The sequence below is a fragment of the Spirosoma flavum genome (assembly GCF_042686045.1).
GTDB classification, from domain to species: Bacteria; Bacteroidota; Bacteroidia; order Cytophagales; family Spirosomataceae; genus Spirosoma; species Spirosoma flavum.
On the sequence record NZ_JBHUOM010000023.1, the window covers coordinates 979,857 to 1,037,527 of the forward strand.

The 57,671-nt window shown below is 43.8% G+C and carries 48 protein-coding genes and 1 tRNA gene (1 of these 49 only partly in view); 21 read left to right on the forward strand and 28 right to left on the reverse strand.

The window, feature by feature from the left end:
- Positions 1-76: 76 nt before the first annotated feature.
- The 6 genes from porG to ACFS25_RS24875 form a co-directional block, all read right to left on the reverse strand.
- Complete coding sequence (porG, locus tag ACFS25_RS24850) at positions 77-748, reverse strand: type IX secretion system protein PorG (protein ID WP_381506429.1); 672 nt, start codon at positions 746-748, stop codon at positions 77-79.
- Between the two features lie 72 nt (positions 749-820).
- The gene (locus ACFS25_RS24855) at positions 821-1,837 is read right to left on the reverse strand and encodes a DUF6089 family protein (RefSeq protein ID WP_381506431.1); all 1,017 of its coding nucleotides are present in this window, start codon (positions 1,835-1,837) and stop codon (positions 821-823) included.
- Between the two features lie 170 nt (positions 1,838-2,007).
- A complete protein-coding gene (locus tag ACFS25_RS24860) occupies positions 2,008-2,883 on the reverse strand; it encodes an NAD kinase (RefSeq protein WP_381506433.1) in 876 nt (291 codons plus the stop codon).
- Between the two features lie 86 nt (positions 2,884-2,969).
- Positions 2,970-3,638, reverse strand: coding sequence for a CBS domain-containing protein (locus tag ACFS25_RS24865; protein WP_381506435.1), 669 nt, complete (start codon positions 3,636-3,638; stop codon positions 2,970-2,972).
- A 120-nt stretch (positions 3,639-3,758) separates the two neighbouring features.
- On the reverse strand, positions 3,759-4,535 hold the full coding sequence (locus ACFS25_RS24870) for an alpha/beta fold hydrolase (protein ID WP_381506437.1): 777 nt from the start codon (positions 4,533-4,535) through the stop codon (positions 3,759-3,761).
- The gene (locus ACFS25_RS24875) at positions 4,532-5,149 is read right to left on the reverse strand and encodes an anthranilate synthase component II (RefSeq protein ID WP_381506439.1); all 618 of its coding nucleotides are present in this window, start codon (positions 5,147-5,149) and stop codon (positions 4,532-4,534) included. The genes ACFS25_RS24870 and ACFS25_RS24875 overlap by 4 nt, the downstream gene beginning before the upstream one ends.
- 219 nt (positions 5,150-5,368) lie before the next feature.
- On the opposite strand from ACFS25_RS24875, the gene ACFS25_RS24880 reads away from it, so the two are divergent.
- Positions 5,369-6,679 carry a protoporphyrinogen/coproporphyrinogen oxidase gene (locus ACFS25_RS24880; protein ID WP_381506441.1) on the forward strand — a complete coding sequence of 437 codons (1,311 nt, stop codon included), beginning with the start codon at positions 5,369-5,371 and terminating at the stop codon, positions 6,677-6,679.
- A gap of 67 nt (positions 6,680-6,746) precedes the next feature.
- Here the strand turns inward: ACFS25_RS24880 and ACFS25_RS24885 are convergent, their stop codons facing one another.
- Complete coding sequence (locus tag ACFS25_RS24885; protein WP_381506443.1) at positions 6,747-8,384, reverse strand: carboxylesterase/lipase family protein; 1,638 nt, start codon at positions 8,382-8,384, stop codon at positions 6,747-6,749.
- Positions 8,385-8,546: 162 nt separating this feature from the next.
- Here ACFS25_RS24885 and ACFS25_RS24890 point away from each other — a divergent pair, with 162 nt between their 5' ends.
- Together ACFS25_RS24890 and ACFS25_RS24895 are read left to right on the forward strand one after the other, a co-directional pair.
- Positions 8,547-9,299: an NUDIX hydrolase gene (locus ACFS25_RS24890; protein WP_381506446.1), complete on the forward strand. Its 753-nt coding sequence runs from the start codon at positions 8,547-8,549 to the stop codon at positions 9,297-9,299.
- Positions 9,300-9,348: 49 nt separating this feature from the next.
- On the forward strand, positions 9,349-10,170 hold the full coding sequence (locus ACFS25_RS24895) for a hypothetical protein (RefSeq protein ID WP_381506449.1): 822 nt from the start codon (positions 9,349-9,351) through the stop codon (positions 10,168-10,170).
- A gap of 101 nt (positions 10,171-10,271) precedes the next feature.
- Here the strand turns inward: ACFS25_RS24895 and ACFS25_RS24900 are convergent, their stop codons facing one another.
- Positions 10,272-11,213, reverse strand: coding sequence for a hydrogen peroxide-inducible genes activator (locus tag ACFS25_RS24900; RefSeq protein WP_381506451.1), 942 nt, complete (start codon positions 11,211-11,213; stop codon positions 10,272-10,274).
- A gap of 198 nt (positions 11,214-11,411) precedes the next feature.
- Here ACFS25_RS24900 and hemH point away from each other — a divergent pair, with 198 nt between their 5' ends.
- Positions 11,412-12,473 (forward strand): ferrochelatase, encoded by a 1,062-nt coding sequence (gene hemH / locus ACFS25_RS24905; RefSeq protein WP_381506453.1) that lies wholly within the window; start codon positions 11,412-11,414, stop codon positions 12,471-12,473.
- A gap of 217 nt (positions 12,474-12,690) precedes the next feature.
- Here the strand turns inward: hemH and ACFS25_RS24910 are convergent, their stop codons facing one another.
- The 3 genes from ACFS25_RS24910 to ACFS25_RS24920 all read right to left on the reverse strand — a co-directional run bounded on the left by ACFS25_RS24910 (position 12,691) and on the right by ACFS25_RS24920 (position 15,140).
- Positions 12,691-13,290 carry an FMN-dependent NADH-azoreductase gene (locus ACFS25_RS24910; RefSeq protein ID WP_381506456.1) on the reverse strand — a complete coding sequence of 200 codons (600 nt, stop codon included), beginning with the start codon at positions 13,288-13,290 and terminating at the stop codon, positions 12,691-12,693.
- Between the two features lie 520 nt (positions 13,291-13,810).
- Positions 13,811-13,960 (reverse strand): hypothetical protein, encoded by a 150-nt coding sequence (locus ACFS25_RS24915; protein WP_381506458.1) that lies wholly within the window; start codon positions 13,958-13,960, stop codon positions 13,811-13,813.
- 97 nt (positions 13,961-14,057) lie between these two features.
- On the reverse strand, positions 14,058-15,140 hold the full coding sequence (locus ACFS25_RS24920) for a hypothetical protein (protein WP_381506460.1): 1,083 nt from the start codon (positions 15,138-15,140) through the stop codon (positions 14,058-14,060).
- A gap of 205 nt (positions 15,141-15,345) precedes the next feature.
- On the opposite strand from ACFS25_RS24920, the gene ACFS25_RS24925 reads away from it, so the two are divergent.
- Complete coding sequence (locus tag ACFS25_RS24925; RefSeq protein WP_381506462.1) at positions 15,346-16,263, forward strand: OmpA family protein; 918 nt, start codon at positions 15,346-15,348, stop codon at positions 16,261-16,263.
- A 77-nt stretch (positions 16,264-16,340) separates the two neighbouring features.
- Here ACFS25_RS24925 and ACFS25_RS24930 read toward each other — a convergent pair whose 3' ends face one another.
- From ACFS25_RS24930 to ACFS25_RS24980, 11 genes are all read right to left on the reverse strand, one after another.
- On the reverse strand, positions 16,341-17,213 hold the full coding sequence (locus ACFS25_RS24930) for a DMT family transporter (RefSeq protein ID WP_381506464.1): 873 nt from the start codon (positions 17,211-17,213) through the stop codon (positions 16,341-16,343).
- A gap of 95 nt (positions 17,214-17,308) precedes the next feature.
- A complete protein-coding gene (locus tag ACFS25_RS24935; RefSeq protein ID WP_381506465.1) occupies positions 17,309-17,569 on the reverse strand; it encodes a DUF5615 family PIN-like protein in 261 nt (86 codons plus the stop codon).
- Positions 17,566-17,805, reverse strand: coding sequence for a DUF433 domain-containing protein (locus ACFS25_RS24940; RefSeq protein ID WP_381506467.1), 240 nt, complete (start codon positions 17,803-17,805; stop codon positions 17,566-17,568). Before ACFS25_RS24940 ends, ACFS25_RS24935 begins: the two co-directional genes overlap by 4 nt.
- A 28-nt stretch (positions 17,806-17,833) precedes the next feature.
- A complete protein-coding gene (gene nadE / locus ACFS25_RS24945) occupies positions 17,834-19,933 on the reverse strand; it encodes an NAD(+) synthase (protein WP_381506469.1) in 2,100 nt (699 codons plus the stop codon).
- A gap of 362 nt (positions 19,934-20,295) precedes the next feature.
- Positions 20,296-22,785: a S9 family peptidase gene (locus tag ACFS25_RS24950; protein WP_381506471.1), complete on the reverse strand. Its 2,490-nt coding sequence runs from the start codon at positions 22,783-22,785 to the stop codon at positions 20,296-20,298.
- 149 nt (positions 22,786-22,934) lie between these two features.
- Positions 22,935-23,414, reverse strand: coding sequence for a DUF4843 domain-containing protein (locus ACFS25_RS24955; protein ID WP_381506473.1), 480 nt, complete (start codon positions 23,412-23,414; stop codon positions 22,935-22,937).
- Between the two features lie 40 nt (positions 23,415-23,454).
- Positions 23,455-24,903: a RagB/SusD family nutrient uptake outer membrane protein gene (locus ACFS25_RS24960; RefSeq protein WP_381506475.1), complete on the reverse strand. Its 1,449-nt coding sequence runs from the start codon at positions 24,901-24,903 to the stop codon at positions 23,455-23,457.
- A 27-nt stretch (positions 24,904-24,930) separates the two neighbouring features.
- Entirely contained in the window at positions 24,931-28,011 is a 3,081-nt protein-coding gene (locus ACFS25_RS24965; RefSeq protein ID WP_381506477.1) for a SusC/RagA family TonB-linked outer membrane protein, read from the reverse strand.
- Between the two features lie 522 nt (positions 28,012-28,533).
- On the reverse strand, positions 28,534-29,475 hold the full coding sequence (locus tag ACFS25_RS24970) for a phosphatase domain-containing protein (protein ID WP_381506479.1): 942 nt from the start codon (positions 29,473-29,475) through the stop codon (positions 28,534-28,536).
- Positions 29,476-29,689: 214 nt separating this feature from the next.
- Complete coding sequence (locus ACFS25_RS24975) at positions 29,690-30,868, reverse strand: hypothetical protein (protein ID WP_381506481.1); 1,179 nt, start codon at positions 30,866-30,868, stop codon at positions 29,690-29,692.
- Between the two features lie 229 nt (positions 30,869-31,097).
- On the reverse strand, positions 31,098-32,684 hold the full coding sequence (locus tag ACFS25_RS24980; RefSeq protein ID WP_381506483.1) for a nicotinate phosphoribosyltransferase: 1,587 nt from the start codon (positions 32,682-32,684) through the stop codon (positions 31,098-31,100).
- Positions 32,685-32,840: 156 nt separating this feature from the next.
- Between ACFS25_RS24980 and rpoN the strand changes: the two genes are divergently transcribed.
- From rpoN to ACFS25_RS25050, 14 genes are all read left to right on the forward strand, one after another.
- Positions 32,841-34,289 carry an RNA polymerase factor sigma-54 gene (gene rpoN / locus ACFS25_RS24985; protein WP_381506486.1) on the forward strand — a complete coding sequence of 483 codons (1,449 nt, stop codon included), beginning with the start codon at positions 32,841-32,843 and terminating at the stop codon, positions 34,287-34,289.
- Between the two features lie 135 nt (positions 34,290-34,424).
- A complete protein-coding gene (locus tag ACFS25_RS24990; protein WP_381506488.1) occupies positions 34,425-35,063 on the forward strand; it encodes a hypothetical protein in 639 nt (212 codons plus the stop codon).
- Between the two features lie 28 nt (positions 35,064-35,091).
- On the forward strand, positions 35,092-35,886 hold the full coding sequence (locus ACFS25_RS24995; protein WP_381506490.1) for an enoyl-CoA hydratase/isomerase family protein: 795 nt from the start codon (positions 35,092-35,094) through the stop codon (positions 35,884-35,886).
- A gap of 53 nt (positions 35,887-35,939) precedes the next feature.
- Positions 35,940-36,013: transfer RNA gene (locus tag ACFS25_RS25000), tRNA-Arg, on the forward strand.
- 200 nt (positions 36,014-36,213) lie between these two features.
- Positions 36,214-37,446, forward strand: a complete 1,233-nt coding sequence (locus ACFS25_RS25005; protein ID WP_381506492.1) for a site-specific integrase — start codon at positions 36,214-36,216, stop codon at positions 37,444-37,446.
- Positions 37,418-38,146 (forward strand): hypothetical protein, encoded by a 729-nt coding sequence (locus ACFS25_RS25010; RefSeq protein WP_381506495.1) that lies wholly within the window; start codon positions 37,418-37,420, stop codon positions 38,144-38,146. The genes ACFS25_RS25005 and ACFS25_RS25010 overlap by 29 nt, the downstream gene beginning before the upstream one ends.
- 97 nt (positions 38,147-38,243) lie before the next feature.
- Complete coding sequence (locus ACFS25_RS25015; RefSeq protein WP_381506497.1) at positions 38,244-38,444, forward strand: hypothetical protein; 201 nt, start codon at positions 38,244-38,246, stop codon at positions 38,442-38,444.
- 357 nt (positions 38,445-38,801) lie between these two features.
- Positions 38,802-39,254: a hypothetical protein gene (locus ACFS25_RS25020; RefSeq protein ID WP_381506499.1), complete on the forward strand. Its 453-nt coding sequence runs from the start codon at positions 38,802-38,804 to the stop codon at positions 39,252-39,254.
- Positions 39,251-40,615 carry a DUF3987 domain-containing protein gene (locus ACFS25_RS25025; RefSeq protein ID WP_381506501.1) on the forward strand — a complete coding sequence of 455 codons (1,365 nt, stop codon included), beginning with the start codon at positions 39,251-39,253 and terminating at the stop codon, positions 40,613-40,615. Before ACFS25_RS25020 ends, ACFS25_RS25025 begins: the two co-directional genes overlap by 4 nt.
- Positions 40,616-41,652: 1,037 nt before the next feature.
- Positions 41,653-42,252 (forward strand): hypothetical protein, encoded by a 600-nt coding sequence (locus ACFS25_RS25030; protein ID WP_381506503.1) that lies wholly within the window; start codon positions 41,653-41,655, stop codon positions 42,250-42,252.
- 481 nt (positions 42,253-42,733) lie between these two features.
- Complete coding sequence (locus ACFS25_RS25035; protein ID WP_381506505.1) at positions 42,734-43,105, forward strand: hypothetical protein; 372 nt, start codon at positions 42,734-42,736, stop codon at positions 43,103-43,105.
- Positions 43,106-43,496: 391 nt separating this feature from the next.
- A complete protein-coding gene (locus ACFS25_RS25040) occupies positions 43,497-43,928 on the forward strand; it encodes a hypothetical protein (protein WP_381506507.1) in 432 nt (143 codons plus the stop codon).
- Between the two features lie 1,193 nt (positions 43,929-45,121).
- Positions 45,122-45,619, forward strand: a complete 498-nt coding sequence (locus tag ACFS25_RS25045) for a hypothetical protein (RefSeq protein WP_381506508.1) — start codon at positions 45,122-45,124, stop codon at positions 45,617-45,619.
- Complete coding sequence (locus ACFS25_RS25050; protein ID WP_381506510.1) at positions 45,616-46,155, forward strand: hypothetical protein; 540 nt, start codon at positions 45,616-45,618, stop codon at positions 46,153-46,155. Before ACFS25_RS25045 ends, ACFS25_RS25050 begins: the two co-directional genes overlap by 4 nt.
- Before the next feature lie 177 nt (positions 46,156-46,332).
- On the opposite strand, the gene ACFS25_RS25055 is transcribed toward ACFS25_RS25050, so the two are convergent.
- Positions 46,333-47,256, reverse strand: coding sequence for a hypothetical protein (locus ACFS25_RS25055; protein ID WP_381506513.1), 924 nt, complete (start codon positions 47,254-47,256; stop codon positions 46,333-46,335).
- A gap of 609 nt (positions 47,257-47,865) precedes the next feature.
- Between ACFS25_RS25055 and ACFS25_RS25060 the strand changes: the two genes are divergently transcribed.
- Complete coding sequence (locus ACFS25_RS25060) at positions 47,866-48,891, forward strand: alpha/beta hydrolase (protein WP_381506515.1); 1,026 nt, start codon at positions 47,866-47,868, stop codon at positions 48,889-48,891.
- A gap of 185 nt (positions 48,892-49,076) precedes the next feature.
- Here ACFS25_RS25060 and ACFS25_RS25065 read toward each other — a convergent pair whose 3' ends face one another.
- Complete coding sequence (locus ACFS25_RS25065) at positions 49,077-49,586, reverse strand: SgcJ/EcaC family oxidoreductase (protein WP_381506517.1); 510 nt, start codon at positions 49,584-49,586, stop codon at positions 49,077-49,079.
- 1,357 nt (positions 49,587-50,943) lie between these two features.
- Here ACFS25_RS25065 and ACFS25_RS25070 point away from each other — a divergent pair.
- Positions 50,944-52,530, forward strand: a complete 1,587-nt coding sequence (locus ACFS25_RS25070; protein WP_381506519.1) for a hypothetical protein — start codon at positions 50,944-50,946, stop codon at positions 52,528-52,530.
- An 875-nt stretch (positions 52,531-53,405) separates the two neighbouring features.
- Here the strand turns inward: ACFS25_RS25070 and ACFS25_RS25075 are convergent.
- The 4 genes from ACFS25_RS25075 to ACFS25_RS25090 form a co-directional block, all read right to left on the reverse strand.
- Positions 53,406-55,115 carry an AIPR family protein gene (locus ACFS25_RS25075; RefSeq protein ID WP_381506521.1) on the reverse strand — a complete coding sequence of 570 codons (1,710 nt, stop codon included), beginning with the start codon at positions 55,113-55,115 and terminating at the stop codon, positions 53,406-53,408.
- Between the two features lie 379 nt (positions 55,116-55,494).
- Positions 55,495-56,082: a recombinase family protein gene (locus tag ACFS25_RS25080; protein WP_381506523.1), complete on the reverse strand. Its 588-nt coding sequence runs from the start codon at positions 56,080-56,082 to the stop codon at positions 55,495-55,497.
- 19 nt (positions 56,083-56,101) lie between these two features.
- The gene (locus tag ACFS25_RS25085) at positions 56,102-56,920 is read right to left on the reverse strand and encodes a hypothetical protein (RefSeq protein WP_381506525.1); all 819 of its coding nucleotides are present in this window, start codon (positions 56,918-56,920) and stop codon (positions 56,102-56,104) included.
- Positions 56,921-56,926: 6 nt separating this feature from the next.
- Positions 56,927-57,671, reverse strand: partial view of a DUF488 domain-containing protein gene (locus tag ACFS25_RS25090; RefSeq protein WP_381506527.1) — the 3' portion only. It continues 140 nt past the right edge of the window; 745 of the gene's 885 nt are visible here — the last part of the coding sequence; the start codon falls outside the window, past its right edge; its stop codon occupies positions 56,927-56,929.

The following is a 57,671-nucleotide window of genomic DNA, read 5'->3' on the forward strand; positions in this document are numbered from 1 at the left end:
AGATATAGTCCGGTAGTTGCTGATGTTCTCAAGCAGTTTCTAAAGATTCGGTATTTCCCTTTTTATTTATATTCTTTTACGGGCAAAATATTTTGTAGAATGTATAACTCAACGTCAGGGCAGTGTATGTATAGCTATCTTTAAGAACGGGGTTACCCTGCGTCACTTTGGTAAGCGCATTACCAAAGGTTGCCTCACCTAAGCCATCCAAATAATCATTCCTTGTAAAGCGGGTGCCAAACTCGACACCAATACTCCACGGACGCTTAATTTCATATTTAATACCCACGCCTAGCGGATAAGTAACGACGCCACCTACCCGAACAACAGAGTTGTTAAATCTACATAACCCTATACCACCAAATATATAAGGTGTCCAGTTTTTTGCTTTAGGCAATGCTTTGTAATTCAAGAAATTATACTCAAAATCGACCTCTGCTTCAGCGATACTGGTGCGAAATGAATAGTCACGAGCTTGTTGAAACGGATCACTGCTGGCCTGATCGTCAGCACGGATACCCCCAATAGCCCCACTTGCCCGTATCGAAAATGAACGGGTGGCATTGTAACGAAAAAACAGGCTTCCTGCGGGCCTATAAAATTGAGGATTGAGTGCCGGAGACACATCGCCCTTGTAGAGCATTCCACCTAATCCGCCCCCAATTTCAATTTTCTGAGCCTGAACACTTAGGCTGATAAAAAGCCCGGCTACAATAAGCCGGGCCTTCTTAATTCTGTATTGATGCATAAATCGGGTAACAGTGATCAACAAGCCATAGACAATCATTGACAGTTACTACTATCATGACTGGAATCGCTTTTACTTAATAGGCGGGCATTTTATTTTACTCGGAATGATGTAGTGAATCGAAAAATTAGTTAACAAATAACCATCATTTAACAGACCCCTTCCCCCGCGGTTGGGCGTGTTTAATGCATCTGTAACAGCAGCCTTTTCGTCTGGAGTACCCGTTTGGAATAGATTGACCAGTACGGTATAGCGATCAGGCGGATTCTTTAGGTACCGGGCCGCAAATTGCTCTTTCTGCCGTCGATCCGACATGACTGATGCTACACCCTGTAAAGTAGCTGGATCGGGATATGTCCCACTACCTACATCGTCAAGATAGTCAGTAAATGTATAACGGAAACCAATCTCCGCACCAACATTAAAGCTTTCATTTATCATGTAGCGCACGCCAAAGCCAACTGGAATCGCCAGCGTCACGAGTGAATAGGGTTTGTCGCGCCCGGGCTGGCCTTGCCCTTCGGTATGCAGGGGCTGGAGTTTAACCCATTGCTGACCGGCATATACATCACTACCAGTACCATCGGCTACAGGTGTGCGGGCTTCAGGACTATGCGCCAGCAACGCCAAGCCACCAAAAATATACGGAGTAAATTTTGCCCGAACGTCTGAATTTCGCCCATCAGCAACAAAGTTATAAATTCCCGTTATGGCAAACTCTTTCAGGTCATTCCGAAAGTGTAAATTCCGGGCATACTGTACAAGCCCATTATTTATATCATTTTTGTTGAATTTGTAATCATCTCCCGTAATCCGTGCCCAGGTAAACGTAGCCCGAGCGGCAAAATGCGGTGTAAACTGACGTGTATATCCCAGTCCAACATTCCAGCGGGGCAACGTAAATAAGGCTCTGATAGGCTTACCATAACCAGCTAAATCACCGAAATAGGTAGATGTACCCCCACCAAACGTAATTGACGAATACGGAACGAAATGCGTGTTCGGTCGTTGTGCCGAACTCTCCGTAACTAACCCTGACAGCAAACAGATTGCCGCAACGCCTACTACCACCTGTTTATACTTATACATATTTATGAAATACGTGAATCAACCGTAACTAAGCCGGAGGCCAGCCAATGTCGAAACGGCAGGGCCATTGCTTTTATTGGCAATAGGCCATAAAAATTATGCCAGAAATGAGAAGTATGAGAATGCCAGAAAGACTATTCTAAGAAAAATACAACATTTTCGCCTGCTCGTCAATTGCGAATGTCCCAACCCCAGTTGAGTTTGCTGCGGAGCGTATTCAAAAAATTATCATCCTTGAGCTTAACTAAACGCGCCTTGAATGCCTCTTTCTGAACACTGATTCTGACGGACGTATCAACTGTAAACGAACGGGAATCCAGAGCAGCCAGAAAATTACCGCTCCGGCTTTCGACCTCAAACGCCAACTGGCAGGTGTCCATAACAACCATTGGCCGGACGTTGAGATTATGCGGACTGATAGGCGTAATTATAAAACTTTCTGTTTGAGGCAACAGGACCGGCCCTCCACAACTGAGTGAATAGCCTGTGGAGCCGGAAGGCGTTGAAATAATTAATCCGTCGGCCCAGTAGGAATTTAAAAATTCGCCGTCGAGGTAAGAATGCACCGTGATCATCGACGAGGTTTGGGTGCGCGTAATCGTGAAATCGTTTAAGCCGAAAGGCAGGTTACCAAAAATATCCTGACTCGACCGTACGCTCACTAAAGTTCGCTCATCAATCGTGTACTGGCCATTGAAAATTGCATCAATCATGAGCCGTACCGACGCTGGGGCTACTGTGGCCAGAAAACCTAATCGCCCAATGTTGATCCCGATAATCGGAATTTGTCGGGATCCAACGTGCGTAACAGCGTCGAGCAGCGTACCATCACCCCCTAAACTAAAAATAAAGTCAGCATCGGCCACACCTTCTTCAATGGTATAGGTAGCCTCACTGTAATGAACCACACCCGCATTATCTAAATACTCGCGATACCCTTGTGTGATAATTATGTCGGTCTGCCGTCTGGACAGTTCCTCAAACATCGACTGAATGTAGGGTCGTGCCGATTCGGGAAAGTTGCGCCCGTGAATGGCGATTTTCATACTAATAAAGGTTAGTGATTAGTGTTGGGCCGTTGGGCCGGTTAGTGGTTAGTAGATTCGTTTGACCAGCCACCAGTAGCTAATCACTATGTATTAAGATAACGAAGAAGCAAGTCGAGCCGCTCCTGATCGATACTTTCGACGGGGGCGTTAGCAAAGGCTGCTTCAATATGATAGCCAAAGCGTTCGAGTGTCGAGAGAACGGGCGTAATGTCGCGCCGATTGAGTTTGAGTGTCAACCGCGAACGGTCGGGCTGACCATAAGCAGCACTGGAAAAATAACTGCTGATAATTTTGACGTTATTGGATTCAATCAGGCGACTGATCTCTGCCATCGAATAATCGCGCTCGTTCATATTCAGTATCAGAATAGCACCTGCCTCCTGAACACCCAAATCCTGCGCAAATTTTTTGAGCAATTCGCCTACAGAAATAGTGCCGATAAACTCACGTCCCTCGTTGAGAACGGCTACAACCTCCATTTGGTGTTGAGTTGCCACGCCTAGTACTTCGAACAAATGCTGTTCTTCGTATACATAAGTTTGCTCAAACAGGCACATAACATCGCTTAAAGAGCGCTCTTCATCAGCAACGTCCATAAGTAGTTCTTCACTTACAATACCCCGGTAATCGCCCTGATCTGCCAGTACGAGTTGCCCGACGCGGTGCTCCGCCATCCACGCTAAAGCTTGCCCGACCAGGTCGGTTGGCTTCAGGGCTGGAAGCATGGGATCTATTAGTTCGGCAGCTAGCATAGATAATAGAGTGTCGTATAATAAACAAAAACTGTTAGCCGAAAACTACGGAAATTCTCGCATAGTTTTCAAATTTAGTGTAGAGAATAAAGACTTCTGTATCGACTACACTCAACAAACTTACGCCACCAACTCACTCACCGGATTTTTGGCAAGCCAATTATCTAACAATTCGTTAAATCGGTTGGGACATTCCATCATCGGCGCGTGGCAGCACTTATCAATAAAATACAAATCTGAATCAGCAATTAGCCGATTAAACTCATGGCCAACCTCGGCTGGCGTAATGGTATCATTCAGCCCCCAAACGAGCAACGTGGGCACCTGAATCTTATACAGATCTTTGGCTACGTTGTTCCGTTGCGCCGACTTGGCAATAGCTACAATGCTCATGCACTTGGGAATGCTGCTAGTGATTTCAAACACTTCGTCGATCAGTCCTTTCGACGCTACTTTCGGGTCATAGAACGTGTAGGCTACGCGCTCAGCAATGTAGTCGTAACTACCGCGCTTGGGAAACGACCCACCCATACCATTCTCGAACAGCCCCGAACTACCCGTCAGCACTAACCGCCGAACCTGTTCGGGATTTTTGAACGTATAGAGGATAGCCAAGTGACCACCCAGCGAGTTTCCCAGCAGGGTTACATCGGTCAAGGATTTTTGCGCAACAAATTTTTCAATATACGCCATTAAACCCTCCAGACTCGCCTGCCGAATGGGCATTTCATAAATGGGGAGCAACGGAATAATGACCCGATAACGATCAGAAAACGTATTGATAACACTGTCCCAGTTACTGAGGGCACCAAACAGGCCATGCAGCAGAAGCAATACTTCGCCCTGGCCCTCATCTACATAGCGGAAACCCGCTTCTTCCCGAATTTGGTAATTCATACGTATTGAGCGGTTAAGGATTTGGTGGGTTCGGTTTTTTTATAGGTAAACAACACATAGTTAATCCAGTTCTCGATGAGTCTCAACCCATGCTGCGTCAGGGCTGCTTCGGGGTGAAACTGAACGCCCCACAGAGGTAATGTTCGGTGGCGCATCGCCATTAATTCATCTCTACCTGTAACAGCTGTAGCCATCAATTGAGAGGGCAGGTCTGTCAGGACGAGAGAATGATAACGGGTCACGGCAAACTCGGCTGGTAATCCCTGCCACAACACATCGTTCGTCAGTGTCCGAATTGTAGATACCTTACCGTGCATTGGTCGATCAGCTAACGTGAGTTTCGCACCGAAAAACTCGCCCAGTGCCTGATGTCCCAGACAGACGCCCAGTATTGGCACACGCCGATAATAATGCGCGATGATATCCATCAAACGGCCCGCCTGCTTCGGCACGCCCGGACCCGGTGACAGTACCACCGCATCGACCGGAGCATCGATTAAACGACTCCACGACTCATTGTTCCTGACAACGCGACACGTTGCACCAGCCTGCTGTAGGTAATCCACCAGCATGTAGGTAAATGAATCGAAATTATCAACCACTAACAGGTTCATGCCGCTATAACGCAATTCGTTTGGGCAAAATTAATATTTCTAAAAAAAAGCAACAACTTTTATTTTATGGCAACTGATTATCAATATGTTAAAAACATAATAACTTTAAAATATTCTATTTTTATTAAAAAAGTACTACCAAATTTCACCCTGATTTATGGATTGGAGAACATAGCATCATACTTTTAGTCTTTATTCACGAACCTACGCATTCTTGGTATGTCTATAGATTCGCCCAGTCCTGGTGGTGGACCGGCAGATGCGCCTGTCATCATTGTTGGTGCTGGCATGGCTGGCCTGACTTGCGCCGTTTACCTTAAACAAGCTGGTATCAACGCGCTTTTGCTTGAAGCCGCCGACGGCATTGGCGGACGGGTTCGTACTGACCTGGTAGATGGCTTCCGGCTTGATCGGGGATTTCAGATTTTATTGACGGCTTATCCTGAAGCCCAGCGGTTGCTAAACTATAGCGAGCTCGACCTGCGTTTCTTTCGTTCAGGGGCGCTTATTCATCAGCGAGTCTCTGAACCGCAGTGGATTAGTCTACTAAATCCATTTCAGGAGCCGCTCTCAATATTCCAAACACTAGTGTCGCCGATTGGAACACTGAGCGATAAGTTGCGTATTGTTGACCTCCTTCGCCGAACCCAAAGCTTACCCATCAGTGAGTTATTCCGACAAACGCCAACCACTACGCTGGCCTTTCTGTACGAGATGGGGTTCTCAGAGCAAATAATAGAGCGATTTTTTCGGCCATTTTTCGGGGGTATATTTCTGGAGGATGCCCTCACGACATCAAGCAATTTCTTTGAGTTTTGCTTTCGGATGTTTTTCGTGGGCGGGGCTGCTGTACCAGCAACTGGCATTGAAGCCATACCAAATCAGTTAGCAAGTCGGTTGTCGCCTGGACAGATTCGGTTGCAAACACCAGTCAAACAGGTTGATGGTAATACGGTTTACCTCAATTCTGGCGAAACCTTAACTGGCCGCGCGGTTGTGCTGGCCGTCGATGCTGCTCAAGCTGCCCGTTTGACCAATCGTCCATTACCGCCTGAACAGGCTTTCAACCATACTACTTGTACCTATTTCGCGGTAAAGCCGGGCGAGTTCACCAACAGTCCTGACAAGAAGAAACTCCTTCTGCTCAACACTCACCGCAGTTCAGCCGTACATAATGTTGCCATTTTGAGCGACGTTGCTCCTGCTTATGCACCGGCTGGACAAACCTTGGTTTCGGTCAGTACACAGGGGTTGACCTTGTTGAATGAAGCCGAATTAACGAAGCGAATCCGGGTCGAACTCAGCAGTTGGTTTGGCGAGGAGGTGTACCAATGGCGGTATCTGCGAACGTATCACATACCCCACGCATTACCCGCTTACAATCCTGAGCAAGCCGGAAACGACCCTATCCGACAACCGCTTCAATTGACGGATAATTTGTATCAGTGTGGCGACCAAACGAGCTATCCATCCCTTAACGCGGCCATGCAAACAGGGCGGGAAGTGGCCGAAATGATCATTGGCGGTTAAAAACGAAGTGAGGGCAGTTTCTTAAAACTGCCCTCACAACTAAAGTCAATTACCCAACTCAACCCGATTACTGCTTAGTGTAGAATGGGTCCAGGAACAGATAGCGACCCCGATTTTTTTCTGTTTCAAGGTGCGTGTTCACGTCGATTTGCATAAACTGAACGCTACTGCCAGCATTAGCCGCGGGCCATTTTGGTAAACCCGGACCATTTGGGTTTGCCGTTTTTATAAAATTGGCAAAGTAATTCTGCATCACCTCCGAAACTTTATAATCATCTGGTGTCCAGGCATACGTCTTATTCGTCGCCAGATTACCCATCGCATATTCAATTTCAGCCGAGTGAACAGCACCCGTAGCAGGCGCTACTTTAACCGCCGTTGCATCCGTTGATTTCACTACGCCACCCGCCAGACCGGGTGTTGCATTACCCATTTCGGGGGTCATGCCCGGACGTGGGCGAGAATAGTAATACCGATACACCGGTTTCCCACCCGTTTTGCTTTGCATATCAGCCCACTTCCAGGTACTGTAGGCCAGAAAACGGTCGCTGGCTAAAGCCGTTGCTGATTGCAAAACTTCCTCTTCTGTCGAACCAGGGTACAACTTCAAGACCTCATCGGCTCGGTCGTTGTATAATTTTTTTACGGCACTAGTGTAATTTTCGGGCGTTGGGGTTTCCTTTCCCAAAACAGCACGCGAGTTCATCTCTTCCGAATTCCAGCCGACTAGTAACGGCACATGGGCCTGTTCGCCAGCTGCAAAAATTTCCATAGGAGTCTTTGGAAAGAAGTAGCCGTCAATAGTTGCGGTGAACCAGGGGACACCGGGTTTAGAAGCAGCTTCGAGTAATTGTTCAGCCGACATCGCTCGTAATTCAGTCAGCGAATTTGCCCCAGCTCCTGTAGCAAACTTACTACCAGCTTCTTCACCTTTCGCAAGCGGAGCCGGTGGCAACCCACCAAGCAACGAGCCACTCTCACCGATAGCCCCGGCAATTAATCCTTTCGATAATGGGGATACCATGAGGGCACTTACCGCAATAGACCCAGCCGACTCGCCAGCAATGGTTACCCGTTTGGGGTCTCCACCAAAGGCCGCGATGTTCTGCTGCACCCAACGGAGAGCCGCCACCTGGTCGAAGTAGGCATAATTGCCTGACGAGTGATGCGATGATTCCTTGGTTAACTCAGGGTGGGCGAAAAAGCCAAACACACCAAGCCGGTAGTTCACGGTTAAAGCCACAATGCCTTTGCGAGCCATACTTTCTCCATCGTAACGACCTTCTGAGCCATCACCCGCGACAAAGCCACCCCCGTAGAAATAGACCAGCACTGGCAGTTTTTCATTGGCCGACTTAGCAGGTGTCCATACGTTTAAGTAGAGACAATCTTCACTCATACCATCGGAGCGAAAGCCCATATCGCCAAAAATAGGCCGTTGCATAGCGCGGGGACCGAACTTTTCGGTCTTACGTACGCCTTCCCAATTCTTAACAGGCTGGGGTTCCTTCCATCGTAATTCACCTACAGGCGGCTGACCAAACGGAATGCCTTTGAACGCGCGTATTCCGCTTGGCTCGTTGACTCCCTCAACAATACCGTTGGCGGTTTTAGCTTGTGGAGCTGTAGTTGTCTTATTCGACTGAGCAACGGCTAAGTTGGCTGCTTGAACAGTCAATAAAGACAGGATAAATAGGGTTTTCATGCAGTTTTTGTTAGGGTAAAAAATGAGCAGCTGAGAAATAATTGGCCAAAGTCGACGGTTAGTTAGTACGAGAATCGATTATTGTCTCATTTTGTGACAATAATAAAAAACTAAAGTGAGACCACCCAATTTTTTGTTACTTGCGCTTTAAATTTTGCTAGTATGTCGCATCAATTAACTCCAGAAGAGCAAAGTCCTAACGGGGTCAATTTTTTACCGGGTCTGGCGCTGGATTTCGTTGTGTTTGGCTTTCATCAGAATCAGTTAAAAATTCTCCTGTTGGAATACCGAAATACTGGCTTGTTTGCCTTGCCAGGTGGTTTTATTCGGCAGGACGAAAATCTGAACGATGCCGCTCGGCGAGTATTGGCCGAACGGACGGGCCTAATCGATATTTATCTGGAGCAATTTTATATTTTTGGTGATCTTGCCCGACACGATGCAGTCCCCCTACGGGCCATTATGGAAGCCAAAGGTGTGATTCCCACGGATGACCATTGGCTCTTGCGCCGGTTTGTTTCGGTAGGTTATTATGCCCTGGTTGATTTCACGAAGGCTGTGCCCATTCCTGATTTATTGTCAGATACCTGTGATTGGTACGAGTTATCCAGCTTGCCTCAGCTTATGCTGGACCATCAGGCTATCGTTCAAAAAGCACTGGAAACACTACAGGCTGACCTCGACCGGAAATTAATCGGTTTTAACCGCTGGGCAGCTCCGCTCCTGTCCGAAACATTTACAATGGCCGATCTGCAAAGCCTTTACGAAACGATTTTGGGCCAAAAACTACGCCGGTCAAGTTTCCAGCGTAAAATACTTAGCCTGAACATTTTAGAACGGCTTGATAAAAAATACAGTGGTGGTGCTCACAGGGCCCCCTACTTATACCGGTTCACGTCAGAAACTAATCTGTAACCGTCTGTCTATCAATCGTAAACGATTATGTTATCTCATTAATTTTTTCATGCGTGGATATGTGCTAGTTCGATACTGTTTACTATTGCTGATTGCTCTACCGATTGGTTTTCTATGGCTGTATCCACAAGTGCTATGGTGTATGCGCGTCAGCACATCGGCAGATTTCAAACTACTTGCGGGCACGGGTAAAGTGTATGTAAGCCGTACGGCTACGGCAAAACAACAGACACAACTCCGCCATCATACGCAAACGGCCCTCGACCGTATCCGGCGATTCTGGGGTGATCGACGCGGACAGGCCACCCTCATTTACTGTCCTGCGCAAGCCGACTACGAACGGTATTGCGCGGGGGGCGAGGGTGCCGGATGCAGTGTAGGAACACCCTGGGGCACGTCATATCTGGTGCTGGGTCCGGACGGTAACAATACAGATGTAATTGCTCATGAGCTATGCCACGACGAACTATTTACACGGTTGGGCTGGTGGCGCGTTAAACGCCAGATTCCGCAGTGGTTCAATGAAGGGCTGGCCTTGATGGTGGATTATCGATTCAGTAACCCGTCTGTATGGGAACAACCCGACAGTTTAGAGCAGACAAGCCCATCCTCCAGTGAGAATGCCAGTCTGTCTTTTCCTCAACGGCCGATGTTAAAGCTGGCCGATCTTGAAACTACCCGAGAGTTTTTTGGGGGTAACTATACCCATACACTGCTGGCTTACCAAACAGCAGCTGACGAAGTGGCGCGCTGGTTGGCCGTGGTTGGGCGGGCGGGGGTTCCGGCACTGACAGATGCGATTAGTAACGGCAACGAATTTGGCGAAATGTACCGGCAACTTGAACGGACAAAACGCCGTGTTAAACCGTGACGCTTGTCATAACAATTTCTACCCTTGAGGAAGCCACCAGTACCGGTTACTTTCGCAGGAAATAGCCAGCGTGAGTACAGAGAGTCATTTCAGGTTTCTTTCTACCGCACATTCATCACCTTTCCTGACTTCGCTGTCCCGGTTAATTCGGCGGGTAAATTCGCCAGGATTTCCTGTTTGAAGGCGTTAATGAGTTGGCGTTTTAAAAAGCTTCGATGCATTACTAAACTTACCTCGCGGACGGGAGATGGCGCATCGAACGGGCGGAGTCTCGACCGGCGAGTAGCATCCATATCGAGCGTGGCGAGGTAGGGAAGCAAGGTAAAGCCTTCCTGTTTATCAATTAATTTGATAAGCGTTTCGAGGGAACCCGTTTCATAACGTAATGTCGTTTTACCGTTGGCATGGCGGTCGGCACCACACAAGTTCATGACCTGCGTCCGGAAACAATGGCCTTCGGTCAGAAGCCACAACCCATCAGACAGCAGATCGGTTGTGGAAACCGTTGTTTTGCTCAACAATGGGTTCGAATCGGCTGCATACGCGACAAAGGGCTCCTGAAACAGCGGCATTTCAGTAATGCCACTTTCTGCCAGTGGGGTAACGACCAGCCCTACATCAATCAATCCATTACGCAGCTTTTCAACAATTTGTTCTGTCACCAACTCCTGGATATGCACTGACACAGATGGATACTTCCCAACGAATTCACCAATGAAACGGGGTAACAGATAGGGCGCTAGTGTCGGGATAATACCAATTCTGAAATCGCCCCGAAAGTCCTCTTTCGACTCATTCACGATCTCAGGAATACGTCGGGCGGCCCGCAGTACATCTCTCGCCTGAGTCAAAATTGTCTGGCCGGTTTCGGTTGGCACAACAGGCTGTTTCGATCGGTCAAACACCAGTATTCCCAATTCGTCTTCCAATTTCTGAATTTGCATACTGAGCGTTGGCTGCGTTACGTGGCAAGCTTCGGCAGCCGTTGCAAAGTGCCGGTAAGTATCAACGGCAACAATATAGTCGAGTTGGGAAAGCGTCATAAAATGATTGCGATAAGCCGCATGGTGCGAACCACATGCCTCATAAATAAAATCTATACAAATCTAAATCATATCTTACCAACAAATCTATCCTTATCGTATTTTTGTTGGTAAAATACATGGCCCACCCATCTTGAAAGCAGCCGCTACAACTAAAATGGCTGCAACATAATCGTTATCACCACAGTTTTTCTAAACATGGACGTTTCTGTTTTGCAACCACCCGTTACTGCCCAAAAATCGTATGGCAAAACGGGCGTTTTAATCGTTAATCTGGGTACACCAGACAGTCCCGCTGTGCCGGACGTACGTAAATACCTGCGTGAGTTTTTGATGGATGGGCGGGTCATCGACATACCATTGATTCCGCGTTTTCTGCTCGTCAACGGCATTATTGCTCCTTTTCGCGCGCCCAAATCAGCCAAAATTTACAAGCAGCTGTGGACAGAAACGGGTTCACCTCTGAAGTATTATGGGAAGGTTGTTGAGCAGGAGTTACAAAATGCGCTGGGCAACGAGTATGTTGTCAGATTAGCCATGCGCTATCAAACTCCTTCTATCGAAGCAGGTTTAGCCGAATTCCAGCAACTCGGTTTGACCGATATCGTCGTTATTCCGTTTTTCCCGCAGTATGCCTCAGCGTCCACGGGTTCGGTTTACGAGAAGGTGATGGACATCGTCAAAACTTGGCAGGTGGTTCCGGCAATTCGTTTCATCAACCGCTTCTTAGACCATCCGAATTTCATTGAGGGGTTTGCTCAAATTGGTCGAAAATATATGACCGCCTATGATTACGACCATTTCGTCTTTAGCTACCATGGACTACCCGAAAGGCAGATTCGGAAGGGAGATGTAACAAAAACCGTTTGTCAGTTTGGCGAATGCTGTGGGTCACTTCACGCGCTGAATCAGCATTGTTATCGGGCGCAATGTTTCGAAACAACGCGCTTGTTGGTAAAGGCCCTTAACCTTCCCGAAGGCAAATACATCACCTGCTTTCAGTCACGGTTGGGCAGCGATCCCTGGATTAAGCCCTATACCGACGAAATCATCAAGGAACTCCCTGCCAAAGGCATCAAAAGTGTGTTGGCTTTTTCGCCCGCCTTCGTTGCCGACTGTTTAGAAACAACCATTGAAGTTGGGGTTGAGTACAAAGAATTATTTGAGCAGGCGGGTGGTCAACACTGGCAATTAGTTGAAAGTTTGAACGATAGCCCGATTTGGATTGAGACGTTAGTTGACTTAGTCAAGACGGTGTAGTTGGGCCTGTGCTTATGACGAAAGCCCGCTTCTCGGTTAGAGAGAGCGGGCTTTAAATTACGGTAGATACAGAACGGAGGGTAATAAGACACAATTTACCGCAACACAGTAAACTTATTCGTCAATATCAGGCTGTAAATGTGTTATACAATTCACTAACGTTTCTCCAGAAATAATATTTTTGTTACCCGTTCTTTTTGCAATAGCTATCGAATCTCTACAGTACTATGGTTGCAATAGCCTTTTCCAATGAGATATCTCCTGCACCGGGGATGCCTGTCCCTTCCACCCGAAACAACGATAAATCCGTGAGGCCCAGAAATCCCAGAAATGTTTTCAAATAGGGAGCAGCAAAATCAAGCGACTGAGCCGGTTCTGCCGAATAAAAACTACCACTAGCCAGGGCAATATATACTTTCTTGCCTTTTATTAAACCGACCGGGCCTTTTTCTGAATACTGGAAGGTGACACCCGCACGGGCAATATGATCTATCCAAGCTTTGAGAACGGACGGAATCGAGAAATTCCACATCGGTGTACTGATTAGTAGAATATCGGCATCCATGATCTCCTGAATTGCTTCATTTGAGTGCTGAACAGCAGCTTTACTTTCTGGGGTGTAGCTATCTTCCGGGGCATAGAAAGCAGCCAAATGAACCACTTCTACGTGTGGAAAAGGCGTTAGGTTTAGATCACGGGTCTGCACCGTACTGCCAGGATTAGCCTCTTTGATTTGCTCAATGATGGCGTATCCCAATTTACTACTGAAGGACTCATCGGCGCGTGGGCTGGCAATAATATTAAGTATCTTTTTCATTTTAACCTTTTAGTTAATTAGTCTATGCAATTGTACTAATTAATTTATGGACTTGATATAAATCTATTTTCATCGATTTATAAATTAAATATTAGTTTATGATCAGATTATTAACCGGAAAATCTTTCGATTTCATATTTAGTTAATTTAAAACCCGTTTAAAGCTTTGAAAGCATTATTTTTATATAATCCATTGATAATGAATTATATAAATGTTAATACATTTAACTTAATTTGTTATGAAAATAATTTTTTCGTTCTTTTCATAACAAATTCTTTTGGCACTTTCACCATTTGTACCGCTGTAAATACATTGGTTCATAGTGACAGGAGAAAGTGCCATTTTTTTTATAATTAAAACGCATACTAAACACAGGTTCACACGCGATTTCATCTATTTATCAGCCTGTATAAAATGCTAACTACTGTACAAAAAACATAAAAAAAGTCTGTTGTTATTTTTATGAAGAAGCAACGACGAACTTTTTTAAGCTAGTCTGTATTCATTATGCGACTAATTTTATAGCAGTGTAAATAAGCCTTTGATGACCGATACCAGTCGAAGTGCATCAAAACTACGCGGTTCGCTGGAACCGTGTTTCAGGACGTTTTCTTGGTGCGACCGAACGCAGAGTTCAAAGCCGTTAAGGGCTGATACAGTCAGGCTCATCCATTCGAAAAATCCTTACCCATTATATTCACGTATTCACAAAAAAGCCCGATAAGCAAATTTGCTTATCGGGCTGCACTATACAGAGACGTTGGAGTTAGGCTGCTATCTGTAAATAAGACTCCTGCCCCGACTGTGGTTCCTCCAACATCGGCGTAATTATGGTATTCATACGCTCACGAACGAAACTCTCCTGCAAGTACGATGGTAACTTGGCCACCAACTGTCGATATGCCTGAATACCGAGCGCCTTGGCGATGTACGCTTCATGCACCGAATTAACGTGTGCCACAATATTTACCAAACTCTGATGGAACAGTTTAACATCGATTTCGGAATCAACAAACCGTTCAATCTCCCGGTTGGTTGACGAGATGCGTAAGCGGCTTAACATGTCAAAGTAGGTCGTATAGCCGATTTGCTTTGCTAATTGCTTGTATTGGTCCACGCTGAATTTTTGCAGAATTTCACCCGTCTTCGGGCTACGCAAAGCCGTCTTCGGATTCGTCTGAATGGCATTACGCAAAGCCCGCACGCGCTGGTCGCGGGTTGTCTTAAGAAACTGGCTTAATTCAGCCTGTGCCGAAGCCGACCGCGACGGTAACAATAAATCTGTTTTTGCGGCAACACTGAATCGTTTCGCCATCGGCAATCGCTGAATGCGGTAGCTGTTGATCGGTCCAAGAGCATAATAGCCAATGGAAGCCGGATAATAGCCCCGTACAACTGCATTGCCTACCCGTTTGCGAATCAGCTCTTCATTGCTAACATTAACGCCTTGCACCGCTAAAAATGCCCGTGCGCTAAATAAGGCACTATAATATGCCTGTGGGAATGTCCAGTGCAGTGAGCTTTGCAGATACTGCTCATCATTGACAACAGGCGTAATTCTGAGTGCATATTCGGCACTCCAACTATTCAATAATAATTTCTCTAATGCTTTGCGGCTATCATCGGTTACAAGCCCGTAAAACTGCTGAAAAACGGGGAACTTAGCAATGTCGAAAAGGTCGTTCTGGTGATGAATATGGTAATCCATCGCAAAAAAATGGTTCAGAAACACCTGCGCCGGAATAGACTTCCGCCAGTTGTCGTCAATCGGCAGATTGCTCGCCGAAGTCGGTGCAAGAGGTGCCTGAGCGTTCGGGGAATGCATCGTCACGTTGGTTATCTGTGTCATATTTAATTAACGAAAAAGCGGCTCCATGCGTTCATTTTTTACTAACTTTTCCACCCAATTAAACAACACATTATCAGGCAGTTATACGCATTTTTTATATACTAAATTTGGCCCTATAATCAGTCCATTCGGTATATAATCAATATCTTAATTTTTGCGTATTTAAATGTACTTTTGGGCAACTTTCCAACGTTGCCTTTATAGTATGAATTGGACAAAATATGTATTATTTGCGGGTTGTCTGTGCCTGAGTGACTTGGCATCGACAACCGTTTGGGGACAACCTAAACACCAAGTTGCCCCTACTGATGGCTCGGCCTCTCTGGAAGGAGTTGTGCAGGATGCTAAAACGGAAAGACCTATTGCCGGAGCAATTGTGATGGCAAAAAATCAGGAAGGCACTGTTCGTTCACAACAGGTTACCAATGTTGACGGAACGTTTCAACTCAGGCTGGACCCCAAGCAATCGTATATCATCACAACCAAAGCGAATGACTATACTGCGCTCGATGAGCAGCTGGCATTTACATCGGGAAGTACGAACCGACTCTACGGAAAAGTAATTCGCTTATTTCGAAGCACGTCAAAGCCCGTTAGTGTGGCAACCACAGCAGCATCGTCGGTGGCTCCTTCGGTTTCTCCAACCCCAACGGTATCAGCGACGGCTGGTCAATCTGCCGCTGGCAATACTAAGAATGTTGACAACTCACGGATAACTCCACCTAAAACGCTCGATGCCAAAGTAATTTATACGCCCCCGCTCATTGTGGCACCTACAGGCAAAACAATCCAGCTACAAGCCGTTCAGTTTGTACAAAGTAAATCTGAACTCCTGCCCGATGCTCAACCGGCTCTTGAACAGCTTTTACAATTTATGCAGGGGAAACCCACCGCCGAAATTGAGTTATCAGGCCACACCGATAATCAGGGCGACTTCGACCAGAATCTGCTATTGTCGAAACAGCGTGTGGATGTAGTGAAAGACTACCTGGTGAAAAATGGCATTGTGGCTAATCGTATCACCACACGCGGCTACGGCCCTACGCGCCCTATTGCCAGTAATAACTCAGAAGCAACACGGAAACTTAACCGTCGTGTAGAAATGATTGTGGTGAAGCAATAGCGTGGATTATACTTAGTCCTGTGGTAGTGGACCAATTTGTAGTATGTAGGTTACAACTACCCGGACTAAAGTCTAGATTACTTGCTCCGACCCAGCCATAGCCCACCAATCACTAATCCAGTACCAACGACAGTGTATGTTGTGATGGGTTCGCCCATGAGCAGATAGGAATACGCAAAACCAAAAATCGGGCAAAGAAACAGCCATAACGAAGCCCGGATAGCATCTTGCCGAACGAGATAAAACCAGAGTTGCAGGGCCACCACTGATACGGGCACAATTAGCCAGAATACCGACAGCCAGAATCGTTCGTCGTAGTGCGATGCACTAAAGCCAGATGAATCCAGAGCAATAGCCAGAAGCGTAAATGGGATAAGTAGTACCCCGCCCAGCAAGACCTGCCAGCCGTTGATCACGAGATTAGGAAGCCGCCATTCGATACTGGCATAATAGACCGTGGCGGCTGATACCGAGACCATACCCACCAGCAAAATCAGCAATCCCTCAACGGTTGCGTAGCTGTTTTGGAGTAGCGGGTAGGTCGCAATCCCTACACCAACAAGGCCCAGCAACAAACCACCCATTTCTGTCCAGCGCGGCATCCGACGCAACCATATCGCCGACAACAGGGCAATAAACAGCGGATTGGTCGCCGTTGACAAACTACCGATTCCTGCTGATACTTGTTTGAGCGCCAGTACAAATGCGCCGAGATAGATAGTTGTATTGAGCAGGGCGAAGATGGCTAGTTGCCGCCATTCCAGGCGGGTAGGCCAGGCGTCTTTTTTGCGCTGAATTCCATACGCAAACAGGAGCATTCCGCTACCGGCTATAAAAAACCGAACGTTAGCCAGAATAAGTGGATGAACCGACTGTACACCAAACTTAGTAGCAACCGAGGCTGACGCCCAAAGGGCCGCAAAAAGAATACCGGGGAGAAGTTGTTTCAAAGTTACATTTTTCGAATTCGCACTTTTTTCACTGTAATTACTGTAAATGAGTTCACCAATTTATCCCCGTAATCACGTATCGCTTTCAGAATAATTTATCCCTTTTCTTCGGATGTTGTATGAGGTAAACGGTAAAATATAATTCCACAATGAATCTGGCCTTTCTGAAAATGTAACTTACCAAAGTCGCTATCACCCGTCAATAATACAGCGGCTGACGAAACTGATGTGTCAAGCACCGTTTCATCAGCTACACCACCCTGCGTTTCCTGTATCGATGTTATATTATATCCTTCCGAACGTAGCAGGCGAATTACTCTGCCTTCTACATTTTCATCGGCCAGCAAATTTATCATGCCACTAGTTTGCGGCTTTGCTTGCTATGTACTGTACGAGCCGCAAATCGCAGACAAGCATATATAGCCTCATGGGTAAGATGAGGATAATCGTCTAATAGCTCATCGACAGTTTCCCCATACCCTAACTTTTCAACAATTAGTTCTACAGTAATTCGAGTGCCTTTAATGATAGGCTTACCGAGCATGATAGCCGGATCGACCGTGATATAATCCTGCCACTTTACATCAATCATGTCTCCTTCTTTTTTGACAAAGATACATCTAAAACCCAATCTTGCCTTTGCGACCGTTTGGCTTCTGCTCGTTCGCCCAGTCGCGCATTTCGGTTAGTTCTTTCTCGAAACCACCCGACAAAATTGGGAAGCGGCACCATGAGCGTGGATCTAGATTGTGGTCGTCGAGATGAAACGAGGGTGCATAACGCTCACGTTTCCACTGGTTGCGGCTCCAGAGTTTGAAGAACCGTTCAACCCATATTAACAATTTATCGCGGTCGTGAATTGGCCCCCCATCTCGACCAGCGTAACGAACTTCAACTAGTTTCAGCACCTCAACCGGTGATTGCTTGTCCCGAATAGCGGCTTCTTCAATAGAATTCAGCACGTCATACGGCATCAGATCGTCTTCGTCGGTCTGCTTCTTGTCTAAAGGTCGGAGTTCGGCAGTGGGTTGCAGGTTGTTAACAGCCTGTAAACCTTCCACCTTGATCAACTCATCCGGTGCCGTTGGTTTACTGGCTAAGCTCGTACGGTCGGTGGGTTCGGGCGCATTTTTAACATTCAGACCAACGGTTTCCAGCCACCGTAACCAACCCCGCAGAAAATGCTTGTCAATGCCTGTTATCGGCGAAATACTACCCGCCGTGTCGCCATCCATCGTTGCATAGCCAACGGCGGCTTCAGAACGGTTCGACGTGGTGAGGAGCAAGGCATTGTTGATATTAGCCAGCATCCAGATACTTGGTGCCCGAACCCGCGCCTGAATATTTTGCAGTGCCAGATCGTCGGTATCCCACGACAGCTTGCGGCCCAACTGTTCTTCGATCAACCCGCGATATGTTTCAACAAGGCCGTTAATATTGATATTCAGGAAATTCGCACCTATGTCGGCGGCCAGTTCTTTAGCGGAGTTAAACGTATCGTCCGACGAGTTCTCCGTACCCTGGTACATAACGGTTAACAGTTTCCCGATCATTTCTTCGGGCGTTTTACAGCTCTGAATTGCCTTGATGTAGCCGAGTTTTTTCTTGACGCCATCAAACCCAATATTTTCAACAGCCATGCGAATCATCAGGAATACCAGTGCGGCAATGGAGGATGAATCGGCTCCACCGCTCAATGAGAGTACATAGCCCTGCGAGCGGCTTTTTCGTAAGTAATCGAATAGGCCAAGTGCAACAGCCCGTGCAAATTCTTCCTCCTTTAAATAGCCGCCCCGCTCCCACCCTTCAAGTTGGGCCTTTTGGATAACCGGTGCGATATCTGGCCAGTCGAAGCGATCCACAACGCGCAGATTTGGGTAGGCTAAGGCAAGGTTGGATCGGTTTTGAGTCTGATTCAGGCGAGTAGCTTCCACATCGACAACAGCCGAAACGATCAGAAAATCTTCGTAGCTCAACCGGGCACCCGACACTAACAATTCGCCGTTAGAAGCCACCATCGAGTCACCATCGTAGATCATCCGACCCGCTTCATTGCCCAGCATGTTGCAGTAAACGTAGCTAACGCCAAAGGCGCGTGAGGCATCGACCACAAACCGTTCGCGCACCTGCGATTTCAGGAACGCAAAGTGACTGGCAGTCGGGTTCAGAATAATATCAACACCCCGTTCGTACAGGATTCGTCCGGGACGGTTAGCGACCCAGGCATCTTCGCAAATTTCAAATCCGACCCGAATCCCCGACAAATCAAAGACAAGATCGCCAAAGGGGTATGAGAACTCACCAATTTTGATCTCGTCACGGACGTAGGCCGTCCAGGGCTGGAACCAGCGCGTTTCATAGTGAACACCATTATTGGCAAGGTGCTGTTTTACGGCAAAACCCATAATTCGTTTGTTAACGATCAGACAGGCCGTATCGAACGTACGATTGTTGTGCCGCAACGGTAAACCGACAGCTACGGCGATGTCGTTCGTATACTCAACAATTTCCAGTAGTGAAGCAATGGACTGATCGATGGTATTTTGAGCAAAAAATGCATCTTCGCAGCCATACCCCGAAATACTTAATTCGGGCAAACACAACAGACTTACGCCCTGCCGTTGAGCTTCTTCGATGGCGTTGATGATATTTTGCTTGTTGTGATCCCAGGCAAGCGGGGTTTGATTCAGGACGCCAGCAGCTACTTTAAGAAGTTTCATGTAGTATAATGAAGATTGAGCAAATGAGTATTGACCTATTCACCTAGCACAGATCAGCGTGCATTCATTCGAATAACAAAGATGAGCGTAAAATGGGTTTGCCAAGGTCGGAATGTGGAAGAAAACAAAGCAAAAAACACACGTGTATAGCCCGACACACACAACGTCAGCCCTGTTAACTGATTAATCACGTCGGCGCATCGACACTTATATGGTATAGATCAATGGTTTATACGTATAAATCACACAGAAAAACCAACCACCAAAAAAGCCGAGCCAGGATATAACCGGCTCGGCTTTTTTGGTCAATTAATTCGGGAGCGTTAAGAAATCGCGTTAACTCATCCCCTGGCTTTCAAAAACTATCGTTCGTTATTTCCTCCGCCTACTTTACCGGCTTTGTTCGCCTGTCCGGTAGGTTTTGGATTCTTGACATATTTATCCAGCCAGCCGTTCATTTCCCACAGCATGTGTAATAGCGATTCTTTCGCCGTATAGCCGTGGCTTTCGTAGGGCAGGAATACCAAACGCGTTGTGGCACCAAAGCCTTTCAGCGCATTATAATACCGTTCAGACTGAATTGGGAATGTACCCGTGTTGTTGTCAGCTTCCCCATGAACCAGCAGCAAAGGCGTTTTCATTTTGTCGGCATTCATGAACGGAGACATTGTATTGTAGACATCCGGAGCCTGCCAATAACTGCGTTGTTCATTCTGGAATCCGAACGGTGTCAATGTTCGGTTGTAGGCTCCACTGCGCGCAATTCCACCTTTAAAAAGTTTGCTGTTCGACAGTAGATTGGCCGTCATAAACGCGCCGTAGGAGTGACCACCCACACCTACCCGGCTCGAATCGACCACGCCCAGCCGGACACCTTCATCAATGGCAGCTTTGGCACTCGACACTAGTTGCTCAACATATGTATCATTTGGTTCTTTGTCACCCTCGCCCACGATAGGAATGCTGGCGTTATCCAGAATAGCATATCCCATAGTCACGAAAGCAGCACCACCCCAATAGCTAATCCGGTTGAACTGGTAAGGCGACCCGGATGCCTGACTAGCAGCTTCTTTACTCTTGAACTCGGCAGGATAGGCCCACAGAAACGTCGGTAACGGCCCTTGTTCTTTCTTATAACCAACGGGTAAATAAAGCGTAGCCGTCAGTTCCACGCCATCGGCCCGTTTGTAGCGAAGCTGTTGCTTCTGAATTCCTTTCAATTGTGGGTAAGGGTGCGGAAAGAAAGTCGCCTGAATGGGAGCAATCTTAGCTTTCATGTTACGGACGAAGTAGTTTGGGTTCTCGTCGGGCGTTTCGCGGGTGGTTAAAATCACTTGCCTGGCAGCATCCAGAACAGCAATAGGCCGCTCGAAATAGGGAGACGCCGACCGCCAAAGTTCGCGGCTCTGCTTCGTTTTCAAGTTCAGTAAGCTAACAAATGGTCGGTCACCCTGGGGTGATGAGCCCATCGCATTCAGCATGAGAATCTCATCATTGGGGAGCAGGTTCAGCACTTCACGACCGTATTGGTTGTGTTTCATATCTGGCTGACCAGGATTCGTGTACCGATCTTCATAAGAGCGATCGAAGAGGACAGCCGTCTGCCAGTTGCTGGGATTGACCGTTTTAGTTATGGTTTTACGGCTCTGCCACCATCGTTCGGTAGCCAGCGCGGTTGACGCATTGCCCCAATCGAAGTTCTCGAAACGAAATTGAGCCGCATAGATTTCTTTCGGCTGTGCAGAAAATGGAGCGTCACTTTGGAAGACTTTGTCCCGAATATCAGCTTTTACCTTAGGGTCGCCATTGTCCTGAGCAACCGTATAGTAAACCGACGCCGGAACATCTGCCCGCCAGTTAAAATCGCGCGGGCCAGTGGGTGCTCCATCACGGCTGTATGGTACACTTTCCTGTAATGGTCCATCATTCAGGCCCTTGACCAATGACCCGGCAATAGCATAAATTTCTGTTTTAAGCGGAAACCGATTGACAGGTACTAAATACGAAAACGGCGTGTGGACCGTCTCAATCATAACGTACTGACCATCTGGCGAGGGGTCTGCCGAGAGAATAATACCCGGCTGACCGATGTTGGTGGCCGTTCCATCCAGACTCAACCGTACAACCTGCGCTGTAGTGTAGAATGCAAACTGCTTTTCGTCCGATGGGTTTTTGAGCAAATCCTGATAGGTCGGAGCCTGACCACGGGTTCCTTTCACGTTCTCCTGGGTTGTGGGGCCACCCGGAACCCGGCTGAGCTCAGGAGCTGGCCCACGCCCGGTCGGAATTGTTTTCACGATCAGGCTTTTGCTGTCAGATACCCAGCGATAGGGTGTGCCCAAAGTTGCATTGAGTGCGATAGAACCAACTTTTTGGGCGGCTGCGGTAGCGACATCGGCGATGTAAAAATCTATTCGACTGTCGGTCGAGCTAGCAAAGGCAACTTTTGTTCCATCAGGAGACCATTGAACGAAACTAATGAGGGGCGTAGCGGGCAAGCCCGTTATCAGTTTTTCATCTTTATCGGTCAGTTTTTTGATCTTTAACCCCGTTATGTAGCGGGCCCGGCTGGGTCCATTGTTAGCCGGATTCAGGCGTAACCCGGCCAGTTTGAACTCGGGCTGAGCCAGTTCGTCGATACCGGGAGCAGATGCTTGTTCGAGAATGAGCATCATATCTCCTTTGTCCGACATGCTAACATTGGGCGTGAGTGGGGCTGTTACCAGATCGGCTAACGCTTTGGGTGGCGTCTGGTAGTTTAGCGCATCCTGAGCTTGTCCGGCCAGCGAAAACGTGAGCCAGAAAAGGAGCAAAAGCCCCCGGTTTTGACGAGTAGTTAGATTGTGAAGCATATAGTAAGAGGTTATTTCAGGTTAACAAACAAAGATACAGACCAATACGGTTTGCCGATCGTTATTTTTCGGTAGACGGAAAACATAACCCCACCCTATTCTACAGCTATAGGGTGGGGTCTCAACTAGTATGTTGGCTGCATTAGAAACTAAAAAGAAATCCGATAGCCTACCTTCTTATAATTTTCGTTCGGCAGGATATCCGACCCATTTCCTTCCAATGTCAAGACCAAATCAACGGTCTTGGTTGTCGTGGTCGGTGCAGTTCCGGTTAAAATCTCGACAACGCAATTGCCCATGCTCGACTTGGCAGGAATAGTGAACGTTCCACCACTCAGCTTATAATGGACACCTTCTATCGCAGTCGTGTTGTCTTTATCGACGGAGAACTTAATAACTTCGTCTTTAGCCCGTTGGACGCCTACCAGATTTACCTGGGTAGTCTGAGCGCCCGCTCCATTCTTAACCGCAAGCAATGGATAGGTTTTTCCAACGGCCAACGACGTAACAACCGTGGCCTGAAATTCAACAACTGCTTTTTTGTCAAACAGGAAGTCATTTTCCTTAAAGCATGAAGTTTGTGTGACTAGAACAATGCCTATTAGCACGAAACGCAACAATATTTTCATAGCAAAGTAGTGTTAATGATAAGAACGCTAAGTCGATTGCTTAGTAGTTATAGTTTTGCTTCAGGTTGCGATTGTTGTTGATTTCGCTAATTGGAATCCGGGCCAGAACGCGGTAATCAGTGAATGGCAAATTTGTCGTCTTGACAACATCACGACCCAATCGTTTCAGATCCCAGAATCGGTGCCCTTCGAAAGCAAGCTCCAACCGACGTTGCTTAATGATTTCATCCAGCAAAGTGGACCCTGTCAGGCTAGCTTTCTCGGGTAGACCCGACCGCGTCCGAATCGTGTTCAAGTCTTTGAGCGCATCCGCGACTTTCCCTAGATTATAATTGGCTTCGGCCCGGTTGAGATACATCTCCGAAATTCGGATAACCGGAACGTTATCGAGGTTGATGGTACCGTTCTTACCCAGAAATTTGGTAGTCTCTATGTTCTGCGCTCCCCGTCCTTTTGTGCCTAATTCATACAGTTGACGGCGAATGTCCAGAACTGCACCAGTTGCATCTTTCTCCGACTCCAGGTCAGCCAGGAGTGCAGCCGTTGGAACAACATCGCCAAACCCACCGGTTGTGGCCGTGTTACCAAGCGTTACCAGTGTAGTGAAGGTTGTTTGTAGAGACGTATTTACACCAATGTTCTCACTCGTCTGAAAGTTAACTTCAAACATCGACTCTGGATTAATAGCCGTTCGCCAGCCAGCAACATAAGTGGCTTTCGATTGAAACGTGCCTATCCCGGATGCGAGGGCGCTGGTTGCAAAGTCGGCGGCTTCCTGATATTTCCCGGCATAAAGCGCTGCGCGTGAGTAGAGTGCCTGAGCCCCTCCCTGGGTCGCGTAGATTGGCCCTCTTGATTTAGCGGTTGCGCTCAGTTTGGCGATAGCTACCGTTAGATCGGCCAGAATTTGGGTATATACGACATCGATGGTAGGCCGGCCAGGAAACTCCACTTGTGGCAACGTTAGTACGCCCGACACTGACACAGGAACACCACCCCGATTATACTCAGGAATAATAGCCGTTGGCATATACGCATATGACTTCATCAAATCAAGGTACATTAACGCTCTGAGGAACAGGCACTGGCCCATGTAGGAATTGCGCTGCGCATCCGTCATGGTCACTTTGGGCAGTGCATCCAATACCAGGTTCGCCAGATTAATGCCATAATAATCCTGCGTCCAGTTGATCATATGAAAACCAGGCTGGTTCTGATACTCTGATACCAGACGGCTTGAATTGTTCGTCGCTCGTCCATTATCGGAAAGTACTTCAGGAATGGCAATCAAATCCCGACCATACAAGTCGGTGCTTTGCAGCGCGTCATAAACGGCATTGACAGCCGCATTGATGGCATCCACGCTTACGAGAGCCGTCGATGAATCGATGGCAGTTCTTGGTTTTACATCAATCAAACTGCTACAGGCAAAGAGACCGAAGGTCAGAACCGACGTGGCAAGCACCCGCTTAAACATATATATTTTCATAAACTGAATGACAAAGGATGAAAAGAATTAGAAACCTACTTCGACCCCGAATGTGTATGTCTTCGACTGTGGGATAGCACCCGTATTTCCCGATCCGTAGTTAAGGAATTCCGGATCGTAGCCTGTCCATTTTGTCCAGGTAACCAGGTTCGTTGCTACCGCATACAGGCGAACACTTTGAAGTATTTTCGTGGCATTAAGCAGTGCCTTTGGGAATGTATAGGCCAGCTGCACCTGCTTTAGACGAACATACGAGGCATCTTCAATACTCCGGCTGGTAGCTGACACGTAGGAAGACCCTAGTATTTCGGCCCCTCCATTGTAGGGACGTGGTACATCGGTGATCTGACCTGGTGTTGTCCAACGATTATTGTACGTGTCGGTTAGGGTATTCACGTTACGGCTTCCGTCATCGATGAGGGTTAGGCCTTGTGAGTTATTAACACGACGACCAAACTCATACTGAAAAAACGCTGTCAGCTCCAGCCCTCTATATGAAATCTGGTTACGAAAGCCGCCATAAATGTTAGCGAAGTCGGACCCTAAATATTTTGAATCGCGCGGGGTTTGATATGTATAGGTAATGTTACCATTCTGGTCGTACCACATCGCCCGGCCCGTAGCGGGGTTTACACCGGCATATACGGGAGCGTAGTTAGCATAAACAGGTTTGCCGACAATGAAATTACGCGTGACGGTTGTGTTACCCGCCTGTACCGGCGCTGTTAGCAAAACAAGGCTATCGACATTGGCTTGCGGAGAAATACCATTATACAGTTTGGTAACCTTGTTGTCAATAACCGAGAAGTTAAAACTAGTTTCCCAGCGCAGAGCAGAGGTTTTTAACACGTCTACAGTTATCTCGGCTTCAAATCCCCGGTTTTTCATCTGGCCCGCATTGAACGCGATTGTCGTATACCCGCTGGTGTTAGGTACTTGCCGTTGTAGTAACAGATCATTACTGGTGCGATCATATACATCAAATTGACCACGAACCCGGTTGTTAAATAAACCATATTCAAGACCGGCCGCGAGTTCAGTGTTTCGTTCCCATTTCAAATCAGGATTTGCCAGGCTGTTGGCGGCAACTCCACTGCCACCATTGTAGTTATACCCGGCAGAGTATAACCCTCTTGAGTCGAAGTTTCCGATCTGATCGTTTCCTGTCGATCCAAAACTGGCCCGCACTTTCAATTCAGTCAATACAGAACTCCCTTTCAGGAAGCTTTCATCTGATACTAACCAACTTCCCGAAACAGAAGGGAAGAAACCAAATAGGTTGTTAGCACCAAAACGGGAAGAACCATCGTAACGGCCAATAAGCGATAAGAAATACCGGCTCTTGTAGTTATAATCCAGTTTGCCAAAGGCCGAAGCCCGGTGATAGCCTGTCCAGAAACTTGACATAGCCGTAAAATTGGCAGCCGCCGAAATGTATTGAAAGTCAGACGTTGGGAAGCCCGTAGCCGACCCACTGGTTCCATTACGCGTATCACTTCGGTACTCAACCCCTGCCAACGCGTTGATGGAGTGCTCGCCAAATTGGTGCGTATACGTAAGGGCACCATTCGTGAGGAAGTTGATATTCTCTTCATTCTGGAACGAGTCACGGCCCTGTACACTGAACGCATCCTGAATTCGGGGATCAGCGTAATAATTGCCTTTAATGATCCGATAATCCAGATTTACGGTTGGCCGGAATATTAACTGGGGCGTAATTTTATATACGAGGGCTGCACTACCAATCATCTGGTTCGTGACCGACGTGATTTTAGCATAATCGGCAGACAGAATGAAGTTGTGGCTAACTACTCCAACGGCACCACCCGTGAGTGGCGTGTTTGCATAGCTGCCATCCGCGTTATAAATAGCGTTTGTTGGTACCATCACCGGCCCACCAAAAGCAGCTGACCCTAAAAATCCGCCCCCGTTGGGCGATGCATACTGTCCGCCCTGCGTCGTTGTACTTAGGTTTATAGACTGCTCAAAGTTTAACTTATCAGACAGTTTCTGGCCCAGACGTAAGCTGGATGTAAACCGCTTGAAATAGATACCGACAACGTTGGCGTCCTGTGTATTGTATGATGACGAAAAGTGGAAGCTATTACGGTCACTTCCGCCCGAGAGCGAGACTTCGTAGTTCTGTACCCGGCCACTGCGCAAAGCCGCCCGTTGCCAGTCGTATGTCTTCAATGTGTCGACAATACCCTGCAACTGCCCTTCTCCGAGGTTGGCTATGGTTGCAGTTGGATATCGTAGAATACCCAGAACCTGCTGAAGCGCCCAGGTTTTGGATTGCGTTGGATTCGCATTCATAAACGCTTCGGTGCGCACGTTTACCCACTGTTGCGAATTCAATACGTCGAAGTATTTAATCGGCTCAACCACACCTTGATAGTAATTGAATTTTACTTGTGTGCGGCCCGCTTTCCCTTTCTTTGTTGTAATGATAACAACACCATTGGCCGCCTGCGATCCATAGATAGAAGCAGCCGCTGCATCTTTTAAGACCTCAATCGACTCAACATCGTTGGGGTTAAGGAAGTTAAGCGGATTGGAACTGGCGTAGGTGTTTGTGTTCTGAGTATTGAGCTGTACACCGTCTACAATATAGAGCGGTTCGTTACCGGCTGTAATTGAACCGACACCCCGTATACGTACTTGCATAGCCCCGCCGGGTGCGCCATTCGCAGAAGAAATCTGCACGCCCGAGATACGCCCCTGCATGGCCCGGTCGATACTTTGGGCAGGGATGTTCTGAATCTCAGCTCCTTTGATTTTAGAAACAGCCCCCGTTACTTCCCGTTTGCTGAGAACCCCGCCGTAACCTGTAACAATCACCTCTTGTAGATCACTGTTGGTGCTCTGCAATTGAACTGCGATAGTACTACGGTTGCCGATTTCGACTTCCAGGCGGGCAAAGCCAATAGAGGAAACAACCAGCGTTGGCTTACCTGATACAGCCAAGCTGAAATTGCCACTGGCATCTGCCGTTGTGCCACGGGTTGTACCTTTTACTGATATACTGGCACCGGGTAGGACGCTACCATCATCGCTGGAGGTTACACGCCCTGTAATGGTACGATCCTGAGCATGCGCGATGCTCATTATACCAAATAGTATTAAAAATAGATTAAATAGTAGTTTTCTGGCCATCTTTAATGAGTGCTTTAAAGGACCTTTAAAACTAAATACAAAGAGACGTTATTGAAAAATTTATATGCATATTTATCTAAAAATGCCATTTTATATTTGGCTTATACTATTTCTTTCAAAATAAAGATCTTAAGGGCGCGATAATTATCAGGTCAAAATTATAGTGAGGTTCGTTAATCTATCTGTCTTAATTTCATATTTTCTTTAATTGTATATTAATGTGCTAGGTTACTATTTAATAAATTTTTACTATCTTATAAGGCCGCAAAGCACTGGATTCTGTCAGTGCTTTGCGGCCTTATAAACTGTCAATCAAGCGCCGTTGCCAGTAAGTTTGATTATCATCAATTGACAGTATCATTGACCAAAATCGACCTGTTAAAACAAAAGGGAATAGGAATAGAATAGGGGAATAAGAAGGATCATCAAACTCATTTCGTTTATAAAAGTGGGTTTGGAGAAACAGATTCGGGTCTAAAAATCCCCATAATCTACCTGCACACAGGTAAGGCCTAATGTCCGACGCCACATATCCACAACTTGCTGACGGTCGTCTACGACCAGTTCGACGTAATACCGCCCGATGATGTGCCGATCAAACAGTTCCTGCTTAATGATGGCATCTTTGCGGTTGTCGTTTTGTTGCCGCATAAATAGCCCGTAGTCGGCGGGTTGCCAGTCGAAATAATGCTCAAGCCAGGCAGTGGTCTCAGTTCGGCAAACAGCATCCCGACCCGAGAAAAATACAATGGCGTAGTCCGATGCCCTTAATGCCTTCACTAAGTTAATAATTGGCCATTTCGGCGCATCGACACCTACCCGGTGCCAGTCGAAGGGGGAGCGGTCGCCCATTATGGCAACCGTACCATCAATATCGACCAGTACGCAACGCGGCAGCCGGTCGTCCTGCACACGCTTGAACACAGGGTTACGCGTAAGGACTTCTGTCTGAAATTTAAAATTCTTTGTCAGTATGGCTAATTGCTCGGCTTGCCGCCGAACGACAACCTCCCCCACCGAATCATCGCGATACTTATCCCGTTGGATACATTCACCAACCGGCACGTCAAGTAACATATAGCGAATTTCGACCTCATCGAACTGTTCGGTCAGCAGTTTCCGAAACTCGTTTAAGTAACTCATTTTCAGGTTCGTATTGTCAATCAGCACATGCCAGTCGTGGATTATCCCCTCCAGAATAGCGGTTTTCTGTAACTCATTAACCAGCGTCTCGATTCGATTTTTCTCGCGGTCGGGCCAGGTTTTCCAGTACTCACCAAGCGATACAGGCAAGAGGCTACGTCGGAGGTCGTCACGATTGACGCGCAACCAGTTTGAATTTTCGGTGCAGAACCGGCGGGCAAAGGTCGATTTTCCACTACCGCTCAGACCAGTAAGAATGAGAACCTTTTTCATTTATCGCTTGTGTTTTTCATAAGTACAGCTAAGCCAGACCTATAAAAATATCTGAATGCTACCTAGTCACTTACAGTAGGTATAAACAAATAGATCGACCTTATAACGCTTTTACACGAAGATATGATGGCTAGTATATAGTTGTCTCAGTTGCCATAACTTCGGTAGCGATTACCTCACTAAAAACCGGGCGTATGCTGTACGGCGCCGATTTCTATAACACGACAATCTTTGCCGTTAGCCGATTCGCCCCCTGTTGTCCACTGAGCAGATATAAGCCCGGAGACAGTCGTTGAATCGGCGTTAAAACCGCCCTTGTAGCTGATTCGTTAGTGATTCGGTAAGGAACCACCAAGCCAGAAGCGGTCTGCAAAGTCAATTGATGAGGCTCAATATTTCGGAACGCAATAGGGATGACTTCCCCCTCAACCGGGTTTTCGATTACGGCCAGCGTGGGTATTACATCGTCGAGAATAAGGGCAATAATTTTGGAATAGGTCACCAGTTGATCTATACCTCTGTCAACCTGTTTTAGCCGATAATAACCCGTTCCGGTTAGCGGTTCCTGATCCAGCAACGAGTACACCTGCCGACTATCAGATTGTCCAACGGCGGCTACACGACCCACTGAAACAAACTCATGAGCGTCATTACTACGTTGAACCTCAAAGTAATCATTGTTTTGTTCCCAGGCGGTTTCCCAGGCAAGAGCCACTTGATTACCAATAACTTTTCCCTGAAATGAAATCACATGAACAGGCAGCGGAGCACTCCACGATAAATCTTCAATGGTGATAGTCTGAGCACCAGGATTTGCGATGGTCTGGGCTGCATTGTTGCAATAGGTAATCGTAATTTCGGTAACGATGCCCGAAAAGGTGACTTGATTCCCCGGATCGGAAGCAGATGCGGGCGCATCGCCGGTACCCGTTACGGTATTTCCCGAAATACTGGAATAATTACCAGCCGTTCCAGAGGCACTAATGGTTGGGGTAACGCTGGCAGCTCCATTCATACCGCTAACGGTTACCTGATCTATGAAATCATAATTAGTGGAATTGGCTGCGCCCCTATCGACATTTAAAAGCCGAAACGTCAAGCCCTGCACAACCGGGCTGAACGTAATCGTTGTTGTCACACAGGCGGTATTGGATGTGTGATTGACAGCCAGTTGAAGTCCCCGACTAAAGGCTTGCGGAGAGTTGCTTTGCAGACCGGTCGTTGTTCCTCCTAACGAAACATTTACATTGGTGGCTGGAGTACCCACACTGGTGTATGATTTAGATAATGTTCCTGTCGTCCATCCGCCCTGCGTAGTCTGAAAATCTAAGTCCGGCTGCGCCAAAACGATGTTACTTATAAATATACTCACTAAAAAATAGATGTACTTCATATAGAAAATGACTTGAGTTTGGCAAAATTGCTGCGTGGAAAAACAATTTATCTAACTCAAATATAAGTACACATTCTAACAGATTCTATAAATTAACGAGTACGACAAGCCATAAATTAATTTAAATTTTATATTGACTTTATACAATGCATAAACGTTACTTTTCGACGATAGAGCCCTCTAAGGACTATTTTTTCTCATTTATTGAAACAAAAAAAGTACTGAGATATTAGTCCTGGGTTTGGCCCTCCCGAAGCGTCAAAATCAACTTCGTTTTCAGTTTATGCAATCCCTTCTCCAGTCCCACCGGATAGGTGTGCGGATTCACAAATCGCTTCACACCCGGATGCAGATTGGCTAATTGGGTCTGCACCCGCGCCCGTACCGTATGAATATCTGGACTGTCATAAACGCGCTTACCTGACCGAAATACAGGAACCAACAAATCTTCGTGGGGTTGCTTGGCATCGAAGTGCCGACGTTTGGTAAAGTCTAACGGATCAATCATTGTGGCTGACTTGCTAACTGAGCCGTCCATACCCTCCAAATTATAAATCATATCGGCCATGAAACCCCGCTCATCACGGAATCGGCGTACCTGTTGAATGCCCGGTGTCGAAATCTTTATAGCCTGCTCCGACAGTTTCATCTTGTACTCCCAGTGGTCCGTCACACGGTGGCCCGTGGCCTGATGGGCTAACCCGTCTGTCGTCTCATTATCGGCCTCTTCTGATGGCTTACCGGCAGACGCATTGTTGTCCGGCTGGTCGGCACGTTCATGGCGAAGAGCGGCTAATTTATAAACACCACCAAGAGCAGGCTGGTCGAAGGCGGTAACGAGTTTTGTACCAACACCCCAGACCGTAATTTTTGCTCCCTGCTGCCGCAGACTACTGATAATAGTTTCGTCGAGGTCATTACTGGCAACGATAGCAGTATCCTGAAAACCAGCCGCATCCAGTAGTTTACGGGCTTCAATGCTCAAGTAGGCCAAATCGCCCGAATCGAGCCGAATCCCAGCCAGCTTATGCCCGCGCTTCACCAACTTTCGACCGGTTTCTATGGCATGTCGGACACCCTGTAATGTGTCGTATGTATCCACAAGCAGGATCACATTGTTAGGCAATACTTCAGCATAAGCATCAAACGCTTCCTGCTCGTTGGCAAATGACATCACCCAACTATGCGCGTGTGTGCCCCGAACAGGAATATCATAGAGTTTACCCGCCAGTACATTTGAGGTTGCATCACAGCCCCCGATGTAAGCCGCCCGACTAGCCGTCATGCCCCCATCGACGCCCTGTGCCCGGCGTAACCCAAACTCCAGCAAGGTGTCGTTTTCGACCACTAATCGGAGCCGGGCTGCTTTTGTGGCAATAAGTGATTCGAAATTAATGAGATTCAGGAGGGGCGTTTCGAGTAGTTGACACTGTAAAATTGGACCACGCACCCGTACCAACGGCTCATTCGGAAACACAACCGTTCCTTCCGGTATAGCTTCAATGTCGCAGGTAAGTTTTAGATTGGCGAGATAGTCCAGAAATGCCTCCTCAAATAGCGGTTTCTCATCGTTGCCGGTCAGGATTCGGAGGTAGCGCAGGTCTTTTTTCGAGAAGCTAAAGTTTTCGATATAGCCAATGACATTAGCCAATCCACAGGCTATGGTAAAACCTCCGTTGAATGGGTTTTTCCGAAAATAGAGATTAAAAACAGCCTCTTTTTCAGCTGTTTTTGTTTTCCAGTAACCATAGGCCATTGTTACCTGATAAAGGTCTGTTAGCAGGCTTAGCGAGGTATCATAAAGCTTGTTTGTCATAAGTTGCGAAGGTAGTATCGGATGACTTCACAGAAAATTCATGCGTAGAAAAACATTTTTTAATTAATTTGGCCTAATAATTGTAAGGGGCACTTTTGCCGTACGCGTATTCACTCAACGTAACAGACTAACCTACAGGCTGTAGTACCACCCACCATGCAGAAATTAAGCCTTTCCCAATCCCTTCAACAGAAGCTATCTCCACAGCAGATACAATTTATTAAGCTGTTACAGATACCTACAATTGAATTAGACACTCGTATTGAAGAAGAACTGGAAATAAATCCGGCTCTGGAAGAGGGCATGGACGAGGAATATGATCAAAAAGATGATGATGACTCGTTTGACGAAACCGATGACTTCAAAGACCGGGACGATGACCTTGACATAGATAGTTATATTCAGAATGAAGATTACGCTGGGTACAAGATGCAGGGCGATGGTAACTATAGCGAAGAAGAACGCGATATGCCGCTGGCTACCGGTTCGAGCCTGACGGACTCACTGATGCAGCAGTTCGCCTACCTTCAGCTAACAGAGGATCAGCAACTTGTTGGCCTTCAGTTGATCGGTAGCATTGAAGGTGATGGGTATATTCGTCGGTCCATTCAAGCTATTGTCAACGACCTGGCTTTTTCGCAAAACGTATTTACGGATTCGGAGGAAGTGGAAGACGTACTGCACAAAATCCAGTCATTCGATCCGCCCGGCATTGGTGCCCGTTCACTACCCGAATGTCTGCTGTTGCAACTCCGGCGCAAAGACCCGTCAGATCCTTATAATATTTTGGCCATCCGGATTATTGACGAATTTTTCGACGAATTTTCTAAAAAACATTACGACAAAATCCAGCGACGACTCAACATCAGCGACGAATCGCTCAAAAAAGTTATTGACATAATTATTAAGCTGAACCCTAAGCCGGGCTCTATGGAAGGCGAAGCGGGTAACGTGCAGTACCTGATTCCCGATTTCCTGTTGTCGAGCAGTAATGGTAAACTTGAGTTGTCACTTAACTCCAAAAACGCCCCCGAGTTGCGTATCAGCCGCTCGTTTGCCGATATGCTCGACACCTACGACAAAAGCAAAAAGCAGAATAAGAACCTCAAAGAAACTGTCTCCTTTGTGAAGCAGAAGTTAGACGCGGCTAAGTGGTTTATCGATGCCATTAAGCAACGCCAGCAAACACTGCTTAAAACCATGAACGCCATTGTGCGCTATCAGTATGATTTTTTTCTGACTGGCGATGAGTCCCGACTGCGGCCCATGATTCTAAAGGACATCGCTATGATGATCGACATGGACGTTTCCACGGTATCTCGGGTGGCTAATAGTAAAGCTGTGCAAACCGAGTTTGGCATTTATCCCCTCAAATATTTCTTTTCAGAGGGCATCTCGACCGATACCGGCGAAGATGTGAGTAGCCGGGAAGTAAAAAACATTCTGAAGGACCTGATTGACGCCGAACCCAAGCTTCATCCTCTTTCGGATGATAAACTTGAAAAAATCCTGAATGATCGGGGGTACAACATCGCTCGCCGAACAGTGGCAAAATACCGTGAACAACTTAACATTCCAGTGGCAAGGCTCAGAAAACAACTTTAATAATTTATGAAAAATTGGTGTGATAAAGCAGGCGAATGATAAAGAACCCTATCAGTTGCTAACTTTGTAAGCAACTGCCGAACAGGCCGTCATGTTGCCACTTCGGCGTACCGATTCATAATTTATAATTAGCCTTTGACTACCCGTATTGCCTATTTCCTGTCGGTTGTTCTTCATCCGCTGCTAATGCCGACACTGCTGTTCGGTCTGTTGTTTTTTCAGGTACCCGCTGCACTGGGGCTGGATGCGTTTTCTCCTTCATTGAGACTTAGCTTACTAGTCTTGATTTTTGTCGGCACATTTATGGTACCGTCCCTGCTGATTTATTACCTTTTCCGTAGCGGATCTATCCAAAGTTTGCAACTGGATACCCTGGCTGACCGTCGCTTACCGTATTTCCTGACAGCCTTGATTTATGCTATTGTAGCGTATTTATTTACCTTTCAGATGCAGGCATTGTCGATTCTTGCCCCCGAAATCGGTATTTTGATCGCTAGTATTGCGGTTTCTATCCTACTCGTTGGCTTGATTAGCTTATCATGGCAAATTAGTGCTCACAGCGTCGGAATTGGGGGCGTGGTAGGCGTTATCAGTAGCCTGATGCTCAAATTTAGTCTGACAGACCTGTTCGTTCCATTACTTCTTTTGGTGCTGTTAACGGGTTTTGTAGCCAGTGCCCGGCTCAGGCTCAATGCCCATACCCCAGCCCAAATTAGTGCGGGACTGGCCCTTGGACTGATCGTTAGTCTGATAACGGTATTTTGGCTGATTTAAACCCTCTGTATCCAACATCACCTTCCCTATGTACGAAAATCTCCTTTACGATGTCACGGGTGCCGTTTGCCGAATAACCCTCAACCGCCCACAGGTATACAACGCCCTCAGCCCTGGTCTTATAGGCGAGATTACAGCAGCGATTGAAGCCGCTGGTGCCGATGAGCAAGTTCGGGTGGTTGTTATCACTGGTGCAGGCGACAAAGCATTTTCATCGGGTGCTGATTTGAAAGAAGGCGTTGCTACGGCGTCGTCTGATGGACAGCTTATGCTGGGCAACTCCCTTCGAACGACCTATCACCCTATGATTCGCGCTATCCGTAACCTACCCAAACCAGTTATCGGGCGGATTAACGGCGTAGCCGCCGGGGCAGGTTGCTCGTTGGCACTGGCCTGTGACGTCGTTATCTGCGCTGACGAAGCTTATTTTAGCCAGATATTTGTCAACATTGGACTCATGCCCGATGCGGGTTCTACATTTTTTCTACCTCGGCTCATTGGTCCGCAACGGGCTTTCGATCTATGCAGCACTGGCCGACGCGTTTACGGTCCCGAAGCAGCCCAAATTGGCTTAGTAAATCGCTCAGTTTCAGCCTCTGAATTAGATGCGGCCATCGATAACGTTGTTACCTATTATGCTGTCTCTCCCACCCGCGCCATTGGTGCCATGAAAAAAGTATTGAACCAATCGTTGTATTCCGACCTTGATCACCAACTTGAACAAGAGGCTGACAATCAGGATATATTAGGTCGTTCTGTCGATGCTCTTGAAGGTATTGGAGCCTTCCTGATGAAGCGCAAAGCAAATTTTTCGGGCAAATAGATTGACAACCGTATTTTTTCTACCTACTTTTGCACTCCCAATCAATGGGAAATGCATTTGTAGCTCAATTGGATAGAGCACCTCACTACGGATGAGGAGGTTTGGGGTTCGAATCCCTACAAGTGCACACAAGTACAATTTCAAAGCTTTGCAATTCTCTGATTTGCAAGGCTTTTTTACTTATAACCAATTAGTTAAGACTTTTTTTACTGTTCGCTTTAGTTCGCTAAAATCCTAGTTAGTTCTCCTTGTGTGATACGCATGTGATACGCATTTACTGAGTTATACACTGGCTTATCATTGTGCTCACTTAAACAGTAAGGCACAGTGATAATTAAAGTAAGGTACAGGGTGGTGTTTAATCGAACGGGCAAGTTAGATAGTAGTGGAAAGGCTGGTGTATTGATAGAATGCTATCAATACAGAGTGCGCAGATATGAGTCAACTGGTATAAGGATTTCCCCAAAGGAATGGGATAAACAAAAAAGTGAAGTAAAAAAGCGACCCGATCTAAACCGTCTGATCAGAGACAACATTAACGAATTAGAGCAGTTTGAATTAACATTTTCGGCGAATTATGGACGTGCATTCCGCTTAGCTGATTTTGACTTAAAGGACTCAGTTGCTCCGCAGAAAGAAGAGCTTATTACATTTACCGACTTTGCCATTAAACGTATTAATCTTGACCATGCCAAGAACAAGATAAACAAGACGACAAAGAATCGTTATGAACGCGTCATTAATTTACTAGCTGAATCTTTAGACGTACGAACCGTTAAGTTTAGCGACTTAACCTATGCAAATATTGAGGTGTTTGACGACTTTCTTACAATTGACCAAGATCAGCAAAGAAATACGGCTTATAAGCACCATCAGGTAATTGGCAAGTACCTGACCAAGGCAATTAAAAGGAAGATTTTTCCAATACAGGACAATCCTTACAACGACTTTGAGAACAAACAGATCGCGGTTGAAACGGTTGTGCTTGCGCCCGCTGAAATTGAAAAAATCGAAAGATTAACTTTCATTTCGGCTAATAAGCACCTAGAGTTCTATAGAGACTCATTTCTCCTGGCTTTCTATACTTTGCTACGGATTGGTGATATAACCCAACTTAGAAATCAAAATCTCATTGAGACAGACGATGGATTAGTTCTAGATATGGCTGCTCAAAAAACAAAGAAAATTAATCGGTTGAAAGTCTTTGCTATGCACCCTACGCCTGACGGTCCTAGTAAGCCCGAACAGATATTACGTAAATATTGGAGAACAGATAATAGTCGTTTTTTTGAACGCTCACACCCTAAGATGAATGAATATGTAAAAGAGATTATGAAACTGGCCAGTATTAAAAAGCATGTAACTTTTCATACATCAAGACATTCCGGTATCACCTATTTAGTAACTATTATGCCTACGACAATCGTACAGAAACTCGCACAGCACAAGTCAATTGTAACAACCATGCGCTATGTACACATAGCTCAACAAGACGTTTATCAGGCACTTGACCGGACTAACTGGAATCAACATGGAGAATCTTCCAAAACGAAAATATAATAAAAGTAAAGAGGGATATACTGTCTCTGTTACCTATTTCTTACGTAAAGAGGCAGATTTTTTGGAAAAATTCATGGATAATGATGACTCAGAAAGTGATACCCCGAAGTTTCCCTTGTATATCAGAGTAGCTTTTTTACAGCAAAATGTAAAAATTCGTAGTCGCTTAATGGTCAAACTAACTGATAATAATTTTGATGACTATATGGCCTTGCCATTCGTTGAAGAGTTTGTTCATTCAGAGATTGCTGCCATTAAATATTCTGTACAGGAGTTTAATCCAGATCAAAAGCAAAACTTCCGTATAAGCGAGTGGTCAAATTTTTATAAAAATGGCAACGACGATTTAAGCGTTTCAGTCGAAGATATACTTACTGATCGCCTTATTGAGTCTATGAAAAACACAGTAGATATTTTAGGACATGAAAGAGCTCTCCTAGCTATAGCTTCAGGAGGATTGAGTTTAATATGGATATTAGCCTCAATGGGTTTAAAACCAGCATTGTCACTTTACAATGAGTTTCGACCCATATTTGACATAATTACACCTGAAGACTCTGCATATAGAGGACAATTTAGCCACAAGCCTGAATACACTAGTTGGGATTGGAAAGTAGGTACTTACCAGGCAATGATTGAAAAAAAATACCGTAGTAAATCTAAGCCACTGCTATCACTACTAGAAAATATATTGTCCTAGAAGCAAGAAAAAATACCAATAAAAAAGGTATTTTTTCTTGCTTCTCTACCTTTTTTACATAACCTTTGCGTTCAGTAACAAACCGATATGAACGCAAATGGAGCAATCTCAAATTCAAATCGAATATGTTAGGACTGGACAGGCCTACAAGATTCTACAAATTGGCAAAACAAAGTTTTACAATTTAGTCGCACAAGGCTACATTACGGTCATTAAACCAGAAGGTCCAGACAGCAGAATGGGCTACGTTTCAATGGCACAGCTCCGCAAATTTCAATCAGGCGAGCTAGCAAAATAACCCTTTCCTACAGCTGTTCGCCAATTCTCATTTTAATTTCATTTCTCGCGTGTTTCTTTCCCATTCTACACAGTATGGGTTCCTGGTTTGTCATTGCCCAAAATTTCTTTAACCGAACATTTAAAACCAAAATCTGATGCATGAACCGATCAAACCCAAAAAATTACTGCTCACTCAACTTAGTAGGTAAAGCGCATTTTAGACCACCCCTAACTTACTGGTCTTCCCGGCTGGCTATTACACCCTATCCCAAATTTATTCAGCTTATCCCTCATATTACCCTAACTCTTAAATGCGAAGAATATGTCTGTTCAACCCAACAGAATCTCAACACAACTAAGCGTAAGTAGCTTGTTAATGGAAAAAAAACAAGCTTTCTCCGATTTAGGGAAGCAAGTGCAATCAATGTTGATCGATCGGCGTCAGAAGAACGGTGATTCGCCAAGCCTCCGAATTATAGAAGAATTTGGCAATATAGCGGTTGAACTCCTGGAACAATTAGAAATTATTGCAGCGACTCCCAAACACACCCACGGGCCAACATACCGGACTGATGCTTCTGACCACTCGCAAAATCCGACTTACAACCAGCATGAGCATTTCAGTCAAACTACTTATACACCTGAGGTTAGTGTGGTTCAGGAGCGTGTGTATCGCATTGGCAAAGATTTAATTATTAGTACCTCCGGGCAATTTGTCTTTCGACCAAAATCTTGCCTACTGTTGACGGCAGTTGGCCCAATAAAGCTGAGTAAAATTGAATCACAAGCTCTTTATGATCGGATGAAGTTTGACTATGGACTTTCATGAAAACATACAATCCTACCCCTAAGCCCACATTCATCACATCAGGCTACGCGGCCATTATAACCGACGAAGACCTCGATGCTGAAACTAAGAAACGCCGGAAAGGTCTAGTATTTCCGCTTGAAGTTTTTCCAGCACGCATCAGCCCATTGATTGAGTGTTTATTAAAAGAGATGCAGGGTGAACGGGCATTTATTGGTCTAACACTTTTGCAAGCCTCAGCCTCTGCTATCGGCTCAGCGTTACGAGCTAAAATGGGAAGTTGGGAGGTCTGTCTAGCTATGTGGGGAGCTAGTGTTGGGATTTCTTCATCCGGAAAATCAATGATGCAGAAGGTTCTATTGCGACCACTTAACATTGTACAGGATGAGTACAACCGCGATTATAGGGATTTATGTAAAGTAGAACCTGATAAAGCGCACCCACAAAAAGTGCTGATATACCAAGACATTACGTTTGAAGCGCTGATTAAAGATGTGCTTTCAGCCAACTATAAAGGTGTAACCCGCTATGAAGATGAATTACTAAAATGGATTGACGACATGGATCGTTATAAAACAGGCAAATCTGAGGCATCATTTTGGACCTCAGCTTGGTCCCCATCAGGTTCTTTCACTATGCGCCGTTCGAATGGCAAGATGATTTTTATCGATAAAAACCATTTAGTAGCTAGTGTAATCGGAAGTACGCAGCCCGATGTGCTGTACCGATTCTACGAGCAGAATCGCCTTCAAACTGGCTACGTCTTTCGTATGTTATGGGCATTCGCCGAAACGGATAAGGTAATTTCGCCTAATCTCTCGTTTGAGATGCCATCCGAAGTAATTACACCGTATAACGATATGCTTGAGTGTCTTTACCGTGATTTAGAAATGAGTTCTTCCGATATGGAACCGCAAATTGCACAAATCAACAGGCATGGAGTAAACATCTTCCAGGTGTGGCAGGATAAGCATACGCAACAGATTAACCGCATGGAGAACTTAAGCGACAAAAACGTAAAAGCGGGGATTTACGGCAAGATTAAGGAATATGCACTGCGATTTGCGTGCATTCTAAAAGCGATGGAATCCGCCTGTGAAAAAGGCCATCCAATGCGAATCAGTGTAATAGAGGATAAATACGTGATTAACGGACTAAAAATAGCTGAATACTTTCTTCAGAGTGGATATGAAGCCTACCAAACAGCTAAGAATAAAGTAATGGTCCCACCATCGATATTAGAGTTTGCCGCTCAGCTTAAAATGCATGGCTACAATATGGCATCACTGGCAGTAGAGCTTAACATCACTCGTCAAGCTGTCAACAAGAAATTCCATACTTATGCTGAACGGTACCCAGGTGTTTTTGGCGCAAAAAACTAACCACGTTACTCTTTACGTACAGTAGTTGTCAGGTTGACATGAACAACCCATTAAGAGCGTCCTCACTAAACTATATACCTGAAAATCAATGATATAGCGTGACATCCAATGTCAACTATTAACCGTTTGTATCATGTATTAACTAATTATAAATCAGCCGTTTAAATGAATATTTTCGCAATGCATCTAGGTTGACTTTAGTTGACATCATGTCAACTAAAGTCAACCTAGATGCATTGACAAGCAAAAACTCAAATCACTGATTATTAGACAGTTAAAAAACAAGATAACTGCCAATAGTTGACAATAGCTGTCGAAATATATCACTGATTGTCAAATAGTTAACTCAATATCTACGCTCAGAGTGGGACATAAATGTCAACCTGACAACTACCTTTGTAAACGCTCAAGATTAAAACGAGACTCAGCTGTAGTCATAGTGAGCCGAGACATTTTGTGTAATGTTGTTAGCTTATTACCCTGTATACTAATTGAAACCATTCCTTGTAATTAACAAATGTGGCTAATACTACCCGAGGTCTCAGATTGTGAATTAGCTGAATTAGTTTGCAAAACTTTGGCCTACCGATTCAATGCTGTATAGTGCGCCCGCTTTTTAGGACCAGCCGTTAAGTTGGATTTCGAGCCTAAACTTGACGCCATGAACGGCAAAAGTAAGCGCTACCTGTACGTCGAAAATTATCTACGCCGAACCATTAGAAATGCCCGCAAAAGCAGTGGGTAATCGCTGGTATCGGGGCCTAAATTAAATCGTTACAACATTGTTTGAACGTTGACTTACGGTTTTGAAGGATTTGACGCGGTTGTTTACACACTATCTCTATGAAAGTAATACCTCTAGTAGGTATTACTTTCAACATACAAGTATACCTGTCACTACTAAATTTCTAAACAAAATGGAAGCAACGATAATAAACGATTTCCAAAAGGCTGAGAAAAATTGTCTTAACTGCGGGGTAATAATTACAACTGGGAACGCAAAGAGACAATATTGTTCCACAGCTTGTCGGACTAGTTTGCACCGCAGAAAACTCTCCGCCACTATTCAGCAAAAGACGTTACAAGTAGAGGAACAACTAGAGACAATCAAGCAGCTGGTAGATGCACCCATCAGGAGAACTGAATCCGTTCGCATTCCGAATCAATCATGGCAGTTGGCTCATCAAGCAGTAATTGCTCAACAAGAAAGTTGTGCTCGTCTTGAAGATCAATTAAGAGCGTTAAAGTTAGCTACCGACGAGGTGAAAGGTGGAAATCGTGGGGCGAACTATGGGGCTACTATAGGCATAGCCATTCCTCTGTTTTTAATGGCATCTGGTTATGACATGCGAAAAGACAAGCCACTAGGGGTTGCATTCGTTGTCGGTTGGCTAGCCATTATGATTGGCATGGGTATAGTTGGCTATTGGGTTGGCAAGTACGTTCATGAATCTTTCATTTCAGGAAACGACCAACTCAATGTCGAGTTAGCTCGAATCAAACAGGAGAGTAGTGACTTGGAAAAAACAATAATTGCCGAGCAGAAGAAATTAGCCCATTTAAGTCAGGCACTTAACCAATTGACACAGTTTACTAGCGAAACCACAACGGTTATTGAGGAGACACGCGTTCTTTAGGCTTAAACTTAATGCCTACAGACGCCGATAAACTACTACTTCTCCTACGGGTCATCTATTAATTACCAACGGATGGAGTGGGCCTCGTTGCCAGCTACCTGTTTAGTGATAATCGTTCGATTAGAATTGAAAAGTATGCCTACAAAGTGAACAGAAAGAAAAGGTCAACTTATTTATGAAGATACAAGTGCCCGACGGTTAGATTAAATCCCCGTTTCATTAGACAGCTTTAGAAGGTAATAAGTGGTTAGTTCGCCAGTTCGTAGCCAAATTTAATCAGTGTCTATGCGTGGTGGCTGGGTGTAATATATTACTTCTGGTTGTCTCCTAGAATAATAGCGTGGACGGTAATTATGGAGTGCCTTATATCACTCATCCTATCGAAGATGCATTGGTCGAAGATTTGCTGGGCGGTCGTCATTTGTCTCGATTTATCGAACCACTATTTTTCTGTTTTATTAACTTTTAAACTTTAAACACTATGTTTTACGAATTCTTTCGAATTAATCTACCTTATAGTATCTGTCGTACTAATGAGGGTGAATGGTATACATTAAATAGAGAGTATGTCCCTATTGGGTTTAATGACCGCACGTACAATCATAGATTTGAAGAAATGGGTTTACCAATATTTACGAAGTATGAAGGCTTGACAAAAGAACTTCTATTGTCTATTGCTGACAATGATCCGCATAGAATCAGTTGGGATAAGGAAGGTGAAATATGCGAAGTTTGGCTTTATAATGATCGAACAAATCCAACGAGTCAAGCCAAGGATAGTCCGCAACTATGGGTTAAATATTTTCAAAAACTTAAGTTGCTTTCGAATCTTGACGTCAATTATAAAGCCTAACTTTTTATTGAACCAACGAAAAATCTCCGTTCAATGAACAAAAATTTTTCGTTGGTTCAATAAAATCGGTGGTTTGTCTAACTCATCAACTGGTTCAAAAAGTTATAACTTATTGGACCATAAAAGGGCTAAGCTGCTCTATCTCCTCTTTATCTCGTCAGAATGGTCAAGTGACGGTCTTTGTAGGAAACGGCAAAACTACCCGACAGCAAGATTTAAGGCGGAGTTCGGACAATAGAATTGTCCCAAGGCGAGGCATTCACCCCGCACCACGATTTGAACGACCTTTTGCTGGCGCAGCGTTCACAACAAAAACCGTCATCAAATCTTCGCATGTGAAGTTGGTAGATGCTATGAAATGGGCTTTATATTTAGGTTCAAAAAATGTTTAATGGGAAATTTCGATTGGGTTTTACAGCCGCCTTTGGCGGAAAAAGTGACATTCCTAGTAGATGATTTAGAGCCATCCGGGGGTTATGGCTTCACAACGGATATTGAGAAAATCGACTACAATAGGCGTCATTTGGGCATCAATACCAATTTGGATATTGGTATCAGAACCTCCCTCTCAACAGCCAGGGGCATTTCAAGCGTTGCGCCACTTGGCCGCTACATAACTGTCATTGAGATAAAAAGTAATGAGCAAGAAGGAATGATGTGGTTCATTGACTTTCAAAAGACCAAATCTCCAGAAGAAATGCGCAAAATATTATACAAGGACATGTCTAAGGCCATTGCCGAACAATGGTTCGCCGTTCAAGCGCAGTTGGTTGAAAGTTATAATCCTGCCTCTGATAATTGGGTTCAATTACTAAAGGTTTAATCTCTCTGAGCTACTTAGAAAACATTGATCCACGATTTACAAAAACCGTCATAAAATCTTCCCGTGGGCTGCGCCTGCTGCATGGTATAATCAAGTTATGACAAACCAGGCTGCAAATATCATTAATTTTCCCTTCCTGCCCAAAGAGACAGAAACGCCCCTGACTGATTCCCAAATTGTACGTCGTCAAGTATAAGTGGACAAATATGGAGTGAAAGGGAAGAGACAATTCGATAAATTGTTTCACTCAAACCACCTTAGTTATGTCCAATTTTACTTGACGACGTACAGTCCGATTTTGGCCAGTAGCAAATCGTGAATTTTAATATTTATACCGTCCTGAATTTTGTTGACCGTATTTCCGATCCCACAATTACAACTATTCCATTCATCTGAAGGTCAACAGAAGCGTTCGTTTAACTTTATTGGATAAATCTAAAAAAACTGACCGCAGCGGCGGCCGCCAAATTCGGCATTTGATCGAAAGTCAGTCTCACAAACTCATATGCACCTTTGAAAATTGGACGTTGATTCGTGAGATAACAATATGAGATAGAGCGTAACTAGAATTGAGACAAACTGTAAAAGTTTGGTGACCGTCTTGGAAAAACGGGCGTTTGTTTTAGATGCAATTTTCGCGTCGTGGCGGTTTGTGTGCGTTAAAAAAAAGCACACAAGAACGGATTGGGCGGGGGTCATGACTGATCTGCCAAGTCAAACCATTGCGACATCAGGTAAGCGCAACCGGCCTCCTTATGCTCATGCTTTGGTTCCCACGATTTCATAATCGTGCCGATGGCGCGCAAGGTTTTAGCCTCATCCACTCCCTCTTTTGGCTTAATCTTAGATTTATCAAGACCACTGAAAAACCATTGACTGATAATTTTGACTTACCAGTTTCCTGATCTTTTGAACTCATCCGGCACGGCTTCATATTTAGGCATATGTTTGATCGTGCTCCATACAACATTCGCATCGGTGAGATCAAGGATGGACCGTATAATGTGATGCGTCACCTATAACTCTTGTGTTGTGTTATACTCGCTTACTATTACACATCTATAATGGCAAGTCAATAACTATTTTTTACGATTGACCAAATATTTTTATCTTTGATTTTAGCTGTTGGCCTATGACGTTCGGTTCATATTGATTTTTGATAGGAAGAATGTGTTTAAAAACTCACTCATATAATGAAATTTATCATCACCATTTTCTTGGTATTTACAAATAGCTTATCATTTAGTCAGATAAGTCAGGATGTATCTGTCGATTTTATAGATCGCTTAAGGAACAATGGAAAACTATGGGCAGCGGACAGCCCAAATTCTAATTCCCAAGTTCAACAGGTGATTAATGAAGGGCCTGGTATAAAGAACTTTCAATTTGTTGACAATAAAATAAGAGTTTTAATTGGTCAATACATAGAAAAGGGCCATGAAAGAATGTATCGAGATGCAAAGTATAGTGATAGTTATCGTATTAGAGTACCTAAATTAAAAATGAAATATTACAAGCAGAATTTAACATGTAGTATCGAACCAGGCACGGTCGATCCTTTATTAAAACTGAGCAACGGAAATGTTTATGAAGTTCGTTTTTTAAAAAAAAATCAATTAAGGTTAAGGCACATTTCATCGACCCAAGAAAATTTTTACGCACAAGATTATATTTATTCAACTTCGCCATGAGTCAGGAAAATAAAACCAAGAGACCATCTATAACTGAACCATCCCAAGAAGATGTAAAGTCAATTTCTTCTATGAAACCTGCATCGCGGGAAATATATACAGATTTATTTATTAAGATGGCTCCTATTTTTATCTCAATTATTGGTTTCTTTTGGGGAATATATCAGTTCAATGCGCAGCAAGAAAACAACGCTAAATCTGAATTTGACAGAAGAATGTTTGAAAAAACACTTGAAACCTATGCTGATATTTCAAAAGTAGTAGGCAAGATGACGACCTTGCAATTACCTAGAGATAGCCTAATTTTCGATACATTACAAAAAGATTTCAATGAGCGATACTGGGGCGTAATGCTTCTAGTGCAACAAGATCCAGTAAGGCAAGCATTAAGAGAATTGAAAGGTGAAATAAAAGATGCTAATGAAGTTAAAGATGTTGAATCAGGAAGACAAGAAATTAGTAATCTAATTTTGCGTCAGGATCATTTATCTCAAAAATTACGAGAAGCTTTGCAAGCATATAGATCATCAAAATAGTATATGATTTAATAGTATATTTTGGGATATTTTTCTTTACTCAAGAAAATAAGAAAGTGTCGCGCATCTTTAAATTATATAGTAATGGCTATATCAAGTTTAATGATTGTTCCCTCCGGGTGTTGTTACATTGTGGGTACTGTAAGGCTTGCTGTTTAAATGGCACATGTTTAATAATTAGAACGTAGCTAATAACTGCATAAGATTACCCATTATAAAAAACAGCACACCACATTGAATCAATACTTTTATCAACTGTCTATCTCCCTTTAATTCTATTAATAACCGGCCAGCAATAGAGCGAATTAAAAAAACTATAGAGATCTCTATTGCAAATTTTAATATAGGTATTATACTAAATATAGACAAAAAGTAATCTTCAATAGTCTCTTTCCATGATTGATCTCTCCAAAATGATTTCTTATACACATCCCACGCACAAGCCAAACTATAAGTAATTAAAATTGTGCTTGCAATCAGGTAATGTTTGGACCCAATTATAGTTATTAATATCAATAGTAAGGCCACTACAACAAATAAACCATATTGAATTAGAGGTAACCGACCTATATTATCTGGTCTCCACGGAAAAATATAGTTACCCCATCGCGATCTGAGGTGTATTTGGTTAAGGTAGACTTCAACTCTGTTCTCAAACGTCTCTAATCTATCAATCCCAATCAGGTCAGGCGCTACTAAAAAGCCCGCTATGAAGTTTAGTATAATTCCGACCCGATTTAGCCACACTGGTTCGATATACCCAAATTGAAATAAAAGTAATGGACTGACAATTGCCATCAATGAGATGCACCATAACCAAACTTTTTTGGCTTTCCAAGATTCTTTGTCAGGTTGGGTAATGCCAGCCGTACCTTCAATAGTCAACGTATCATTAATTTTCGTTACTGCGTTGTCTTCTTTAACTAACGAATTCTTGTTCATGCCTTCTGGTTTTTTTAAAACCAGATTATATCCTTCGTTGACATTTTTAAAAAAATTAACTAAAGCGCCAAATATTGCTCCTACTACAGCTACAATAGCGATAGTTTTAATATTAATAGGCGAATTCATGAACTCTTTAAACTTATTCTTATCAGCCATGACTAGATTTAACCAATGATGTATTATTGAATATTAATCAAAGAATTTTTTGTTAGAGTATAAAGATTAGGAATTGACAAATCTATGGTAGTTGATATAGTTTGAAACTCAGGGGCGGCGGCTGGCCAGCTGCGTCCTTTCTATACTTCGCAGCATTGGATAGCCCCGATTTTCTCTCTTGTGCGAAGGATGCGAAGGTTATCATAAATGTTTGGTCGTGGCAGCAAACGATCCAAAAATCGAGGTTGAGTTCAACAACGAAACTCGTTTTATTTAATCTTGCCTGTTACATCAATTCAGTCGGTAAGGGGTGCCATCCAAGTATAAAACGCCAAGTATCGCAGACTGGACTTTTGGAGCGATCAGCCTGTACGCACCTCGCAATCGCTAAAGAAACACGGCTTCGCCGGTCAGGAGTGGGCGCGTAATGAATATTGGGTGCGTTAAAAAAAAGTACATAAACTGTCACGACGCGAAAAGTCGCATCTCAAACAAACGCTCCCAAATGAAGTAAGGGAGAGTCTACGGAGTAGCTTCTTTCAATGAACATCTGTTAAAATTGATAGATTTGCTTTATGCTTCCCTCCGCAAACATAAACTCGATATTACATGCGGTTTGTCCTGGTCGTCTTACTACTGATTTTACGGGGGTCTGGTTTGGCTCAAACTCAACGAAGTGTCAGCTTTAGCAATGGCCATGACGTGTTGGCTGGCACACTCACCTTGCCCCATGGATCCGGGCTTCATCCGGCGGTAATTCTTGTCTTAGGAAGCGGCTCCATCAATCGAGATGGACAAGTCGGTAAACTTAAACCCTTTCTAGCCATGGCAACCGAGTTGGCAAAGAAAGGATTTATCGTGCTACGGTATGATAATCGGTCTAAGGGCGTCTCTCAAGGCAAGCCAATTGACGAGTCAACGACCACTGACCTGGCTACTGATGTCCAAGCGGCTTTTACGTTTTTGAAGAACCAGGAACAAGTTAACCCACGACGAATTGGGCTTATCGGTCACAGTGAAGGATCGACAATTGCCGCCATTGCCGCTTCGCGGATTCCAGCAGTCAAATGTCTGCTCGCTCTAAATGCACCTGCCTTGCCCGGCTTCGACGACATTTTACTGACCACCGAGCAGCGGCTACGAAAAGCGGGTACATCCGACAAGGCTACTGGTTCATATCTAACCAATATGCGACTTTATTTAGGACGGCCTGCTACTACGTCAATAGAAAAAAGAAAAGTAGCCGCCCGTAACATCGTTCAATTTGAGATAAACCATTTGCCTGTTCACCAGCGCGCTAAAGTTACTAAGGAAGACATCGAATCGGCGGTTGATCACCAACTGCATGAGGTGCTGACTAAGTGGGAGCAACACTACTTGAACTTGAATCCTGCCATCTATTATCAGAAACTGAGCTGTCCAATCCGTTTACTATTTTCAGAAAGCGAATTGGAAGGCCTGCTATCTAAGCGACTGAGCATATTTAAAGAAGTTTTCAACGATCCCAAGCAAGCTTATTTGATTAGGCTTGTCAAGAACGCAGATCACGACCTCATCACTACAGATCAGCGCACGAAAGTGGTCTCCTCAGCCTTTCTTAAATTAGTCGTGGAAGAATCCAGCAAATCAATCTAGTACTTACTTTATAATCATCTCAATAAAACGCTCCTGATTGAGAGACTTGGGCTTTCATGCGTCTGCTTCTTGATTGGGGCGTTTTAGTGGTAATACCTGTCCAACTCTATTCGTAGCATACGGGGCGTCCTACTGCGGCAAATTGATCGTCGCACCACTAATTAGACTCTTAAAAAGGACATCATCTAGTCGGGGATGGGGGTTCCGGGTTTTACATCAACATTATGGTAAGAGACAATTTTCCATGCGCCGGATTCTTTGGTGACCACCTGGAGTAAACGGGTATTGAGTTGCCCCTTGGCATCCAATTGAATTCGGGGGGGAAGCCCTTCTTTCGCAAAGCCGGAGACCTGACATAAGGTCTCCAAAATGGCAACATCGGAGCGGACAAATTTCAGGGAGACGATTTTCTGGTTTAAGACCGTATGCTTAAAAAAGCTGTTAAAAATTACTTCGTGCTGGTCTAAAAACGCTTTATGGCCTTTGAAGAACATACCCGCAATATTGGTAAACGTGCCATCAGGGGAAAATGATTGGGCGTAAGCCGGGGCATCCCCTTTGTTCCAGGCCTGATCTTCCTGTCGTAGGATGGTATGGATCGCCAACGAGTCCTGCGCATTTTGCGCGCGAAGGAGGGGTGAAGTAAGCACGAGCGTAAGCGCCAAAGCTCGTCTGAAAGCTGAATCTATTATCATGATTATGGGCTTTACATGAACCAATTTGTAAGTTACCCAAATGAATATACCTCACCTAACCTGCTTTATTGATCGGTAAACCAGCAGAAACTTTGACCCAGGCATTCCGACCGGCCACGGGACAGCTCGTAAAAATCACGTTGTCATAAAATGCTCCTTGCTGAGACAACTCAATCTTCATTTATCTGCTTCAAGAAATGGGCGTTTAATTGGACAGCTTGTTTTGATACCTGATGTCGACTATAATTTGCTTACGGTGATCGTTAAATGGTTTGCCTTTGCCATCAATCGGATCTGTCGCCACGACTTAAAACGATAAACGCTGATCTCTAACGAGTATCCATTCATGTAATGATAAGATATGGCCATTGCATCTGTACATAAAATGTGCGTAGTTAGTAACTGGTTAATGATCCTGATTAACCCGTGTAACAGCCATGGTACTCAGTTAACTTTTTTAAGAAAAAGCCAAACTTCAGCCTAGCGTAGCTCCAGCAGCATCCTGATGCAACGCAAGCTATACCATGAGGTACTTATGATATAGCTTGCATTGATTCCGTAGCCTCCAAGGCCCCTTATTCGAATAAGAAGTGGGCTTTGTACTATATCTTAGGGTTGCATTATAATCGAGTTGTTTGGCTATAAGTTAATTAGGTACTCTTCATTGAGTAAGTTGGCCCTTATATGGCTATGGCAATGATATACAACTAATAGCTGTGTTTAGTCCCGAAATTGTTAAGACGTTTAACCATTATAAAGTAGCATAAGCTTAGACTTTGTTTTAATGTCCATCAAAGGCAACCCGTATTGTACTGTAACAACCTACTTCATCCCGTTCTCACTTAACACGTACGACTATGTACACCCGAATTATTCAGGTTTCGCTACAGTCCCAAGCCATTGCTGATGCCACGGATTACTTTCGAAACGAAGTCGATCCAGCTCTCCAAGAGTAGGATGGTTTTGTCAATGGCAGTTTCCTGATCCCTTAGCACACCAACCGGTGTGTCATGCTGACCTATTGGGACTCGGCTGAAGCCCGGTCTAAAGTCGCTACAAATGGGTTTTTGCAAAGTGTGCTGCAAAACATGAAGCCACGCTTTGCGCGCCCCATACCATTGACTGTTTTAACATACTGGTTCAAATAAACTCATACAAGCTTGCCTACATGAGTCAATTTTGACTAATACAGGAAACGTGTCTTGCCCTGACTTTACTCGGAAGTAGTAACGGTTTAGTAACTATAGCAACTAACCGGGCAGGTACCTAAAGAGACTTAGGAAAACAGTTGAATATCTATCGAACACCATGCGAGGCTTTATTGATTGTGGGTTTGCACAATAAACCATAAAATCATATGTTTAAAATAGCGTTTTCTACATACTTTTTATTATTAGCATTCGCTTCATATAGTCAGAAACCGATAATAATTAACAAATATAGCTTATCATCAGATAAAAATGTTTTTATCGGAAGTAAAGAAAGGGATTTGTATCGTGTAGAAGTAAAAGGAGACTCAATTTTTGTTTACAACAAAGGTCGAAGTTTAATCGATAAATATGACAAAATAAACCTTATTAATGAAGCTAATTTATTAGGGAGCAAGAGAGATAGTATTTATGAGAAACGAAGGAAGTTATGGAACGAGCTCTTAAAGAAAGAGTTAATATATAACGCCAAGAAAACAATAATATATGATTCATTGTATTTTCAAAATGTAATATTTAATGGACCTTTAGGTAATAGAACATTAGATCTCTTACAAAACGAATATTTGTACAAGAAATCATTAATTGTAGTTAATTCTAAAATAGAGTATGTTTTTTTTCCAAAATCGACTTTTAATAAATCTCTAATATTGAATTCAAATATAATTAAAAATGATGTTTCGATCGATGAAACAATATTTAATGGCGAAGCAAAATTTGAAAGATGTCTATTTTCTTCAGATATTTGGGCAGATACTACACTCGAAGAAAGCGCTAAAGGTGAGATGATTCAAAACATATACATTAATTTTAGTGCTAAAATAAATATAATTAATTCAATATTCAATGGAATTTTATCATTTGATAATAGCTATATACAAGCTCCTTTGACATTTATTAATGTAAAACTAAAATATGTTCCAACATTTAATCAGACTATTTTACCAAGAGAAATTAATTTTATTAATACAACTTTTGATTATGGTAGTACAGGAAATATTGGATCAAGAATTGATTTTAGAAAGGCACAACTGTATACACGTATGCCAGATATATTATCGGAATATAAACGGGATAATATACTAAACTTAATGTTAAAAGAATTTAAAAAAGAGGGCATCAATAAGAAGTGTGAAATATTTATAAAAAATACTGATGCTAGTAAATTTATTTTGCCATATGATAACTTTCTGTTAAGATTCGGGGACGATGCTTCACTTGATGAAAAAGGTAGTGTCTATGAATCCATTATAAATACATGTAAGCAGGTTGGTATGACAGAAAGTGCGCAGAACTGGGATATTGAATATAGAAAGTTACAATTAAACCATGATTGGCCAATACTGGGAAAGTATATTATTTTTTTCAACGAATATTGGTGGTTATTTGGCTATGAAAAATGGAGAATATTATTAAAATGGCTCCCGCTATTTTTTCTATTTTTTTTCTTCATTAATATGTTAGTTATTGATAAGCTATATTCCTCAGTTTACAAGGATGAAGATATAGGTAAGGCATTTGCGAAATGGTCAGGCCGAGTGCCTATATTAAATGTTTTAAAATATAGGATTTCATACACTTTTTTCTTTACAGCTATGATCTATTTTGGATTGAAATTGAACCATGAAGCAATAAATTATAAAAATCTGTGGGGGCTATTCTATCTGTACTTTATGTATTTGGTAGGCTCTATCCATATAGCCTTTGCCTTGAGTTATATCCTTAGTGCTTATTAATTTAATCGTTGTTACAATCCTGCTATCCAGCTCGTATGCAACTGATGGCGTTGGATAGTTATTAAATAACAGCGTCTCATAAAATGCTCCTTCCTGAGACAAAGAAACTTTTCAAGTATCGTCTCGGATAACCGGGCGTTTCATGCGCCACTCCTTTAATCAAGTAAGTTCGTAACGGCACAAGAGCTTTTTCCATATGTTATGTTTCAACTTAGGCTTAATGCGGTTATATCAATCAGTATCAACTCACAGGCGATAAGTATCCGGGCAGGCCAGCCTAGAAAATTGCGTCTAGAATATATATTTGATTCTTCAAAACCTGGATTCGAATGACCGAAAATGATCCCTATCGTATTAGATTCAATCGTTGGCATGATAAGCAAATAGACTTCATGTCCTTTTGTATCAACCTTTTTATTACAATTACAATTGGCATACTGAGTTTCGTGGTAAGTCAAAAAGACAAATGGGCACAGTCACACCTAATAAGTTCTAGTTGCCTATATCGAAGTAGCCTAGTTTTGCTTGGTTTTTCCGCTACCGCAGGTGTACTGGCAGTTTTAGCTAGACTTATGGCTTTTCGCCTGACAAAAGATAAGGTGAGAATTCGATGGGCCATTCACAAAGAAAAAACATCACTAGGGAAGATTGAAAAAGCAGGCAATGAGAATTTATTAGATCATCTATCCAAAGTAATTAAATTCTATGAATTATGGGTTTGGAGGCTATTTTACATTCAGATTTTATTCCTAATGATCTCAATATGGTTTTTAATATTTTTTTTCTAAAAGATATTAAAGTAATTAGGCTACACTAATGAAGTGAAATTTCACTTCATTAGTGTAGCCTAATTACTGCTTTCAGGGCAATATCCTCTATGTCCTTGAAGTATTTACAGAATTAAATAGCTCCGTACACTTTGTTGTATTTTTAAAAAGTGTAGCTAGAAAACTTTCGGGGTAGGACGTTTCGATGAATTCATGAATATCATCAATCACCTCCATAACTTTAGCAGTTACATTATCTCCATCTACAATATAGTCAATAGTATCTAAGTCCTTTTTTATATTCAATTTTTTAATTGTCAACAATTCAATCATTCGATTCCCATGTATTAAAATACCATATTTTCGACCAGAACGCTTTAATAAAGCGGCAATTTCTCTTTTAAGAACATTCTCAATAAATCGTATTGTTTTTACACAATTATACACGTAATATCCTGAAACACTTGCATTGAAAATTTCCTTATAAATCCCTCTATCTAAATCTTCATAAAATTTACCTATCCCGCTTTTTGCTTGTACTGCTAGTGAAGTCTTGCCACTTGCACAAGCTAAAGCAACTGTTGCTTCTGTCAACTCAAAAGAATTATCATTTTGCACATAATTTTCGGATCGCATTATATTATATTCAATACGATCAATAGAAAGTTCAGCTTTAATTCTTTGCTGCTCCTGATCTTGCGAAACAAAATCTCTGTTTTCAATCCTATTTTGCCTATTATTTGATTTTGTAACATCCTTTCCAAATGATGTAAACGTATCAGATAACTGAATAAGTCTAATATTCACTTTAACATTTTCCAAGTTATTAGCTGTTGGGTTACGCTGGGCATACTTCCCAATCGTACTGACTGTCTGCGCACCATTTACTATTGCAATATTTGTCAATTTAAATGCTCCTAAATCTCTACTGCCGCCACCAACAGCATTTTTATCAATTTTATCACAGATTATTGTTATACCATTATTAAAATACCAGAATAAAGTTGGGTTTTCTTTTAACGTTTTTTCAATTTCTTCATTCACATCAGTCATTCCCAATACTTGCCTTATATTCTTTTCGAACAGTCTATTATTATAGTTATTCCACCATCCAGCAACTTCCTGACCTGAAACTGCTCCATAAATCGCCTTGTAAGGCTCGACAATGCTGCCCCATTGGGTTAAACCTAATTCAATATTTATCGGATTATTCCCTGCACTTAATGCTAAAGTATCATATATTTTAGATTGGTTCATTCTGATATAACTAATAATTGGATCAGAACTTTCATCACCAGTATTATTAAGCTCATCTAAAAGATCATTTATCCTTGTTGAAGCATGTTTTGCTAATTCTTTCGCAGAACAAGTGTCGATTAGAATCATTAAATATTTAGTGTCATATTCTCTTAAACCACCTTCAATTATATTTTGTTTTTTATAGAATTTATCATTGAACCTATCAAAATTCATTTCAAACAAATCTTTAATACCGTCACAGAATTTACCAACCGCTGCACTATCTGGTTCACCTGTCCCATCTTTTCTAAATTTAGATTGAACTATCAGCATTAATTTATTAATAGGAGAGTAATAGATTGCATCAATTCCATGATCATCCCCGGCATCAATTACTGACTGAGCAGCTTCATCAACTGTGCATTCTATATTATTATAAATAGCATAAGCTGCCAAACACCTGGTAATTATTTTGTCCTCTCTATCCTTATCATGAACCGGTACATCTTTTAAATCTAATTTGTCCTGGAAAAGGTCTACCACCTTTTGTTTAATCTGATTGATATGAACGACACTCATCGTTTTGGCTTCTAAGTAAATTACTAGACTCAATCCATTGGCTTCTATTTCAGCTTGATTTACAAATCTAAGCCGAGCTTTAGAGACAATAGCAACGTTCTACAATTTTACGCAATTGTTCCCTTAATTTTCTCATTCAACCTAATCTATCCCCTACATTACTTCTTTTAATCGAGGCCTGACTACACTAAATTAGATTATCGCATTAGACGCTCCTTTTCTTGAGACAGCTTTGTACACTGCTGGTGCAAAGGACGAATTATCCGGGCGGCCGGTGCCGTACTTTTCCGCAGAACTAACCTATTTAAAATCATTGCCTAGACCGGCCAATGATTTTAAAATCGATGCTTGGAGTTTGTAAACCAAAATGTTGGTATTCTTAATCGGTTGCTTTACCTATTTTTAGCCCTCGATGTTTAAGATATACATAAAGCGTTGTCTTTGAAATGCCTAACTGCTGAGCGATTTCGTTCGACGATAAATTGCCTTCCTTATATAGGCTTTCTGCAATCCTAGATTTATTCTCTGCTTCCTTGCTCAATCCTTCTGGTCTACCGAGCCGCTGCCCTCGTCTACGAGCGGATTGTAACCCAGCTTGGGTACGCTCCTTGATGACTTCCCGTTCAAATTCAGCCAAACTGGCAAAAATTCGGAACATTAAGCGACCTTGAGCTGTAGTTGTATCGACCGGATCATTAAGGCTGATCAAGCCGATGCCCCGGCTCTCCAGTTTGGTAACCACGTCGACCAAGTGTGCCAAGGATCGACCCAGCCGATCAAGTTTCCAGATCACAACCGTGTCGCCTGTACGTGCATGATCCAGCAGTTTTCTAAGTTCCGGCCTGTCCGCTTTAGCGCTACTAGCTCTTTCCTGATAGAGTTTCTCGCAACCAGTGGCCTCCAGTGCATCTATTTGCAAGTATAAATTCTGGTCTTGGGTTGATACCCGGGCGTAGCCAATTTTCATCAAAAAATTTTGCTAGGTTTTAAAATAAGGACAGCTGGGGATTGATCTTTTCTTTAGGTGGATGAAAAGTGCCAATAATAATAAAAGGATTTCTTGCACGTAGATGGTGTGCTTGAGTTGTGCCTAAAAAGAAATGTAAATCCTTTTTATGAACAAACTCATCAAAATATCTTTGTCCTACTTTTTCACAGGCTTCTTTCTCGTCTCCATCAGCTCGCTGTAAACAATTCCAGTATAAAGCGCCAATTTCCCAATCTTCAATCATTACCCGGCTTAATTGGCCATTATCATCAATAAACGTATATCGAAATTTATAAGGGATTTTACGGATCATTGTAAGAAGGGTTCCCCGCTGTTCAAACAGATTTAGCTGACGCATCGAGTTGGTTTTATTAGAACTCCATTCCCGATCGACACCTTTCCAATCAAAATCAATTATACGTGTTGGTTTAAAGGTAGCGAGAGACGTTCTAATTTGTGGGTTCTTAGCTTCCGCAATTATTTTACCCAAATTAGTTTGGGCTGTAGGTAAAACAATGGCTTTGCGCTCTGACCAATTTGGTTTATAGTCAATATGAGCAATTACCTTGGGTCGAATATCTAACGTGAGTGGCCGGTAACTCTCAGCCCGAAAATCTGCTTTATTGCGGATTAAATCTAATTCGACCCAGTCATATTTCTTGTATTGACTGTTGTAATCCAGTTGCCTGTACTGTATTGGATATATTCGGATCCATTGTCCGGCTTCAGTTAGGCCAGCTGTACAAACTAATTCATCATACTTATTGGAAAGAGTTGGGTAGGTTTTTACTGTAATTAAAACACGAGTAGTCGCCATGAAAATTTATATGTGGATTAGGTCAAACTCACATTCTGGAAGATTGAGAACTGCATTAGCTACCTGAGACCGATGGCACTGGCAATAGGAGGCTTCAAAACATGTTAATGCTACTCGTTGGTTGGTTTGTACAAGCCTGTATATTTCAAAGATTGATTGGCTATTCTCAGGCAGATGATTTTTAGAGTACTGAGCGAAAAGGGTGTTATAATCCTGTTGTGTATTTAACTGTTGACGCTGGTCACTGGGAATGCCTAACTCAGGCTTGTGAATGTACTGGATGCTAAGTGCCTCACAGATATGACGTAAGTCGGATTTTGAAAAACCAGCTTTTTGGCTGATTGGGTTTCGTCGTACATCACATAACACGCGTATGTTATTTAACAAAAGCTTGTTGAAGTACGCTTCGATAGATACACCTTCATAGCCAATTGTATAAAGAGCAGTATGCTGCTTATTCGGACGTATCTTATTAATAGCTTCCCACTGGACATCATTTAATAATCTAGCTCCTAACTCACTACGAGTAGCATAATAGGGGTAACGAAGATAGGTTTCCTTGATAAGCTCATCAGATGAATACGAACTATACTGTCGTTTTATATAATTTAAATGATCCCGGTCGCTTTGGGTTAACATACCTGTATAGTCATCCTTACTGGTCAATAACCAAGATTGAGGTGTATCATCGATAAGCTTATACGTTTTGAGCGCTCGCATATCGAGACGCGATTGAAAGGAATAACAACCA

Coding starts and splice junctions, on each gene's coding strand:
- ACFS25_RS24965 (WP_381506477.1), bottom strand. CDS start 28,011: ATGAGCATCGCGCATGCTCAGGATCGTACCATTACAGGGCGTGTAACC.
- ACFS25_RS24890 (WP_381506446.1), top strand. CDS start 8,547: ATGTCGCATCAATTAACTCCAGAAGAGCAAAGTCCTAACGGGGTCAAT.
- ACFS25_RS24885 (WP_381506443.1), bottom strand. CDS start 8,384: ATGAAAACCCTATTTATCCTGTCTTTATTGACTGTTCAAGCAGCCAAC.
- porG (WP_381506429.1), bottom strand. CDS start 748: ATGCATCAATACAGAATTAAGAAGGCCCGGCTTATTGTAGCCGGGCTT.
- ACFS25_RS24975 (WP_381506481.1), bottom strand. CDS start 30,868: ATGAAGTACATCTATTTTTTAGTGAGTATATTTATAAGTAACATCGTT.
- ACFS25_RS24920 (WP_381506460.1), bottom strand. CDS start 15,140: ATGACACAGATAACCAACGTGACGATGCATTCCCCGAACGCTCAGGCA.
- ACFS25_RS24935 (WP_381506465.1), bottom strand. CDS start 17,569: ATGATAAATTTGCTGGCCGATGAAAATGTAGAAGGCAGAGTAATTCGC.
- ACFS25_RS24955 (WP_381506473.1), bottom strand. CDS start 23,414: ATGAAAATATTGTTGCGTTTCGTGCTAATAGGCATTGTTCTAGTCACA.
- ACFS25_RS24925 (WP_381506462.1), top strand. CDS start 15,346: ATGAATTGGACAAAATATGTATTATTTGCGGGTTGTCTGTGCCTGAGT.
- ACFS25_RS25070 (WP_381506519.1), top strand. CDS start 50,944: ATGTTTAAAATAGCGTTTTCTACATACTTTTTATTATTAGCATTCGCT.
- ACFS25_RS25080 (WP_381506523.1), bottom strand. CDS start 56,082: ATGAAAATTGGCTACGCCCGGGTATCAACCCAAGACCAGAATTTATAC.
- ACFS25_RS24880 (WP_381506441.1), top strand. CDS start 5,369: ATGTCTATAGATTCGCCCAGTCCTGGTGGTGGACCGGCAGATGCGCCT.
- ACFS25_RS25050 (WP_381506510.1), top strand. CDS start 45,616: ATGAGTCAGGAAAATAAAACCAAGAGACCATCTATAACTGAACCATCC.
- ACFS25_RS25040 (WP_381506507.1), top strand. CDS start 43,497: ATGGGAAATTTCGATTGGGTTTTACAGCCGCCTTTGGCGGAAAAAGTG.
- ACFS25_RS25045 (WP_381506508.1), top strand. CDS start 45,122: ATGAAATTTATCATCACCATTTTCTTGGTATTTACAAATAGCTTATCA.
- ACFS25_RS25065 (WP_381506517.1), bottom strand. CDS start 49,586: ATGATAATAGATTCAGCTTTCAGACGAGCTTTGGCGCTTACGCTCGTG.
- ACFS25_RS24970 (WP_381506479.1), bottom strand. CDS start 29,475: ATGAAAAAGGTTCTCATTCTTACTGGTCTGAGCGGTAGTGGAAAATCG.
- ACFS25_RS24875 (WP_381506439.1), bottom strand. CDS start 5,149: ATGAACCTGTTAGTGGTTGATAATTTCGATTCATTTACCTACATGCTG.
- ACFS25_RS24915 (WP_381506458.1), bottom strand. CDS start 13,960: ATGAGCCTGACTGTATCAGCCCTTAACGGCTTTGAACTCTGCGTTCGG.
- ACFS25_RS25085 (WP_381506525.1), bottom strand. CDS start 56,920: ATGGCGACTACTCGTGTTTTAATTACAGTAAAAACCTACCCAACTCTT.
- ACFS25_RS24895 (WP_381506449.1), top strand. CDS start 9,349: ATGCGTGGATATGTGCTAGTTCGATACTGTTTACTATTGCTGATTGCT.
- ACFS25_RS24950 (WP_381506471.1), bottom strand. CDS start 22,785: ATGCTTCACAATCTAACTACTCGTCAAAACCGGGGGCTTTTGCTCCTT.
- nadE (WP_381506469.1), bottom strand. CDS start 19,933: ATGAAACTTCTTAAAGTAGCTGCTGGCGTCCTGAATCAAACCCCGCTT.
- ACFS25_RS25055 (WP_381506513.1), bottom strand. CDS start 47,256: ATGGCTGATAAGAATAAGTTTAAAGAGTTCATGAATTCGCCTATTAAT.
- ACFS25_RS25015 (WP_381506497.1), top strand. CDS start 38,244: ATGGAGCAATCTCAAATTCAAATCGAATATGTTAGGACTGGACAGGCC.
- ACFS25_RS25075 (WP_381506521.1), bottom strand. CDS start 55,115: ATGAGTGTCGTTCATATCAATCAGATTAAACAAAAGGTGGTAGACCTT.
- ACFS25_RS24865 (WP_381506435.1), bottom strand. CDS start 3,638: ATGCTAGCTGCCGAACTAATAGATCCCATGCTTCCAGCCCTGAAGCCA.
- ACFS25_RS25035 (WP_381506505.1), top strand. CDS start 42,734: ATGTTTTACGAATTCTTTCGAATTAATCTACCTTATAGTATCTGTCGT.
- ACFS25_RS24940 (WP_381506467.1), bottom strand. CDS start 17,805: ATGATTGATGTAAAGTGGCAGGATTATATCACGGTCGATCCGGCTATC.
- ACFS25_RS25060 (WP_381506515.1), top strand. CDS start 47,866: ATGCGGTTTGTCCTGGTCGTCTTACTACTGATTTTACGGGGGTCTGGT.
- ACFS25_RS24860 (WP_381506433.1), bottom strand. CDS start 2,883: ATGAAAATCGCCATTCACGGGCGCAACTTTCCCGAATCGGCACGACCC.
- ACFS25_RS24910 (WP_381506456.1), bottom strand. CDS start 13,290: ATGAAAAAGATACTTAATATTATTGCCAGCCCACGCGCCGATGAGTCC.
- ACFS25_RS24980 (WP_381506483.1), bottom strand. CDS start 32,684: ATGACAAACAAGCTTTATGATACCTCGCTAAGCCTGCTAACAGACCTT.
- ACFS25_RS25025 (WP_381506501.1), top strand. CDS start 39,251: ATGAAAACATACAATCCTACCCCTAAGCCCACATTCATCACATCAGGC.
- ACFS25_RS24960 (WP_381506475.1), bottom strand. CDS start 24,903: ATGAAAATATATATGTTTAAGCGGGTGCTTGCCACGTCGGTTCTGACC.
- ACFS25_RS25020 (WP_381506499.1), top strand. CDS start 38,802: ATGGAAAAAAAACAAGCTTTCTCCGATTTAGGGAAGCAAGTGCAATCA.
- ACFS25_RS24900 (WP_381506451.1), bottom strand. CDS start 11,213: ATGACGCTTTCCCAACTCGACTATATTGTTGCCGTTGATACTTACCGG.
- ACFS25_RS24855 (WP_381506431.1), bottom strand. CDS start 1,837: ATGTATAAGTATAAACAGGTGGTAGTAGGCGTTGCGGCAATCTGTTTG.
- ACFS25_RS24995 (WP_381506490.1), top strand. CDS start 35,092: ATGTACGAAAATCTCCTTTACGATGTCACGGGTGCCGTTTGCCGAATA.
- rpoN (WP_381506486.1), top strand. CDS start 32,841: ATGCAGAAATTAAGCCTTTCCCAATCCCTTCAACAGAAGCTATCTCCA.
- ACFS25_RS24870 (WP_381506437.1), bottom strand. CDS start 4,535: ATGAATTACCAAATTCGGGAAGAAGCGGGTTTCCGCTATGTAGATGAG.
- ACFS25_RS25010 (WP_381506495.1), top strand. CDS start 37,418: ATGGAGAATCTTCCAAAACGAAAATATAATAAAAGTAAAGAGGGATAT.
- hemH (WP_381506453.1), top strand. CDS start 11,412: ATGGACGTTTCTGTTTTGCAACCACCCGTTACTGCCCAAAAATCGTAT.